At 33.9% G+C, this 57671-nt stretch carries 41 protein-coding genes and 1 tRNA gene; 16 read left to right on the top strand and 26 right to left on the bottom strand.

Features of this window, described 5'->3' with window-relative positions; all coding sequences use genetic code 11:
• Window positions 1-9: 9 nt before the first annotated feature.
• Window positions 10-1788: a tetratricopeptide repeat protein gene (locus C0512_RS02135; RefSeq protein WP_290858513.1), complete on the bottom strand. Its 1779-nt coding sequence runs from the start codon at window positions 1786-1788 to the stop codon at window positions 10-12.
• Window positions 1789-1863: 75 nt separating this feature from the next.
• Window positions 1864-3135: a serine--tRNA ligase gene (serS, locus tag C0512_RS02130; protein WP_290858511.1), complete on the bottom strand. Its 1272-nt coding sequence runs from the start codon at window positions 3133-3135 to the stop codon at window positions 1864-1866.
• A gap of 168 nt (window positions 3136-3303) precedes the next feature.
• On the opposite strand from serS, the gene C0512_RS02125 reads away from it, so the two are divergent.
• The 3 genes from C0512_RS02125 to C0512_RS02115 all read left to right on the top strand — a co-directional run bounded on the left by C0512_RS02125 (window position 3304) and on the right by C0512_RS02115 (window position 6820).
• A complete protein-coding gene (locus tag C0512_RS02125) occupies window positions 3304-5256 on the top strand; it encodes a M1 family aminopeptidase (RefSeq protein WP_290858509.1) in 1953 nt (650 codons plus the stop codon).
• Between the two features lie 79 nt (window positions 5257-5335).
• A complete protein-coding gene (gene rseP, locus C0512_RS02120; protein WP_290858508.1) occupies window positions 5336-6658 on the top strand; it encodes an RIP metalloprotease RseP in 1323 nt (440 codons plus the stop codon).
• Between the two features lie 88 nt (window positions 6659-6746).
• Window positions 6747-6820 (top strand) — tRNA-Asn (locus tag C0512_RS02115).
• Between the two features lie 228 nt (window positions 6821-7048).
• Here the strand turns inward: C0512_RS02115 and C0512_RS02110 are convergent.
• From C0512_RS02110 to gdhA, 3 genes are all read right to left on the bottom strand, one after another.
• Entirely contained in the window at window positions 7049-7360 is a 312-nt protein-coding gene (locus C0512_RS02110) for a hypothetical protein (RefSeq protein ID WP_290858506.1), read from the bottom strand.
• A gap of 213 nt (window positions 7361-7573) precedes the next feature.
• Entirely contained in the window at window positions 7574-9868 is a 2295-nt protein-coding gene (locus C0512_RS02105; RefSeq protein WP_290858504.1) for a two-component regulator propeller domain-containing protein, read from the bottom strand.
• A 116-nt stretch (window positions 9869-9984) separates the two neighbouring features.
• Window positions 9985-11328, bottom strand: a complete 1344-nt coding sequence (gene gdhA / locus C0512_RS02100; RefSeq protein WP_290858503.1) for an NADP-specific glutamate dehydrogenase — start codon at window positions 11326-11328, stop codon at window positions 9985-9987.
• A gap of 264 nt (window positions 11329-11592) precedes the next feature.
• On the opposite strand from gdhA, the gene C0512_RS02095 reads away from it, so the two are divergent.
• Window positions 11593-12381, top strand: coding sequence for a glutamate dehydrogenase (locus C0512_RS02095; RefSeq protein ID WP_290858501.1), 789 nt, complete (start codon window positions 11593-11595; stop codon window positions 12379-12381).
• 58 nt (window positions 12382-12439) lie between these two features.
• Here the strand turns inward: C0512_RS02095 and C0512_RS02090 are convergent, their stop codons facing one another.
• Complete coding sequence (locus C0512_RS02090) at window positions 12440-13585, bottom strand: cystathionine gamma-synthase (protein ID WP_290858499.1); 1146 nt, start codon at window positions 13583-13585, stop codon at window positions 12440-12442.
• A gap of 134 nt (window positions 13586-13719) precedes the next feature.
• Between C0512_RS02090 and rbfA the strand changes: the two genes are divergently transcribed.
• Both rbfA and C0512_RS02080 read left to right on the top strand, forming a co-directional pair.
• A complete protein-coding gene (gene rbfA, locus C0512_RS02085) occupies window positions 13720-14112 on the top strand; it encodes a 30S ribosome-binding factor RbfA (protein ID WP_290858498.1) in 393 nt (130 codons plus the stop codon).
• 1 nt (window position 14113) lies between these two features.
• Entirely contained in the window at window positions 14114-15313 is a 1200-nt protein-coding gene (locus tag C0512_RS02080; protein ID WP_290858496.1) for an FtsX-like permease family protein, read from the top strand.
• On the opposite strand, the gene dusB is transcribed toward C0512_RS02080, so the two are convergent.
• Entirely contained in the window at window positions 15305-16306 is a 1002-nt protein-coding gene (gene dusB, locus C0512_RS02075; RefSeq protein WP_290858495.1) for a tRNA dihydrouridine synthase DusB, read from the bottom strand. The two genes, C0512_RS02080 and dusB, sit on opposite strands and share 9 nt — an antisense overlap.
• 147 nt (window positions 16307-16453) lie before the next feature.
• On the opposite strand from dusB, the gene lepA reads away from it, so the two are divergent.
• The 4 genes from lepA (at window position 16454) to thiL (ending at window position 21610) form a co-directional block, all read left to right on the top strand.
• The gene (lepA, locus tag C0512_RS02070) at window positions 16454-18250 is read left to right on the top strand and encodes a translation elongation factor 4 (RefSeq protein ID WP_290858493.1); all 1797 of its coding nucleotides are present in this window, start codon (window positions 16454-16456) and stop codon (window positions 18248-18250) included.
• Between the two features lie 352 nt (window positions 18251-18602).
• Window positions 18603-19574 (top strand): 3-oxoacyl-ACP synthase III family protein, encoded by a 972-nt coding sequence (locus C0512_RS02065; protein ID WP_290858492.1) that lies wholly within the window; start codon window positions 18603-18605, stop codon window positions 19572-19574.
• A 33-nt stretch (window positions 19575-19607) separates the two neighbouring features.
• Window positions 19608-20429 carry an SDR family oxidoreductase gene (locus C0512_RS02060; RefSeq protein ID WP_290858491.1) on the top strand — a complete coding sequence of 274 codons (822 nt, stop codon included), beginning with the start codon at window positions 19608-19610 and terminating at the stop codon, window positions 20427-20429.
• A 134-nt stretch (window positions 20430-20563) separates the two neighbouring features.
• Window positions 20564-21610 (top strand): thiamine-phosphate kinase, encoded by a 1047-nt coding sequence (thiL, locus tag C0512_RS02055; RefSeq protein ID WP_290858490.1) that lies wholly within the window; start codon window positions 20564-20566, stop codon window positions 21608-21610.
• A 594-nt stretch (window positions 21611-22204) separates the two neighbouring features.
• On the opposite strand, the gene C0512_RS02050 is transcribed toward thiL, so the two are convergent.
• The 4 genes from C0512_RS02050 to C0512_RS02035 form a co-directional block, all read right to left on the bottom strand.
• Window positions 22205-22870: a response regulator gene (locus C0512_RS02050; protein ID WP_290858489.1), complete on the bottom strand. Its 666-nt coding sequence runs from the start codon at window positions 22868-22870 to the stop codon at window positions 22205-22207.
• A gap of 2 nt (window positions 22871-22872) precedes the next feature.
• Window positions 22873-24915, bottom strand: coding sequence for a sensor histidine kinase (locus C0512_RS02045; protein ID WP_290858488.1), 2043 nt, complete (start codon window positions 24913-24915; stop codon window positions 22873-22875).
• Between the two features lie 90 nt (window positions 24916-25005).
• Complete coding sequence (locus tag C0512_RS02040; RefSeq protein WP_290858486.1) at window positions 25006-25410, bottom strand: hypothetical protein; 405 nt, start codon at window positions 25408-25410, stop codon at window positions 25006-25008.
• A 230-nt stretch (window positions 25411-25640) separates the two neighbouring features.
• Window positions 25641-26753 (bottom strand): LytTR family transcriptional regulator DNA-binding domain-containing protein, encoded by a 1113-nt coding sequence (locus tag C0512_RS02035; protein ID WP_290858485.1) that lies wholly within the window; start codon window positions 26751-26753, stop codon window positions 25641-25643.
• A 408-nt stretch (window positions 26754-27161) separates the two neighbouring features.
• Here C0512_RS02035 and C0512_RS02030 point away from each other — a divergent pair, with 408 nt between their 5' ends.
• Entirely contained in the window at window positions 27162-27689 is a 528-nt protein-coding gene (locus C0512_RS02030; protein WP_290858484.1) for a DUF3575 domain-containing protein, read from the top strand.
• A 65-nt stretch (window positions 27690-27754) separates the two neighbouring features.
• Here C0512_RS02030 and C0512_RS02025 read toward each other — a convergent pair whose 3' ends face one another.
• The gene (locus C0512_RS02025; protein WP_290858483.1) at window positions 27755-29296 is read right to left on the bottom strand and encodes a glycine--tRNA ligase; all 1542 of its coding nucleotides are present in this window, start codon (window positions 29294-29296) and stop codon (window positions 27755-27757) included.
• Between the two features lie 181 nt (window positions 29297-29477).
• On the opposite strand from C0512_RS02025, the gene C0512_RS02020 reads away from it, so the two are divergent.
• The 4 genes from C0512_RS02020 to C0512_RS02005 all read left to right on the top strand — a co-directional run bounded on the left by C0512_RS02020 (window position 29478) and on the right by C0512_RS02005 (window position 33099).
• Complete coding sequence (locus tag C0512_RS02020) at window positions 29478-30134, top strand: hypothetical protein (protein WP_290858482.1); 657 nt, start codon at window positions 29478-29480, stop codon at window positions 30132-30134.
• Window positions 30135-30226: 92 nt separating this feature from the next.
• Window positions 30227-30679 (top strand): hypothetical protein, encoded by a 453-nt coding sequence (locus C0512_RS02015; RefSeq protein ID WP_290858481.1) that lies wholly within the window; start codon window positions 30227-30229, stop codon window positions 30677-30679.
• Between the two features lie 65 nt (window positions 30680-30744).
• Window positions 30745-31428: a ComF family protein gene (locus C0512_RS02010; RefSeq protein ID WP_290858480.1), complete on the top strand. Its 684-nt coding sequence runs from the start codon at window positions 30745-30747 to the stop codon at window positions 31426-31428.
• A gap of 81 nt (window positions 31429-31509) precedes the next feature.
• The gene (locus tag C0512_RS02005) at window positions 31510-33099 is read left to right on the top strand and encodes an Ig-like domain-containing protein (RefSeq protein WP_290858478.1); all 1590 of its coding nucleotides are present in this window, start codon (window positions 31510-31512) and stop codon (window positions 33097-33099) included.
• 3 nt (window positions 33100-33102) lie between these two features.
• Here the strand turns inward: C0512_RS02005 and C0512_RS02000 are convergent, their stop codons facing one another.
• The 14 genes from C0512_RS02000 to C0512_RS01935 form a co-directional block, all read right to left on the bottom strand.
• The gene (locus tag C0512_RS02000; RefSeq protein WP_290858476.1) at window positions 33103-33882 is read right to left on the bottom strand and encodes an amidohydrolase; all 780 of its coding nucleotides are present in this window, start codon (window positions 33880-33882) and stop codon (window positions 33103-33105) included.
• A gap of 4 nt (window positions 33883-33886) precedes the next feature.
• A complete protein-coding gene (locus C0512_RS01995; protein WP_290858474.1) occupies window positions 33887-36709 on the bottom strand; it encodes a GH92 family glycosyl hydrolase in 2823 nt (940 codons plus the stop codon).
• 41 nt (window positions 36710-36750) lie between these two features.
• The gene (locus C0512_RS01990) at window positions 36751-37443 is read right to left on the bottom strand and encodes a prolyl oligopeptidase family serine peptidase (protein ID WP_290858473.1); all 693 of its coding nucleotides are present in this window, start codon (window positions 37441-37443) and stop codon (window positions 36751-36753) included.
• Window positions 37444-37447: 4 nt separating this feature from the next.
• Window positions 37448-39403, bottom strand: coding sequence for a sialate O-acetylesterase (locus C0512_RS01985; protein ID WP_290858471.1), 1956 nt, complete (start codon window positions 39401-39403; stop codon window positions 37448-37450).
• On the bottom strand, window positions 39393-40625 hold the full coding sequence (locus C0512_RS01980; protein ID WP_290858470.1) for a cation:dicarboxylase symporter family transporter: 1233 nt from the start codon (window positions 40623-40625) through the stop codon (window positions 39393-39395). The genes C0512_RS01985 and C0512_RS01980 overlap by 11 nt, the downstream gene beginning before the upstream one ends.
• 114 nt (window positions 40626-40739) lie before the next feature.
• On the bottom strand, window positions 40740-42965 hold the full coding sequence (locus C0512_RS01975; protein WP_290858469.1) for a glycoside hydrolase family 3 N-terminal domain-containing protein: 2226 nt from the start codon (window positions 42963-42965) through the stop codon (window positions 40740-40742).
• A 10-nt stretch (window positions 42966-42975) separates the two neighbouring features.
• Window positions 42976-44418, bottom strand: a complete 1443-nt coding sequence (locus C0512_RS01970) for a glycoside hydrolase family 30 protein (RefSeq protein WP_290858468.1) — start codon at window positions 44416-44418, stop codon at window positions 42976-42978.
• Between the two features lie 18 nt (window positions 44419-44436).
• Window positions 44437-45864 (bottom strand): glycoside hydrolase family 30 beta sandwich domain-containing protein, encoded by a 1428-nt coding sequence (locus tag C0512_RS01965; protein WP_290858467.1) that lies wholly within the window; start codon window positions 45862-45864, stop codon window positions 44437-44439.
• A 17-nt stretch (window positions 45865-45881) separates the two neighbouring features.
• On the bottom strand, window positions 45882-46715 hold the full coding sequence (locus C0512_RS01960; protein WP_290858466.1) for an endonuclease/exonuclease/phosphatase family protein: 834 nt from the start codon (window positions 46713-46715) through the stop codon (window positions 45882-45884).
• Between the two features lie 127 nt (window positions 46716-46842).
• Window positions 46843-47877, bottom strand: coding sequence for a glycoside hydrolase family 16 protein (locus C0512_RS01955; RefSeq protein WP_290858465.1), 1035 nt, complete (start codon window positions 47875-47877; stop codon window positions 46843-46845).
• 104 nt (window positions 47878-47981) lie between these two features.
• A complete protein-coding gene (locus tag C0512_RS01950) occupies window positions 47982-48917 on the bottom strand; it encodes a hypothetical protein (RefSeq protein WP_290858464.1) in 936 nt (311 codons plus the stop codon).
• A gap of 12 nt (window positions 48918-48929) precedes the next feature.
• Window positions 48930-50033 carry a hypothetical protein gene (locus C0512_RS01945; protein ID WP_290858463.1) on the bottom strand — a complete coding sequence of 368 codons (1104 nt, stop codon included), beginning with the start codon at window positions 50031-50033 and terminating at the stop codon, window positions 48930-48932.
• 80 nt (window positions 50034-50113) lie between these two features.
• Entirely contained in the window at window positions 50114-51625 is a 1512-nt protein-coding gene (locus C0512_RS01940) for a RagB/SusD family nutrient uptake outer membrane protein (RefSeq protein ID WP_290858462.1), read from the bottom strand.
• Between the two features lie 13 nt (window positions 51626-51638).
• Entirely contained in the window at window positions 51639-54755 is a 3117-nt protein-coding gene (locus C0512_RS01935) for a TonB-dependent receptor (protein WP_290858461.1), read from the bottom strand.
• Window positions 54756-55111: 356 nt separating this feature from the next.
• Here C0512_RS01935 and C0512_RS01930 point away from each other — a divergent pair.
• On the top strand, window positions 55112-57671 hold a 2560-nt coding region (locus C0512_RS01930), incomplete at its 3' end, for a triple tyrosine motif-containing protein (RefSeq protein ID WP_290858460.1).

Raw genomic sequence — 57671 nt, 5'->3', positions numbered from 1 at the left:
TTTTTTGAATTACAAATTAGAGTCACCACGAAGTTGACGAAATTTCTTTCGAGCTTCAACATAATAAATACTGTCTTGGTGATTAAAAAGTACGGCTTCGTATAATGTTTTGGCTTTTTCAGGTTGATTGAGTTGTTTGTTATATAGTTCCGCTGAAAAAAATAAAGCTTCATCTCTATAAATACTCTCCGGGAAATTATCAATGATTTGCTGGTAAAACGACAAAGCAGTGGTGAAATCGGCTAATTGTCCATAAGTCTTACCTATTCGTAACAAAGTAACATCTTCAATAACATCTCCTTTATGTTCTTTTACTATTTGTTGAAATTGAACTAATGCCTCCTGATTTTTATTTTGATATAATAGAAAATCAGCCTTCGCGAACTTCTTTAGTGCAATTTGGGTAGAATCGGCCACCGTATTATCATTTATCAACAAAAATAATTCTAAGGCATCATTCGCTATAAGTTGAGTGGATGCTGATTTCAATACTTTTAGTTGTGTCAAAGCCCAATTAAAGTCGGCTTTATAATAACTTGTTTTTGCTGCTTTTAAACTGGCTTCATGACCAAGCACGTCATTTTTTAAATCTTCCTCTATTTGAGTGTAATACAATAATGCTTGATTAAATTTTTCTTCATATAACAAAATATCCGCTAATTCCATTTTAGCTTCCGCTACTTGGAATTTATTCAATGGCAATTCCATTGCCTTTTGCAAAATGGCTTTACCGGTATCTGGCATTTTCATCTTGAAAGCGAGAAATTCTGCTTGCAGTCTTTGCAATGAAAGGGTATATGGATTGACACCGTATTGTTTCAATAAATTTTCAAACTCAGCATTGATTGCCGCATAATCTGTATTTTTAGCTTTACTAATTCGTATGCTAATTAAATAGTGGTGAGCATATATTTGCAAATCTAAATCCTGCGTGTTTTCTAAAATAAAAGTCAGTATTTCTGATGCAACTTCATTTTCGTTTTCTTCAATGGCCAACTCAGCAAGGTTTACAATATTCGAAAAAGATTCCGGTTCTCTTTTATAAATTGCTTTTTCCTGAATAAATGCTTTTCCGTATTCTTTTTGTTGAACAAAAAACCAACTCAACATTTGATTCCAAAAAATATCCTGGTTTTTTTGCACTTGAACCAATAATGCTTTTCGTAGCATGGCATTAAACGATTCATCTGCATCCTCATTCATAAACCGCGACAACTGATTTTGAACCATAACACTGTTTTGTGGGTTCTCATACATTTCCTCGAGGTATTTTTCAATCATTAAATCCGGTTTCCCCATTTGTCCGTACAACAAGGCCATTTGATAATTGAATTTATTTCTGGGGTCTATGGAAATTGCCAATTGATAGGATTGTAATGCATAATCTAACAACACTTTCTTTTCAAATGCACCGGCGACACTATAAACATTTGAGGTGTTTTCCTTAATTTTTTCAATCGCTTCTTTGTAATTCAACTCGGCTTTTACCTGATTTTTTTGAAGTTGAAAATTATAGCCTAATTCTACATACATACTGGCCATTCTATATTTGTCAAGACGCTCTTGAATAGCCTTTTCTGCTTTATCAAATTGAAGTAGTTGTTGATGGCAATCTATAATCCGTTGAAAATAAATACTGTTCCCTTGTTGTACTTTGAGCAATTCTTCATAGCTCAATAATGCTTTTTCAAATTCGCCTCGGTCATAATAGTTTTGTGCCAACTGATCATTTTGAGATAAAACAATCGTTGAATATAAAAACACCAAAAAGAGGATAATTTTCTGCATAGGACATAAAAAACAATGTACTAAAATAGCTTTTTTTCGCTAATTAGTACATGGTTTATATAAAGATTAACTTTTTTAGTTGATGATGTCAAATCCGGTGTAGGGACGCAACACTTCCGGAATAACAATTCCTTCCGGTGTTTGATAATTTTCAAGAATTCCGGCCAATACTCTAGGCAAAGCCAAAGAACTTCCATTCAAGGTATGGGCTAATTGGTTTTTACCCTCTTTATCTTTAAAACGCAATTTCAAACGATTGGCTTGGAATGTCTCAAAATTAGAAACAGAACTGATTTCCAACCAACGGTCCTGAGCGGTTGAAAAAACCTCAAAATCATACGTTAGAGCAGAGGTAAAACCCATATCTCCTCCACACAAACGCAAAATTCGATACGGTAATTTCAATTCCTGTAATAAAGTTTTCACGTGTTCTACCATGCCATCTAAGGCTTCATATGATTTATCCGGATGTTCGATGCGGACAATTTCTACTTTATCAAATTGATGTAAACGATTTAAACCACGAACATGAGCTCCATAAGAACCTGCTTCTCTTCTAAAACAAGGCGTGTAACCGGTACATTTAATTGGTAACTCATTTTCATTTAAAATCACATCCCTAAATAGATTTGTTACCGGAACCTCAGCGGTTGGAATCAAATATAAATTATCGGTTGCGTCGTGATACATTTGCCCTTCTTTGTCGGGTAATTGCCCAGTTCCGAAACCGGAAGCTTCGTTCACTAAATGAGGCACTTGGTATTCCAAATAACCGGCTTCTGTGTTTTTATCTAAAAAATAGGTAATTAATGCCCGTTGCAGTTTTGCCCCTTTTCCTTTGTAAACCGGAAAACCGGCACCGGTGATTTTTACTCCTAATTCAAAATCGATAATGTCATATTTTTTTACCAATTCCCAATGTGGTAATGCCCCTTCGTGTAAAGTTGGAATAGTACCTTCCTGATGAACCGTTAAGTTATCTTCGGGAGTTTTACCTTCCAGAACAATATCGGCAGGAGTATTTGGTATCTTATATAATTCTTCTGCAAGTAACGCAGTATAACCCTCTAGTTTTTCTGATAATTCTTTGCTTTTTTCTTTCAGCTGTACTGTTTTTTGCTTCACAATTTCGGCTTTTGCCTTTTCGCCTGATTTCATCATTTCACCAATTTCTTTCGAAAGCAAATTGGACTCAGCCAAGATATTATCTAATTCTACTTGTGTAGTTCTTCTTTTTTCGTCTAAATCTAAGACCGTATTAACCATACTTTGGGCATCTAAATTTCTTTTAGCCAAAGCTTTGATTACTTTTTCTTTATTCTCTCGAATGACTGTAAGTTGTAACATAATATGCGTTTTTTGCGAGCACAAATGTACGGAAATGTTTTGTAACGGTAAATGCTGATTTTAAAATTGATAAACACTAAAACAAGGTTTAAAAAAATGCTAAAAAAATCACCAAAAAGTTATAAATCAATAAATTTTTCTACATTTGACCTACAATTTCCAAACAAAATGAAAAAATACCTACTAATTACCCTTTTAATATGCATTAATCCTTTATTCGCTCAAGACTTTTTAAAGGAAGTAAATGAAATTGCCGAAGCGGAATTAAAATCTTCCTCACAACTAGTTAATTTTCAGGCAAATCCTAATACTGCAAACTATGATGTTACGTATCAAAAATTAGAATTCACCATTGACCCGGCTGTTTATTTTATTAGTGGCAATGTGACTACCGAATTTTTGGCTTTAGAAAACATGAACACAATTACATTCGATTTAAGCAGCATAACCTCTACTTCAAATCCATATTACAACAATAGAATTACGGTAGGTTCTGTGATGATGAATAATCAGTCTTTGAGTTTTAATCACAATATATTCACCAAGGAATTGATTATTACTTTTCCAACTACATTAAGTGCTGGAACATCCCATAGTGTTTCCGTAAGTTATGCCGGAGCACCGGATGATTCCGAAAATGGATTTACTAAAAGTTCACACAGTGGAACGCCTATTATTTGGACACTTTCGGAGCCTTTTGGAGCAAGGGATTGGTGGCCATGTAAACAGGATTTAAATGACAAAATTGATAGTTTAGATGTTTTTATTACAGCTCCTTCAGAATACGTAAGCGTTACGAATGGTCTTGAAATGGGAATTGTTGACAATGGAAATGGCACAAAAACAACCCATTTTCAACACAATTATCCCATTCCGGCTTATCTAGTTGCACTTGCCATCACAAATTACAGTGTATTTACACAACAAGCCGGAACAGCTCCAAACCAATTTCCAATAGTAAATTATTTATATCCTGAAAACCTAACCTCTTCTCAAAATAGTGTTGCCGTAACAATTCCGATTATGAATTTGTTTGAAGAATTGTTTGAAACCTATCCTTTTGCAAATGAAAAATATGGTCATGCCCAATTTGGTTGGGGTGGAGGAATGGAACATACTACTGTTTCTTTCATGGGCGGATTTAGCAGAGGATTAATTGCTCATGAATTGGCACACCAATGGTTTGGAGACAAAGTTACTTGTGGCACTTGGAAAGACATTTGGTTAAACGAGGGTTTTGCCACTTATCTTGCTGCTTTAGTAATTGAAAACTTTGATGGGGCAACTGCTTTTATTTCAGAAAAAGGCAGTATGATTAACAATATTACTTCACAATCCAGCGGAGCGGTTTACTTGAGCGATTCAGAAGCTACAAATGTAAATCGAATTTTCAGTAGCCGATTGAGTTATAATAAAGGAGCGATGGTAATACACATGTTACGTTGGAAATTGGGTGATGCTATTTTCTTTCAAGCGTTAAAAAATTATTTAGCTGACCCTACTTTGGCTTACGGATATGCAATTACCGAGGATTTACAATATCATTTAGAGAATGCGTCAGGAATTAATTTGACTGAATTTTTTAACGATTGGGTTTACAATCAGGGTTATCCATCATATACCTTAACCGTTGCAAACAACGCAGTAAATCAAGCCTTAATTACGGTAAATCAAACACAATCCAACTCAAGTGTTAGTTTCTTTGAAATGCCAATTCAGGTACGACTGAATGGTGCCGGGGGACAAACAGTTGACGTCGTTTTAAATCACACTTCAAACGGACAACAATTCATAGTTAATGTGCCGTTCGCAGTTACCAGTGCAACTTTTGATCCAAACAAACATATAATTTCTAAAAACAATTCAACTACATTGGGAATTACAACAGTAGATTGGTCAAATGTTATTCAATTACTCCCTAACCCGACTTCAAATTATTTAACCATTGAGGTTCCGGAAACCATGCAGATTGAAAACATTACCGTTTTCAACAATTTAGGACAAGTAGTTTCTTCATCCAACGAAAAAGTACTTATGGTTTCAACCCTTTCCGATGGCGTTTATTATGTAAATTTAACCACCTCGGAAGGAACTTTTTATAAAAAATTTATAAAAAATTAATCCCAATCGTTTAAATCTTACTGATTTGTAAAGGGAAAACCTTACTTTTGTAATCGCTTTTGAATTTTAAAACACATCAATGGAAATACTCATTCAAATAGCACAATTAATTTTGTGCTTATCTTTTTTAGTGATACTACACGAATTAGGTCACTTTTTACCCGCTAAATATTTTAAAACTCGTATTGAAAAATTCTATTTATTTTTCAACCCTTGGTTTTCTTTAGTAAAAAAGAAAATTGGTGAAACTGAATACGGAATTGGGTGGCTTCCGATGGGTGGTTATGTAAAAATAGCCGGTATGATTGATGAGAGTATGGACAAAGAACAACTCAAACAAGAGCCACAACCATGGGAATACAGAAGTAAACCGGCCTGGCAACGATTAATCATCATCATGGGCGGTGTAATTGTTAACTTTTTTCTGGCATGGATAATTTATATCTTTTTATTTCTAAATCACGGAGACAATTTTGTAGACAATTCTAAAATAACCCACGGTATCGCTGTTGATTCTGTCGGAAAACTATTGGGTCTTAGAAATGGTGATAAAATACTAAAAGTGGACGGGAAACCACAAGCTAAATTTGATCAATTACCTTTAGAAATACTTTTCGGCGACAACATTACTGTTGAAAGAGAAGGAGCAGAAGTTACTTTTGATTTATCTGATGAAGGAAAACGTGATGTTATCAAAAGAGCCGGAAAGAACTTCTTGTCTGCTCGTGAAGAAATCATCATTGACTCAATTGTACCTGGTCGACCGGCAGATATAGCCGGATTAAAGAAAGGAGATAAAATTGTTGGCTTAGATGGAATTCATATCAATTTTTTTGATGAATTTGCCACGGTGATTCAATTACACAAAAACGATAGTGTTGACTTAGATGTAATACGAAATAAACAACCTCTTGTGATTAGAGCCCGAGTGACTGAAGACTCTAAACTTGGTTTTTTAAATCATTTTCATACACTGGAAGATGCTTTTGTAACAAAAGAGCTATCCTTTTCTGAATCTATTCCGGCTGGATTTAATAAAACCATTTCTACATTAACAGGTCAAATTAAACAATTTAAAATCATTTTTAATTCAAAAACAGAAGCCTACAAACAAGTTAGTGGTCCGTTACGAATGTTTAAAATTTTTAAACCGGAATGGGATTGGACATTCTTCTGGTCATTCACCGCAATGTTTTCTGTTTGGCTAGCCTTTTTAAATGTGCTGCCTATTCCGGGATTAGATGGTGGTCATGCCGTTTTTATCCTGATCGAAATGGTTACACGCAAAAAACCAACAGAAAAAACCCTAGAAGTTGCTCAAACTATTGGAGTGGTTATTCTATTGACATTGATGGCTTTAGTATTTGGTAATGACATCTGGCATTTGATAACCGGAAAATAAAGATATAAAATGCATATTTTTTGCGATTTTTATTTGGATAAAACAATTTTCGCTTTATATTTGCACTCGCAAAAAAGGTTATATACCTTCCTCCTTAGCTCAGTTGGTTAGAGCATCTGACTGTTAATCAGAGGGTCCTTGGTTCGAGCCCAAGAGGGGGAGCAAAAAGCTTGACAGAAATGTCAGGCTTTTTTTGTTTAAATTTTCCCGCCATGCACTTTATTTACTTTCTACACTCCCAAAAACTAAACCGATTTTATATTGGCTAAACTACAAATCTAGAGGTAAGATTAGATTTCCGTCTCAAGGTCAAACAAGCCAAATTATTTACTCTTTTTCTAAAAAGTAACGTATGCAATTCGGTAAATTTCATAAGCAAAATCAGAAGAGTTAACGCTCCTTCCAAACCCTTCGCTTTTTATCTCCCGGCATAACCGTAAAAAGAGGGGCATCGGCACGCACCACAAACTTGAGGTTCGGTATATAAGCAGAGAACTTGTTCAGTTGTACCGCCATTTGTTTGTCCTGAACAGTCACCAAAATAAGTTCCCATCCCAACATTTTTTCCAAATCAGCAACATGGGGCACAATAGCTAACATGTCAAACAAAAGCTTTATCTTCTGCTCATTCAAACCACCAATAGCCTCATCAAGTGCACTAAGTTGCTCAAGGTAGTTGGAGTTAACAACAATTTTTGCCATAGCGTAGTAAAAAACAAGTACAGTAAAAATACAAAATTTCATTTTACAGAGGTACACAACCTCCTACTTCCTATATAGCATCAGCATGGTTACGCCTAGTCATCCTTATAGATAAAGCATCAATGGTGACAGATTACCGCTATTATCCTGTAATAGAAACAAAAGCAAATAAGGCAATACACACACAAATGAGCTACAACAGATCATAAGTATCTACCGTATAATCATCACCTTTTTAACGGTGGAGTCTAAAGCATCTTCCGAAGAAATAAAAATCATGTAGACTCCCGAAGCTACTTTATATTTTCCAAAAGCTCGTGTATCCCATTCAATTGTTCCGCCTTCGGAAATTTCTTCATGCACTAGATTTCCTTCAATGTCGGTAATTTTAATATTAGCTTTACTGGTTAAGCCGGAAATTTTGACAGTCCCTTCAAACCCAGGACGTACCGGATTTGGATAAACAAAAACATCTTCCAAGGAATCGCTCGGCTTAGTTGAAGTTCCTTTAAAAGAAACCATTCCTTTTGCGGTAGCGATGAAAACCTCTCCTGTTTTTCCATTAATTTCAACATCATTAATCACATTACTCGGAATTGGAGAATTGGTCGTCGTAAAATGATAAAGCGTTTCCTGTCCATTTGAAGAAAATAGAAAAACTCCTGAATCGGCTGTACCAACCCATTTATTATTTGCACCGTCTACAGCAATATCCGTAATAAACTGTCCAAATAACAGCTCTTGTGCTAATCCTTCATCATTGATAATAATGGAACTCGTAGTCAATTCTTCTTGATTAATAAAACGATCTACAGAAGATAAAATACGAAGTCCTTTTCGGGTACCAATCCAGAGTTGATTTCGGTTATCTACTGCCACTGCTTGAACAGCCGATGACGGCAAGTTCCCTTCATTTTGTCCCTCTGTAATTTTTAATAATTTATTATTGTAATTCTCATTGAACGCTAATAATCCTTCGTCTAAGGTGGCCAACCATTTTGTGTTGTTTTTATCAATAACCATTCTGTTATTACTTGTAAATCCGCTAATTACATTACTTACTGAAAAAGATTGCCATTGACCGTTTGTTTTTAAAACCTTAAACATATTGGCTATTAACCCGTTTGAAACCCACAAATTTCCGGTTTTATCGAATGCGGTTTGTTCGACACGAATATCCGGGCCATAAGTTGGATTTCCTGGATCAACCAATGATTCTAATCCACTATTTGTGGTATTAAATAAGGTAGTAGCTACATCATTTTCCAATTTTAATAAACCTGAAAAATAAGAACTGGCATAAATTTCATTTTCATTTGTAGGATTAACGGTTATTCTAACAATTGATTTAGCATTTAATAATTCCTCGAAGGGAATATTTAACCAACTATTTTCTTTGTATTTACTAATACCATATGAATCTAACGGATAAGGATTGTTAAATTGAGAATAATCTCCATAGGTTGCCCAAAGTGTATCTGCGGGAGAAACAGTTATTGAAAAAATATTGTTTTTAGAAGGTCCTTGGGGTAACAAAAACTCAAACATACTTGGGCTATCCAAAGAAGTTTCTACCACTCCATTGTTTAAAGTACCAATATAAATAGTTGATCCAATAATGGTGGCACAACTGAAATTAGAATTTAAGTCAGGAATAGAACTATTTTGTATCAAAAGAGTTTGAGCAAATGATTCATTAAGCACAAAAACCTTAGAAGCGGTTGTTATGATAAGATTAGCCTCTCTATTCCTAATATCTAAACCAACCTGTCCTAAATTTAAAACTTCAGAAGGTATATTACCGTTAAATCGATAAACTCTATTATTATTATTTATAGCAACCAGTTGATTATTAAAAGTGACAATTTTTTTCCAATAATCAGGATTAAAAACTTCCCATGCGTTGAAATCAATTAAATTAGGATTAGATAAATCCGCTTTTTTCAAACCATGATACAATGTGACCGCATAAATCTGATTATCTAGCACAGTTGTTTCTAAAATTTCTGTTTGACCTCCTGTCGGACTAATATAGAAAGTATCTCCAAAAGTCATATTAGAAAGTTTAAATTCTACCAATCCAAAATCACAAGAAATATAAAGTTTTTCAGCATGCTCATAAATATGGTTGATTTTTTTCTTGTTAGCCGGAATTCCACCTGTTTGATCACGAATACCAACTAAAAGTTGAATTGCCCCTGTCTCTTCATTAATCATAATTAATAAACCATTATCATGACCAATAAATGTTCTATTGTATTGACTACTATGATAAATAGTTGAAATAGTTTGACCGGAAAGTCCGTCAACTGTATTTAGTGTTTTTAGTTCATCGTTTATTATGTCTTTCGAAAAAATTGCCGTTTCACAAGCAGCAAACAATCGTGTAGAAGATTCGGAAAGATCTATAATTTCATTGTACGAAAAATAGCCTTTCCATAATTGATTTTGAGAAAATCCGAAAGTTGGTAAAAACAGTAATCCTATGATAGTAAAAAATTTCTTCATCCGCATTTATAAATTGACACACAAATATAGCTAAAACGAAATTATACTTCTTTTAATATAAAGGAATAAAAAAAGCTGCCTTTTCAGACAGCTTTTAATAATATTAGAGAAAGATATTAAACAACTCCTTGTGCAAGCATTGCATCAGCAACTTTTACAAATCCGGCGATGTTTGCTCCTTTTACGTAATCAACATAACCTTGACCATCTGAACCATATTTAACACAAGATTCATGAATATTAGCCATAATTGCTTTTAATCTTTGATCTACTTCTTCTGAAGTCCAGCTTAAACGCAATGAATTTTGAGACATTTCTAATCCTGAAGTTGCCACTCCACCCGCATTTGATGCTTTACCGGGAGCAAATAAGATTTTTGCCTTTGTAAATTCTTCAATAGCCTCCGGTGTCGATGGCATGTTTGCTCCTTCAGAAACACAAATACAACCATTAGAAATTAATGCTTTTGCTTCTGTCTGGTTCAATTCATTTTGTGTTGCACATGGAAGTGCAATATCACATTTAACTTCCCAAGGACGTTTTCCTTCTACAAATTTTGCGTTAGGATATTTTTTCAAATACTCACTGATTCTACCTCTTTGAACATTCTTAATATCCATAACATGTGCCAATTTTTCTGCATCAATACCCTCTGCATCATAGATATATCCTGAAGAATCTGAAAGTGTTACTACTTTTCCTCCTAATTCTGTTGCTTTTTCAGCAGCATATTGAGCAACATTTCCTGAACCGGAAACAGTTACTGTTTTTCCTTTGAAACTTTCACCTCTAGTATTTAGCATACTTTGGGCAAAATATACATTTCCGTAACCCGTTGCTTCCGGACGAATTAATGAACCTCCGAAAGAAATACCTTTTCCGGTTAATACCCCGGTAAACTCATTACGTAATCTTTTGTATTGTCCAAACATATAACCTACTTCTCTTCCACCAACACCAATATCGCCGGCAGGAACGTCTGTATCTGCACCAATATGTTTTGAAAGCTCCGTCATGAAACTTTGACAAAAACGCATAATTTCTATATCAGATTTTCCTTTTGGATCAAAATCAGAACCTCCTTTTCCTCCGCCCATTGGCAAGGTAGTTAAACTGTTTTTAAACGTTTGTTCAAAGGCCAAAAATTTCAAAATACTCAAATTTACAGAAGGATGGAAACGAATTCCTCCTTTATAAGGTCCAATAGCTGAATTCATTTGAATTCTGTATCCTCTATTCACTTGAGTTTTTCCGGCATCATCAATCCATGTAACTCGGAACATAATGATTCTTTCCGATTCAACCATACGCTCTAGTAGCATTTGGTTTTGATATTTTTTATTTTTTTCAATAAAAGGAATAACAGTCTCTGCAACTTCCTTTACAGCCTGTAAAAATTCTGGCTCATTTGGATTTTTTTTAGCTACTGCTTCAACAAAAGAGTGAATACTTTCTGTCATGATTATTAGTTTAGTAACGTTTAAGAAAACGTTTTCGTTTGATGCAACAAATATACATTTTATTAAAATATTGGTGTAATTTTTTTTATATTCTCAGTAGATTTATTTTTTTATTAAGAATTCATGATAAAACATACAGTTATTGACATGATTTATAACAATTATTAGATATTTCAATATATATACAAGTATTTTTTCATTTTATTTTATAAGTGAATTATGTTTTTATATATTTGTCGAGAATTGATTATAAACTAGATGCAAATGCCCAAATATCTTATATTTTCCTTACTGCTATTTTTTGGAGTCAAAAATACTGTCATGGCTCAATTTGGTTTTTCACATGAAGTTGGAGTTATTGTTGGGCCTGTTGCTTTTCAATCGGACTATGGAGTACGAGGTGATGGCGAAACAAATGCAGGGAATACCGGATTTGGTATTGGATTAATTCACTACATGAACTTCTCCTATCGAGCGGATTGTAATTGTTATGCCACACCAACTTATTTTAATGACCACTTTAAATTGCGAAGTGAACTATCCTACAATAAAACCAATTTAGAACACTTTGGAAAATGGGTTGCCCCAGGTAAAACTTCATTTGCAGCAGATCAATTAAGAGCAATGAGAGGAAGTACTGCAGTAACAAATATCGGTATGCAGTTGGAATATTTTCCATTTAGCATTAGAGAGTTTTCTGCAACTCCAGGTAAATTAGGTCCATTTGTTAGTTTAGGAGGGCAATTTAGTTACTACAATCCTGAAGCTTATTCAACTATGGGCCCTGGATTAGGAGAATTGCTTGAAGTAACTCCAACGAAATATATTGATGGTGTAACAAATGATGGTGGAACAGTGTGGTCTGTTGTTGGAAGTGTTGGAACACGATACAAACTAACCATTCTTTCAGATTTAATGATTGATTTAAGATGGCAATATTATTTTTCAAATTGGGTGGATGGTTTAAATCCAAATCCTGATGTATATAAAGAAAATAAAGCGAATGATTGGTTGGTTTGGTTAAATTTTGGATATATTTATTATTTAGATTAGTACAAATTAACTAAAAAAAGAAACCCCGTAAAGTGATACTTTACGGGGTTTCTTTTTTTTATCTAAAGGCTTGTTCAATATCAGCAAGTAAGTCATCAATATCTTCAACACCAACGCTTAATCGCACTAAGTCATCTGTTATTCCAACTTCTAATCTTTTCTCTGCGGGAATAGAAGCGTGTGTCATCAATGCCGGGTGATTGGCTAATGATTCTACTCCACCAAGAGATTCTGCCAAAGTAAACACTTTTAGTTTTTCTAAAAAGGCAATTGAATCTGATTTTTTAGCTGATTTAAAGGTAAACGAAACCATCCCTCCAAAACCGCCTATCATTTGTTTTTTTGCAATTTCGTGAAAAGGATGATCAGGTAAACCCGGATAAAATACTTTTTCAACTTCAGGATGATTGCTTAAAAATTCAGTTACCTTCATGCCATTTTCACAATGTCTTTGAACTCTAAGATGAAGCGTTTTTATTCCTCTCAAGACCATATAACTATCTTGAGGACCTAAAGTTCCACCTGTTGCAAATTGAGCAAAATGTAATTTTTCGCCTAATTCGACATTTCTTACAATTAAAGCCCCGGCAATTACATCAGAATGTCCTCCTAAATATTTAGTTGCGGAATGCATCACAATATCTGCCCCTAAATCCAATGGTTTTTGAAGATAAGGAGTTGCAAAAGTATTGTCTACAGCAAATAAGATTTTTTTATCATTGGTAATTTTAGCAATAGCTGCAATATCTGCTAATTTCATCAAAGGATTTGTAGGTGTTTCTACCCAAACCAATTTTGTATTGGCATTAATCAATGACTGAAATTTTTCCAAATCATTCATGTCTACAAAATGAAATTTAATACCAAAATCGGCATAAATCCTTGTAAACATTCGATAAGTACCTCCATATAAATCATCCATTGCAATAACTTCATCACCTGGCTTCAAAAGTTTTAATACGGAGTCTGTCGCAGCTAGTCCGGAAGAAAAAGCTAAACCACGAACTCCGTTTTCAATACTCGCCAAAGCATCTTCTAATGCTTGCCGCGTTGGATTGGCCGCTCTGCTATATTCATAATGATTAGTTGGTACACCCGGACTTTTTTGAGCAAAAGTCGACGTATTATAAACCGGCGGCATCACTGCACCCGTACTTGGGTCGTGGTGTTGACCTCCATGAATTACTTTTGTATTGAATTTCATATTATTATTTATTTGTGCAAAGATAAGAAGTTGAATTTAGGCAGTAAAGCGTAAGTTCATAAAGATTCTATAAATAATTTCATCCGCTTTTCTAAGATAACTGTTTTCAAAATTAAAATCTGTATTTTTGCATTATGGAAACAAATAGACAAAAGAAAATAGGTAGTGTTTTACAAAATGATTTAGTAGACATTTTGCAAGGTGAAGTTCGTAAAAACGGAATATCCAATTTGATTATCTCCGTTTCAAAAGTGTCTGTAACTACCGATTTATCAGTAGCTAAAGTATATTTGAGTGTTTTCCCAACAGAAAAAGGAGCAGAAATTTTAGCGGCAATCAAATCAAATACACCCTTAATCAAACATGATTTGTCGCAACGCGTAAAACTTCAATTACGTAAAGTACCTAATTTAACCTTTTTCATTGATGATTCATTGGATTATATTGAAAAAATAGACAAAGCATTAATTGGCGATGAAAATCCAATTGAAAATCCTGAACTTTTAGATAAAAGAAAAAAATCGTAAGGTGAAATTTCCGCTTTACATAGCCAAACGGTATTTATTTAGCGGTAGTAAAAATACGGCAATCAACATCATTACTTTTATTGCCTCCGCCGGAATCATTGTGGGTACGATGGCACTCTTTGTAGTTTTATCTGTATTTAGTGGGCTTAGAGATTTTAGTCTGTCATTTGCTAATGATTTTGACCCGGATTTAAAAGCAGTTGCAAAAATCGGAAAAACTATTCTTATCACTTCTGAACAGGAAAATGAAATTTCACAACTCGAAGGTGTTGCAAACTTTAGTAAAATTATTGAAGAAAGAGCCCTCTTTACCTTTAATGGAAAAGATCAATTAGCCAATATCAAAGGGGTTGATCAAAATTTCCCTTTAGTTAATCAAGTAGAAAAAACCATTTTTCAAGGACAATGGATAGAAGAAAACACTGAGCAAGTTGTGGTTGGGCACGGTATTAGTCAAAAACTTTCCATGGGATTATTTGATTTGGTCAATGTTTTTGAAACATTTGTTCCAAAACCGGGAAAAGGTACTATTGACTCCCCTGAGGGAGCTTTTAATCGATCCGTTTTAGTTCCTGTTGGATTCTACTTTATTAATGAAGAACTTAATCAAAAATATGTTTTTGCCAATTTAAATATTGTACAGGAATTATTGGATTATAAATCCAATCAAATTTCGGGTTTTGAATTGAAATTAGAACCAAAAGCAGATGAATCAGAAATAGTTGAATCGTTAGAAAAAATTTTTCAAAATAATATCATCATCAAAAACAGAGCTCAATTAAATGAGTCGCTTTACAAAATGCTAAATACCGAAAATCTGGTTTTGTACCTCATTTTTTCTTTGGTCATTGCTGTTACACTTTTCACCTTAATTGGAGCATTAATCATGATAATCATTGAAAAGAAATCAAACCTAAAGACAATGTATAGTTTAGGGTCAGACTTAAGTGATTTGAGAAAAATTTTTCTTTACCAAGGCTTTTTAATTTGTTTGATTGGAGGAATAATTGGTTTGTTTTTAGGAATAGTATTGACACTCCTCCAACAAAAATTTGGTTTTATAATGATAAATACCAGCATGGCTTATCCAGTCCGCTTTTCAATATTCAATATTGTGATTGTGATTAGTACAATTGCCTTACTAGGCTTTTTAGCTTCTTGGATAGCCAGCAGTCGAGTAAATAAAGCCCTTTTAGAATAAATTGGTGGTTTGATAGTTTTCATAAACCGCGGCAATTTCTTCAAACACATCCATTAAAGCCATTGCCCCATCTGTAGTAACTAAGCGTTGTTTATATTCTTTAAAACCGTGAATCCCTTTGAAGTAATTGGTATAGTGGCGACGCATTTCAAAAATTCCAACACGTTCTCCTTTCCATTCCATTGACCAAATTAAGTGATTTCTAGCAGCTTCAATGCGGTCTTTCATCGTGGGCTCCGGCAAATGTTCACCGGTTTTAAAATAATGTTTGATTTCGTTAAAAATCCATGGATAACCAATGGCAGCACGACCAATCATCATTCCGTCCAAACCATATTTATTTTTGTATTCCAATGCTTTTTCGGGTGAATCGATATCACCATTACCAAAAATAGGCATCGTAATTCTCGGGTTGTTTTTTACTCGGGCAATATGCGACCAATCGGAATGACCTTTATACATCTGAGCTCTCGTCCGGGCATGGACCGTCAAAGCTTGCACACCAATATCTTGAAGTCGTTCGGCTACTTCATCAATGTTGATGGAATTCTCATCCCAACCCAAACGCGTTTTTACTGTTACCGGAAGATTGGTACTACGAATAACCGCTTTCGTTAACCTTACCATTAAATCTACATCTTTTAAAACCCCAGCTCCGGCACCTTTACAAACTACTTTTTTCACGGGACAACCAAAATTGATATCCACCAAATCAGGCCGCACTGTTTCCACGATTTTGGCACTCATAGCCATCGCTTCTTCATCACCACCAAAAATTTGAATACCTACAGGACGTTCATAATCAAAAATATCCAATTTCATTCTGCTTTTCATCGCATCGCGAATCAATCCTTCGGAAGATATAAATTCTGAGTACATCAAATCTGCTCCGTGCAATTTGCACAAGCGACGAAACGGCGGATCACTCACATCTTCCATTGGAGCAAGAAGCAAGGGGAAGTCGGGCAAGATGATGTTTCCGATTTTTGGCATTGGAATTAAATTTTGGGCAAAGATAGTTAAACCTGACAGGTTTACAAAAACCCTACCTGTTTTGCAGGTTTGAAATCCAAAACTTTGCTTTATATTTGCGGATTAAATGCACTCAGCATTCGCATTAGAAATTGATAGATTACGAAGATGAAGAACATACGAAATTTTTGCATTATTGCTCACATTGACCACGGAAAGAGTACGTTGGCTGACCGTTTATTAGGGGCTACACAAACCGTTACGGCACGTGAGGAAAAGGCTCAGTTGCTGGATAATATGGATTTAGAGCGTGAACGCGGAATTACTATTAAGAGTCACGCAATTCAAATGGAATATGTTTACAAAGGCGAAAAATATATTCTGAATTTAATTGATACACCGGGACACGTTGATTTTTCCTATGAAGTTTCACGGTCTATTGCAGCTTGTGAAGGAGCTTTATTGATTGTTGATGCAGCACAAAGTATTCAAGCTCAAACCATTTCAAATTTATATTTAGCCTTAGAAAATGACTTAGAAATCATTCCTGTCTTGAACAAAGTGGATTTACCAAGTGCCAATCCGGAGGAAGTGAGCGACGATATTATTGATTTATTAGGTTGCAAATTAGAAGATATTATTCATGCTTCGGGCAAAACCGGTTTTGGGGTAGAAAATATTTTGGCAGCAATTATTGAAAAAATTCCCGCTCCAAAAGGCATTAAAGACGAACCCTTACAAGCATTAATTTTCGACTCCCATTATAATCCGTTTCGAGGTATTGAAGTAATCTTTCGTGTGAAAAATGGTGAAATCCGAAAAGGTCAGAAAATTAAATTCATGGCCACCGGAAATGAATATTTTGCTGATGAAGTGGGTACCTTAAAGCTGAATCAAGTGCCAAAAGACGTGATTTCAACCGGAGATGTTGGCTATTTAATATCAGGAATAAAAGAAGCGAAAGAAGTAAAAGTAGGTGATACATTGACCGATGCTAAAAATCCTACGACAAATATGATTCAAGGTTTCGAGGATGTAAAACCAATGGTTTTTGCCGGAATTTATCCCGTTGACACCGAAGATTATGAAGATTTGCGGGCTTCAATGGAAAAATTGCAACTAAACGATGCATCGTTAGTTTTTGTTCCTGAAAGTTCTGCCGCTTTAGGTTTTGGTTTTCGTTGTGGATTCTTAGGAATGTTGCATTTAGAAATCATTCAAGAACGCTTGGAACGTGAGTATGACATGACTGTGATAACAACGGTTCCCAACGTTTCCTATCATGCATTCACTAAGAAAGAACCTGACACAATTTTGATTGTAAACAATCCGTCCGATTTGCCTGAACCATCAAAATTAGACCGCGTTGAAGAACCGTATATTAAGGCAACAATTATTACCAAATCAGAATTTGTTGGTAATGTAATGAGTTTATGTATAGAAAAAAGGGGCGTAATAACTAATCAAACTTATTTAACCACCGAACGTGTTGAATTAAATTTTGATATGCCGTTGGCCGAAATTGTATTCGACTTTTATGACCGATTGAAAACGGTTTCCAAAGGATATGCTTCGTTTGACTATTCGCCAATTGGCATGAGAACATCTAAATTAGTAAAATTAGATGTTTTATTAAATGCTAATTCTGTTGATGCTTTATCCGCTTTGATTCACGAGGATAATGCGTATAACATTGGTAAAAAAATGTGTGAAAAATTGCGTGAACTCATCCCGAGACAACAGTTTGACATTCCGATTCAGGCGGCTATTGGTGCAAAAATCATTGCCCGTGAAACAATAAAAGCGTTACGAAAAGACGTTACCGCCAAATGTTACGGTGGTGATATTTCCCGTAAAAGAAAACTATTGGAAAAACAGAAAAAAGGTAAAAAGAGAATGCGTCAAGTTGGTAATGTAGAAATTCCTCAAGAAGCGTTTATGGCGGTGTTAAAGTTGAATGATTAGGAAAGGTGCTGAGTGGCAGAGCTACTGAGTATCTGAGAAAATAATAATGTGAACCCAACGACGAGAGTTGTTGGGTTTTTTTATGGCAATGATTGAATCTTTTATAATACTATTTAGCCTTCCATTTGAATTTTTTTCAAATCGGAGGAGTTTTGATAACGTATTTTCATCTTTAAATTATGATTTGTGCTTTTTTTATATGCTTATTTTGACAATTTCATAAAAATAAACACTTAAAGTTCCTAAATCAAATGTGGTGTTTTAAAAACACTAATTTTACCTTATTAGATTGTGATTTTATTCATTACTATATGAATTTGAAAAGAATTTGAAAGTTTCAAAACAAACAAATATGAGAAATGTTTTTATTAAAGGAACCGGTTCCTATGCCCCTGAAAATATAGTTAAAAATGATTTTTTTGAAAGCATTGGTTCTTCTGACGAATGGATTTATAGTCATTTAGGAATAAAAGAAAGGAGAATTTCTACGGGTGAAACCACGAGCGATTTAGCCTATAAAGCCGGATTAAAAGCTATAGAAAACGCTGGGTTAACGGCTAATGAAATTGATTTAATTTTAGTTGCCACTACAACTCCTGACCGCCAAGCCCCTTCGTGTGCAAGTATGGTTCAAGAAAAACTACAGGCTTTTAATGCTGTTGCTTTTGACGTAGCAGCCGTTTGTTCCGGGGCTTTATTTACAACGGCTGTTGGTGTTCAGTTCATTAAAACAGGCATGTATAATACCGTTTTAGTTATTGGAGCTGATACTTTTTCTAACATTATAGATTGGGAAAGAAGAGATGCTGTATTTTTTGGTGATGGTGCCGGAGCGATGGTGCTTTCAAATACTGAGGAAGACAAAGGATTTATCGATTTCATATTACACACAGATGGTCGTGGAAAAGAACATTTTACAATCCCTGCCGGAGGTTCAGAAAAGCCAACCAGTCATGAAACTATTGACAATCGCTTACATTATTTTCAAATGAATGGAAAAGAAGTTTATAAAACTGCTGTAAAGGTTGTGCCTGAATGTATCAATGAAATTTTGATAAAAAACAATGTTTCAATTGATAACATTGCTTTTTTAATTCCACATCAACCTAGTATTGGAATCTTAAAAGAAATTGCTCAAAAAGTGAATTTGCCCTTTGAAAAAGTTAAAACAAACATGGATCGTTATGCAAATACCTCAGGTGGAACGATTCCAATCGTATTAGATGAAACGCATCGAAAAGGCGAATTTAAAGAAGGTGATTTACTTTTATTTGCAGCTGTTGGTGCAGGTTGGACGTGGGGAACTGCCTTATATAAATGGTAAAAAACATAGTAATAACATTAAAATTGAAATAAAATGTTTACAGGGAAAACTTTTTTAATAACAGGAATAGCCGATAAAAATTCGTTAGCCATGTTTGTGGCAAAAAAGATAATAGAAAATGGAGGTTCTGTTGTTTGCACCGGATTAGGCGTAAGTCCTTTTCATAAAAACTTATCTGAAAAGGCGGCTGCTTTTTTAAATAAAAATTATCAGGATTTTAAAGATGCCGTTCAAGAAGAATTAGGAGATGCTTTTACAGCTATTGTAGATGTTACTTTAGATGAAAGCATAGAACATTTCGCTAAAACTTTACAGGGAAAAAATATTCAATTAAATGGTTTTTTACATGCTATTGCCATGGATAAAACTATTCGTCTCAAAGAAGTGAAACCTCTGTTAGAAGTTACAAAAGAAGAGTTTTGCGACACGATGGAAGTTTCTGCCTATTCTTTAATTCGGCTAAGTCATTATTTATTTAAATACAATATTTTACAACCGGACTCCTCTATCTGCTCTTTGAGTTATATTGCTGCAGCAAAAGTGACGTTTCATCCGTATAGAAATATTAGCATTGCTAAAGCTGCTTTAGAAAGAATAACCATAGAATTAGCAGATGAACTTGGTAGAAAAAATGGAACGCGGGTCAATGCTATTCGATTTTCTCCTTATATGGGAAGCAAAGCCGGAAATGCAACGCTTAATCCGGAAGACTTCGAAACGGCAGACAGAATAAGTCCATTAGGAAATGCCTTGCCGGATGATTTAGCAAACGAAGTGATTCATTTATTTCGTCCAAAAGGAAGAATTACAGGAGAAATAAGACACGTGGACGGTGGCTATAATATTATGGGGTAATCTTAATTTTATTTTGGTTTTCATTTTTTAGAAATTTTATTATACTGAAAAGGTAGAACTTCAGAACCTGTAGGCCTTTGCCTCTCTTCCATAAAATCTTAGTACCTTTGCAATTAAATTCAGCAACTTTACTAATGATAGAAGATAAAAATCCGCAACGCACATCCATTGCTCAATTGGGCGAATTTGGTTTAATTGACCATTTAACCAAAAATTTTGATGTTAAAAATCCTTCTACTTTAAAAGGAATTGGCGACGATGCGGCTGTGTTGGATTTCAAAGATAAAAAAGTGGCGGTTTCCACTGATTTATTAATTGAAGGGGTGCATTTTGATCTGGCCTATATGCCATTAAAACATTTAGGCTATAAAGCAGTAGTGGCTAATGTTTCAGACATTTGTGCGATGAATGCTAAGCCAACTCAAATTACAGTTTCGATTGCCGTTTCCAGTAGATTTCCCCTAGAAGCTTTAGAAGAATTGTTCGATGGAATTACGATAGCTTCTCAAATTTATAATGTGGATGTTGTGGGTGGTGACACTACTTCTTCGCAAAAAGGATTAATTATTTCCATTACTGCCATTGGAGAAGCTAAAGAAGAAGAAATTATATATAGAAACGGGGCTAAAGAAAATGATTTAGTTGTCGTTACCGGTGATATTGGTGCTGCCTATATGGGCTTACAAGTTTTGGAACGTGAAAAACAAGTATTTCAGGTCAACCCAAACAATCAACCGGATTTAGAAAATTATACGTATTTAATCGAACGGCAATTGAAACCGGAAGCTCGCACAGATATTCGAGAATTATTAGAAAAATTAGAAGTAAAACCCACTTCAATGATCGATATTTCAGATGGATTGTCATCTGAAGTGATGCATCTTTGCAAACAATCTAAGGTTGGCTGTACAATTTATGAAGAAAAATTACCGTTAGATCCTCAATTAATATCTGTTTGCGAAGAATTCAATATTGATAGTACAACTGTAGCTATTAATGGTGGGGAAGATTATGAATTATTGTTCACTATAGCTTTAGAAGATTTTGATAAAATAAAAGCGAACCCAAACCTTACAGTAATTGGTCACATCAATAAACAATCGGAAGGAATACATTTAGTTACCCGAGCCAATCAAAAAATCGAAATGAAAGCTAGAGGTTGGAATGCCTTGGAAGAATAACTATTTTGATTTAAAAAATAAAAAAAGCGAGACATTGGGGTGTTTCGCTTTTTTTAGTTTTGACTTTTTAAGTAGTTGTCTTTGGTTTGAATAAGATCTTTCGTTGGGGCAAAAGGGTGGTATTTCTTCTTCGGGTTCGACTACTTAGTTACGTTCTTAGGTCAATATTTTATTATGATAATTACTTCGTTATTGATGATGTAAAGATAGTCTGGTGCTTTTCATTTTCAAATACGGTTCTCCGTAGAATGTGTTACGGGTTCACGCTTATTTTGATGTGGTTTCCCGTAATGGAAATTTTACTGATTATTTATTAAAAAAAGGCAATAAAAAAAGCAATAGTTTGGGGCCTATTGCTTTTATGATTTTTTTGAGTGACCGATAAGTAGGTTAAGTCATTGGGGACTTACAAAAGGGTGGTATTTGAATCGGGTTACTCTGTTTTGTTCTTAGGTTGATTTGTAAATTTTAGTATGCTAACTAACTCGATGTAAAAGTATATTGATTTTCAATACTTTAATTACGGTTTCCCACAAAAAAGGATGAGGTTTTACGCCAATTTTACTACGGTAAGTTCCAATAAAAAAGGGGTGATTAAATCAACCCCTTGTTTTTTGCTTCTGTAATAAGCTCTATATCACTACTTCCCTTTACACTAAGAATTTCTTTCAAATTTAATTTTCGCTTTTCTATGGCACTTAATGAAAGTGGGACATAACTGGGAAGATCTTTTGTTTTAACTCCTTTAGATAAATGAAATAATATTTGTTTATCAAATTCATCAACCTGTAGATTTTCATACTGTGATTGACTCACAAACTTTACTACCGTTTGACTGTAATAATTATCATTATTTAAAATTTTATTAAATGCATTCAATAATTCATCAAAGGTCAAATCGTTTTTAATAATTAGTCCATTCGGATTAATTTCTTTAATAATTGAATTGATTTTGATTAACTCGGTGTGCATGGTCAACAAGATGATTTTACAATCAGGCATCACCTTACGAAGCAATTTAGCCAAATCCTCTCCTGACATAATGTTTTTTTCTTCATAGGGAGGCATACTTATATCTAGAAATGCAATATCAAACGGTTGTGATGCCGTTGTAATAATTTCATAAGCTGATTTACAATTATTGGCCTGAGTGGTTGTATAATCAAAGTTATTAGCACTGTAGCTTTTTAAAGCATTTTTGTAGGCCTCAATGATGAAAGGATGATCATCAACAATAATAATTTGGTAATTTTTTGACATGGCTATGTAGTGGGTTGTTGTTCTAATGGTATATCAATGGCAATACTTGTTCCTTTTCCTTTTTTTGATTTTAATTCAAATGTTCCGTGGCACGAAGTTACGCGAGATTCTATATTTTGCAAACCAATTCCTTTACTTTTTTTATCAACATCAAAACCAACACCATCATCAATTATATTGATGTGCAGGTTATCGGCATCTTTAATCAAATTAATAGAAACGTTTTTAGCCGATGCATACTTATTAATATTTTGTAACGACTCTTGAATAATGCGGTAAACATTAATTTTTATATTGTTACCCACTTTGTCCCACTTAATAGCTGAATCAATATTGTACTTTAAATCAGTATCTTCAGATAATGTTTTCTGTTCTTCAAATAAATTGGTTAAGATGGCCACAAAGTTATTAATCAAGGCATATTTCTCCCTGTTCAATTCATGAGAAATCTCTCGAATATCCTGTTCTATATTTTTTAATTCTGAAATATAATGATTTCTTCCGGCAACAGCCTGCTCATCGTCTTTTTTATTTAAACTGTCCAAATTCAACCTTGCCCCAAACAAACGGCCTAGAACTCCATCATGTAACTCCTGACCGATTCGTTGTTTCTCTTTTTGAACAACTTCATCTAATTTTTTTTGTTGACTCAACATCAAAGCATAAATTTCCTCATTTGCACGTTGTTGTGCTTCTCGAAGTTTAAAGCGGGCATTTCTACTTCGTTGATCTCGAATAATGTAAAGCAAGACAACAATAAAAAATGCTAACAAAGCAAAAAGAATAATATTTCGATTTTGAATTGTTAATTGTTCTTTTTGTCGCTTGAATTCATCTGTTTCAAATTCAATTCGGGCAAATTTTTCACTAACCTTTCTTTCTGTTTGTATTAAGGTATCACTTAAACTAACATATTCTTTTGAATAAAAATTGCTTTTTTCAGTTTCAACATTTCCTAATTGCTTTAAAGTTAACAACTGATGTCCTATACTGTTTGAAGATAATGCAAGACTATGTGCTTCATTGGCATATTTTAACGCACTGTCTTTTTGCTTTTTAGCATCATAATATTCAGATATGTGAATTTTGTTAACAATGATTCCGGTTGTAATTTTCAAACTGTCTCTAATCTTCAAAGCTGTATAAAATGAACCAGGTAAATCTGTAAAATCATTCTCTTTTAACTTGGCATGTGCAAGATTATCTAAAACCATAGCGTATAGAGCTGGATCATCTTTATTCAAATTTGGCTCATTGTATGCCGCTCTAAAATTCTGTAATGCAAGTGCAAATTCGTTTTTATTTTTATAAATTAATCCTATATTGTTGAGCGTACTCGCTCTTCTTTGCATAAAGGTTGGAATTTCATTTCGGTCAACGATAAGTAACGCTTTTTTATGAAAGTCAATAGCATTATCATATTCTGTCAGTTCCGTCAAACACATCCCGATTAGACTTAAAGCCTGGTATTCTAAATAACTGTCTTTTCCCAACCGTAAAAACTTCATCGCAATATAAGCCGTATTTTCTGCTCCTCTAAAATCACGATTATTAAATTGGATTTCTGCTTTGTTTAAATACATCTCCCCAATCTTGAGGTTGTCTTTTAATTTTATGTACTCTTTCTCTGCCTGATTGTAATATAAAAAGGCACTGTCACTTTTAGTTATTTTTTTATAATAATCCCCTAAAAAAGCATAAGCTCTTGCTAAATTAATAGTGTCATTTACTTCTATTGATAGGTTTTTAGCTTTTTCGGTTGTATTCTTAAAGTCATCAAATTTATTTAAATTAAAATAACGTATTGAAACTCTTAAGTAATTTTTACGATTATTGGAATCATTTGGAAGGGTCTCAACTATTTTTAGGGCTTTACCATTATTTGAGTAACGTTCATTAAAATTTAAATTCTCGTCAAATGCATTGTCTAAGAATATTGCGAGAGAATCTTGTTTTTTTGAATTATCCGAAAAAGTGTTTTTATTATCGGAACAATGCACCAAAAAAACAAAGACAAAGGCTAAAAGTAACGTTCTTTTTTTCAAGTTGTGTAAATTAAGGCAAGCCAAATATAAATAAAAAAAAAAGACTACTTTAAAAAGTAGTCTTAAATATATTTTATATAGTTTGGAGGTTTAAACTAAATCTCTCTTTTTGGATGGACTTGTAGAATATTCTCCAGTTTCAGAAGTAACTTCTGTTGAATAAGGCAAATCTCTCTTTTTCCATGGACTTGTTGAATATTCTCCGGTTTCAGTAGCCATCACTAAATCTCTCTTTTTGGAAGGACTTGTTGAATACTCTCCAGTCTCAGATGTTGCTTCTGATGCATATGGCAAATCTCTCTTTTTCCATGGACTTGTTGAATATTCTCCAGTTTCAGTATCCATAACTAAATCTCTCTTTTTAGAAGGACTTGTCGAGTATTCTCCAGTTTCCATTAACTGAGGTTCGTTACTTGTTATTGTGCTTTCAGTTAAATCTGTTGAAGAAACAGAAGCAAACATAAACAATCCTAAAAATGCAAATAATGTCTTCATGGTATTTTGTGTTTTAAGTTATTTCGTAAATAAATTTTTGGTGCTATTCTTTAAAAACGGTATGCTATTCTTATTATGTAGAAAGATGACTGCCTAACGTGGGGACACCTTTCATTCACGATGTAAAAGTATAGTGCATCTCTCGTACAGCCAATAAAATCAAGGGGTGAATGGTGAGTGTAATCCGTTTGGGTGTGGATTGGTATTAAATCTTGGTAGAATAGAGTGTTTTAAATGTCTTTAAAATCTGACCCCGCTAATTGGGCAATAATTAGTTCAACATTCTCTTTATAACTCTTTGAAAACGGAAGTTGTGTTTTCGTGTTTTTTATGTAACAAACTGTATTTCCCGTGTGAACTCTTGAAACATAATTTTTGTTGACAATATAGCTGTTGTGAATTCTAAAGAAGTAATTAGGCAGATTTTCTTCAAAATATTTTAATGTTTTGAATGCTATAATGACTTCTCCATTATTCATGGTGATATCCGTAGAATTATTATCAGCCTTCAAAAAAGCAATTTCGTCTAACTCTAAAAAGCGATAATCACCATACGATTTTATGCAAATTAAATTCCGGCTTACTTCTTCTTTTACTTTGGTATTTAAAGAAGAATCTTTTGAAATCGTTTTAATTTCTGAAAGCAATGGCTCTAAATCAACTGTAATATTGTCTTGAGGCAAATGCTCTTCAATCGTTTTTACAAGTTGATTAACAATAAGCTCTGAATTCACCTCTGATTTCTGGCTACTAGCCATTTCCAGAAGTGCCTCTTTAAGTCCTGCTATTTCATTTCTTAAAAGCGAAAATAACTCATCATTTAGTGGTTTATCGGAAATAGTTTCCTCTTTTAGTGAAATTGGTTGGTGTGATATTTCCTTCTCCTTTAAAAACGCTTCTTCCGGTTCACTATTTTTAAACTCTTGAAGTTTACGTGGCTCAGGATTTAAACGAATTACGGGAACATCAATGGTTTTTTCAAATCGCAATAAGGCTTTACGAACATCGCTAATTGCAAATGGTTTAATCAAAAAATCCAACACATCATATTTTACTGCTTCAAATGCTTTGGAAGAATCATGTGAAATGGCAATAATTTTTGGTGTTTTTTTTAAATATCGATGTAATTCATTGATTAACAACAAAGAAAGACTGGAAGAAGTGGAAATTGGATTGATTTCCAGGAAAACAAAATCAGGTTGATATTCTAAGACTAAGTTTAAAGCATCATCATACTGTGTAGCTGAGCCTAAAAGTGTAAAATTCGAAAAACTTTCCATTACGGACTGTATTTTCAAAATACTTTTAGTATCATCGTCGAGAATGATATATGAATACTTCATAAACCTATCAAATCAAATAAAAAACGAAGGAAGCACCAACAACCTTTCGTTCTGTTTTTTGTTATATTATGCTGATTTGTAGGTTATTTGCGTAAAAACAAGGGGCAGTTTTACACTTTAACAATTTTACTTATAATTATTGGGAGATATTTGTCCGAATCAATATAATTATTAACAAACATAAGTTAAAAAATAAGCTTTTAAAAGCAATTTTTAATCGTTTCGATAACACGCAAAAATTTCCGATTAAAAACTAGTATCACACTTTTTTCAGAAAATAAAAGGGATTTAAAAAAAGAGTTCTTTTGTAGAATGGAATTAAATCAAAAAATAAAGAATTTTCACAAAATTTTACACAAAACATGGTATAGTATTTGTTACTTTCGTAAAAAAATAAATCAACAAATCATGAGAAAAATACTTTTTTTACTTGTTTGCCTGACCGGCTTTTCGTCTTTTGCACAAGAAAATGAAATTCCGGAATTCAAAAGAAATGAACTCAAAGGAAATGCCTTGTTCTTAGTTTTAGGTAGTTTTGAAGCCACTTATGAGCGATTATTAAATGAAGAATCAGGTATTGGAATTAGTGTAAATGTTCCTTTCACCAATGATCAAGATGTCGTTTTTTCTATTACTCCTTATTATCGTTTCTATTTTGGTAAAAAACCGGCAACCGGATTTTTTCTGGAAGGTTTTGGTATGTTAAATCAAGTGGATGACTATGTTTATGATTATAATGGTTATTACCAAGATACTAACAAAACTATCACTGATTTTGCTTTTGGTATCGGCGTGGGTGGAAAATGGGTTTCTAAAAGAGGCGTTCTTGTTGAAATTAATGCCGGCGTAGGCCGAAACTTATTCAGTGAATACAATGACACTCGCGATTATGAATTTATTGGAAGAGGTGGTATAACTGTTGGATATAGATTCTAATAAATTAAAATCCCAAATTTCAATTACTTGAAATTTGGGATTTTTTTATTTTAAATTTTGGAAACTTACATTTTCATCAACCAGTTTCGCATGGAAACATCGTTTGTAATAATGTCTCTTAACTCAGAAATTTTTACACGGTCTTGTTGCATGGTATCACGGTGACGAATAGTAACCGTTTCATCTTCTGCTGTTTGGTGGTCAACTGTAATGCAAAAAGGTGTACCCAACGCATCTTGTCTTCTGTAACGACGACCCACAGCATCTTTTTCATCATATGCCATGTTGAAATCCCACTTCAATTCTTCTACAATCTTTCTTGAAATTTCAGGCAAACCGTCTTTCTTAACTAAAGGTAAAACAGCCGCTTTGGTTGGTGCTAAAACCGATGGTAAACGTAAAACTGTTCTCGTTGAACCATCCTCTAACGTTTCTTCTGTTAATGAATTGGCGAAAACAGCCAAAAACATACGGTCCAAACCGACCGAAGTTTCTATTACATATGGAACATAATTTTTATTCTCCTCTGTATCAAAATATTGCAATTTTTTGCCAGAATATTGTTCGTGAGCTTTCAAATCGAAGTCGGTTCTGGAGTGAATTCCTTCCAATTCTTTAAATCCGAATGGAAAATTAAATTCAATATCTGCCGCTGCATTGGCATAGTGAGCTAATTTTTCATGGTCGTGAAAACGGTAATTTTCTCTTCCTAAACCTAATGACAAATGCCATTTTAAACGGGTTTCCTTCCAATATTCATACCATTTCATCTCTTCGCCCGGTTTAACAAAAAACTGCATTTCCATCTGTTCAAATTCACGCATACGGAAAATGAATTGACGAGCTACAATTTCGTTTCTAAACGCTTTTCCGGTTTGAGCAATTCCAAACGGAATCTTCATTCTCCCCGATTTTTGAACATTTAAAAAATTTACAAAAATTCCCTGAGCTGTTTCAGGGCGTAAATATAAATCCATGGAAGAATCGGCAGAAGCACCAATTTTTGTCCCAAACATCAAGTTAAACTGACGAACCTCGGTCCAATTCCTTGATCCTGATTCCGGACAAGCAATTTCTAATTCTTCAATTAACGCTTTTACATCGGCTAAATCTTCATTGCCCAACGAACGAGCCATTCTTTCCAAAATTTCACGTTGTTTGGCTTTGTATTCCATCACACGAGCATTAGTTGCCACAAATTGTGCCTCGTCAAAAGCTTCACCAAAACGTTCTTTGGCTTTATCTATTTCATTTTGTGCCTTTTGGTTTAATTTTTCGGCATAATCCTCAATCAACACATCAGCACGGTATCTTTTCTTGGAATCTTTGTTGTCAATCAAGGGGTCATTAAACGCGTCTACGTGACCGGAAGCTTTCCAAGTGGTGGGATGCATAAAAATCGCAGCATCAATACCTACTATGTTTTCGTGCATTTGCACCATTGATTTCCACCAATATTCTCTGATATTTTTCTTTAATTCTGCTCCGTTTTGAGCATAGTCGTATACCGCACTCAAACCGTCGTAAATTTCACTTGACGGAAAAATGAATCCGTACTCTTTTGCGTGTGAAATTACATTCTTAAAATTATCTTCTTGTTTTGCCATAATGGTGCAAAAATATAAAAAGTGAATAGATAAAAAAGAGAAGAATTGCTTTTATTTTTTTAAGTTAATTTAATTGAGGCAAACATTCTTTTTATGCTGAATTTATTAGGTTTTAATTTGATAATTTCTTAACTTTAATAGCGATAAAGTTAATATTTCATAATTATTAAAAATATATATCATGAAAAATTTAGTAAACTTGCTTATGTTCTTTTCTGTAGGAATTTTAAGCGTATCATGTGATGATTTGGTTGATAAAGATGATCCCAATGACATAACTGGGACTCAGTCTGAGATGGGTTTAGTTGGTGTAACTGTAACTTCAAGTTCGTCTGAAATTGCTGGTGTAAGTGATTTTTCGGCAGTAGTTGAAAGCCTTGAAGACGGAATTTCAAGCTATAGTGCTCAAGCTACTGTAACTAATACGTTAGTGAAAAATATGATTTCCAATTTTCCCGGTGTGGTAATTGACGGTAATTCTGTTTCTATTGACAATTTAAAAATCCAACAAACAACAGGTGGCATTAAATGCGTTACCGGTCCTTTAGCAGGCGTTTTAGTTAAATATGATTCTTCCGTTGGCGACACTTATGCTGCCGGAACATCAGGAAACGTTAGAACCGTTGTCAGTAAAACCGGTGTTGATGATTATCCTTATGGTTTTTACATGATTAAAACTATTCAAGTGGAATCAACATTAGGCAATTCAAATAGAGTTAGTGGAATCAATAAAATTACGTATATCGCAAATCATAAATTTGGAATGGTTGGTGTAAAAGTTGACTTTGAAGATGGCACTAGCTATACATTCCCGGTTTACACCAGTGCTGAAAATTAACAATTTAATACATTGTTTTTCGATTAGGTAAGGTTTTCTGCCTTGCCTAATCGAATATAAAGATTTAATTCTCTTACTATCTTAAAATTGAAATGAAAAATTTCCTTTTGCCCTATTATTACAAAGCCATTGGCGTTATTTTGGTTCTTATTGCGATTGTTTTTTCTGTACTTTATTTAAAATTTGATTTAAATTATACAATACCTGTATTTGCAATAGTTTCGATTTATTTAGAAACTAAATTTTTTGTAATATCCCAAAGCAATTTTATAGATGAAATTACCCTCATTCTTTTTGTTCTAGGGTTTGGACTTATTGTGTTTTCTAAGGAAAAAAATGAATTTGAATTCTTAAGCGTTTTGAGAGAAAAAGCACTGGTAAAAGCAACAATAGTTAATGCTTTTGTTATGTTGTTTTCTATAATTTTTATTTATGGCGGTGGCTTTTTGGGCCTATTGGTGTTGAATTTATTTTCCGTTTTTATCTTTTATCTACTCTTTTTCTATGTAAGCTTAAAAAAAAGAAATCAAGAAACTCGTCTGTAATTGAATAATTATAAATTTAATGTATCTTTATTTTTCAAAATAAAGACTCTAGTTTATAATTGTTTATGCTAAAAGATTTACTCAATTTATTCTTCCCTAAAGTTTGTTTGGCTTGCAAAGAACATTTGTTAGCCAATGAAAATATAGTTTGTACAACTTGTCGTCATCATTTTCCGCTAACACTTCATAGTGAAAATCAGAACAATGAAATTATTCGAAAATTCTACGGCCGTTTGACTTTAGAACATGCTTCCGCTTTACTTTACTTTCACAAAAATGGCATTGTTCAGGAACTCATTCATAATTTAAAATACAAAAACCGGCAGGAAATTGGCACTTTATTAGGAGAATGGTATGCTGAAGACCTTAAAAATATTCATGCTGAACTTTCCTTTGATGCCATTATACCGGTTCCTTTACACAAAAAACGAATGCGAGAACGTGGCTACAATCAAATGACTACTTTTGGTCAGGCTCTCTCAAAATCGCTTCAAATACCTTTGTGTGAAAACATTCTACACAGAGATAGTTATGCTAAAACACAAACCAAAAAGAATTTTCTGGAACGAACGGAAACTAAAAAGTCGGTTTTTGATGTTGATTTTACAGAAAAAGACCATCACAAACATTATCTCTTAATTGATGATGTTATTACCACCGGATCAACGCTGGAACAATGTGGAAAGGCAATTTTGAAAATACCCGGAGCTAAATTAAGTATTGTTTGCATGGCATATACTCATTCATAAAACGCAAAGAAAAACCTAAAACATTTCATTTCCACTAAATATAATTGTTATTTTGTGGCAACGAAGAAAGCATTTTATTTCATGAGAGTTTTAATCCTTATCATTTTATCGGTTTTGTTTGCAAGTTGTGCAAAAAGAGGCACTATTACTGGCGGAGTGAAAGATTCTATTCCGCCAATCATGAAAATGAGCGAGCCTAAAAATTTATCTACCGAATTTAAAGGAAATAAAATAAAATTGTATTTTGATGAATACATCAAGCTGAAAGACATCAACAAACAATTGATTATTTCGCCTCCGATGAAAAATATGCCGTTAATTTCGCCTTCTACACCTACAAAAATTTTAACAATCACCCTAAATGATACTTTAACGCCGAATACTACGTATAGTTTTAATTTCGGACAAAGCATTCAAGATAACAATGAAGGTAATCCGTACCAACAATTTAAATATATTTTTTCCACCGGAACATATATCGATTCCCTGCAATTAGTGGGTCAAATAAAGGATGCTTATGCCAAAAAAACAGATAATTTTGTTTCCGTCATGCTTTATGAGCGGAATGAAAAATTTTATGATTCAATTGTTTACAAGGAAGTTCCAAGGTATATTACCAATACATTAGACAGCTTAAAGACCTTCACGTTAGAAAACTTAAAGGCAGGTGAATACTTATTGGTGGCGATGAAAGACTTTAACAATAACAATAAATTTGATCCAAAAAAAGACAAAATAGCTTTTCATAGTGAAATAGTTACAATTCCTGATAATGCTGCCTACGAATTAGAGTTATTTAAGGAAGAAATTCCTTTTAAACCTATTAGACCTTCACAAGCTTCTGGAAATCGGATTATATTAGGTCACGAGGGAAAAGCAAATGATGTAAAAATCGAACTCAAAAATGGAGATGAAATAGTTCCAACTGTTGTTACTCCATTTGAAAATAAAGATTCATTACAAATTTGGTTTAAACCCATTAAAGCTGATTCAATTTCAATAAAAGTGACTAAAAATACCTTGGAAAAAGAATTTAAACTTAAATTTAACAAACAAAAAGCAGATTCGCTGCGTATTAATGCTGTTCAAAGTGGCGTTTTACATCTAAGCGAGAAATATACCCTTAAAAGTTCCATCCCGATTACAAAGATTGATGCGTCAAAAATCAAACTTACTAATAAAGATTCTGTTGCCGTTGTTTTTACAACGCAATATGATGAACCAAAACAACTTGTCATTATCGATTTTAAGAAAGAACCCCTTGAAAGATATAAATTCACCCTTGAAAAAGGTGCATTTACTGATTTATTAGAAAGAGAAAGTGACTCACTGGCATTTACAATTGGGACCAAAAACGTGACGGATTATGGTAATTTACGACTGCATTTAGAAGGCATTAAATCTTTCCCTATCATTGTTGAATTAACCAATGCAAAAGGAGATGTGCAAGCGTCCGCCTATTCAGAGGGTGAAACAACGATTGATTTTAATTTACTCCAACCGGCTTTGTTTACCGTACGAATCATCTATGATGACAATAAAAACAAGGTTTGGGATACCGGAAGTTATTTAGAAAAACGACAAACAGAAGAAGTACGTTATTTTCCAACAGAAATTGATGTTCGTGCAAATTGGGACGTTGATCAAACACTGAAATTCAGTAACGAATGATTATTAAGCCTTTTTGCTTAGATTAATTTCAAATTCATCTCTATCGGCTAAAAAGTTTAACTTTTTTCTCGTATTCAAGAGCTTTTTCATGTCTAAAACTGCTTGAAAAATTCCTTCTTCAACTTGCGGTTCCACCAAAAAATCACCTAATTCATCAATTATTTGGGAATGTCCAACATATTCTAGTTTATTAAAATCGGAACCAGTACGGTTAACCCCCACAACATAACACATGTTTTCAACAGCTCTTGCTTTCAGTAAAATATCCCAAGCATTGATTCGAGTTTCCGGCCAATTAGCAACATAAATCAACAAATCGTAGTCTTCTGTATTTCTGGCAAAAACAGGGAATCGCAAATCATAACAAATTTGAAGACATATTTTCCAACCCATGTATTTAATAACTTTTTTAGTTGTTCCCGGTTCATAAATTTTGTTTTCCCCTGCCAAAGTAAATAAATGTCGCTTGTCATAATAATCTATTTTACCGGAAGGATAAACAAAAACCATTCGGTTATAAAAATGATTATTTTCAAAAATGATTAAACTTCCGGTTATGGCCACTTTCTTCGTTTCGGCTATTTTTTTTAACCAGGAAATGGTTTCTCCATTCATGTTTTCTGCTGATGCAAATGGTTCCATCGTAAAACCGGAAGTAAACATTTCCGGCAAAACAATCAAAGCAGTTTCTTCATCAATTTCCATTATTTTTTGCTGAAAATACAATATGTTGGCAATTGGATTATCCCAAACTATCGGAGCTTGAATAAGTGAAATTTTCATGTCTTTATTTTATGGTTATCTCATCTATAAAAATAAAAGCGTCTCCTCCCGAAGGAAAACCTTGATGCCAGTCTGGTAATTTTCCAAAATTAGTTGCTTTTACTTTTACATAACGCCCTTTTACAGGCAATTGAATGCTTTCAAACCCTTTAATGATGGTTTCGTATTCTTTAGGGTCAATGGTATTGTTTTGCGTATCGAAAAGCGTAAAATTCAAGTTGTCATCAGAAATATAATACTCTACTTTGGTGGGCATAAGTATCCATGATCGGGTGTCTTGCAGAAAATTAGCGGTAATTTGACTGATTTCACGGGTGGATTGCAAATCTATCACTGCTTCAAAATCTTGCGATTGATACCCTTGCCAATCACCTTTTCGCCAGTTTTCGGTGCCAAAAACACCATCAATCAAGCCTTCCGGACCACCAGCGTGGTATTGCGGATTGTAGGTTGATTTGATGTTGATGGAGAAGTTGTTGGGTTTTTTGAAGAAGGTAGCGGAGATGGTGTTGCTTTTTTGTCCATATCCATTTTCTGTATAAAGACTTACTTCTGTTGTTTTATCAAGAGTTACATTATTACTATTAGCCATTTTAAAAGGACTTCCGTTCAAACTGTAAAAAAATTCAACTTCTTTATTTTGAGAAATAAATGAAATTATCATTTTATCTAGAAAAGCTTTACTATTTGCTTCAATTATAGGAACAACTGAAAGATTGTTGACTATATAATCTTTACTTGGCATTTCTTTCAAATTCAATCCAAACATTCGGTCATTGATCGATTTATCAATAGTTCTTGAAGTACCATCTTCAAAATTCACTTTTATTTTATCAAAATACTCCTCAGTGGTCGTCCAAAAGGGTTGGCCGGGAGTAACATTATAAATTCCCATTGAACTCAACACATACCACGCACTCATTTGACCGCAATCTTCATTGCCAATTAGGCCGTCGGGGTCGTTTTTATAGAAATTATCTAAGATGTAATGTACTTTTTCTTTAGTTTTTTCTGGTTTATTAATAAAATTGTACAAATAGGCTACATGATGACTCGGTTCGTTTCCATGAGCATATTGGCCAATTAACCCAGTAATATCAACTTGATGACGACCGGAAGTTTCGCTAACTGAATTAAACATTTCGTCTAATTTTGCTTCAAATTTTGCTGCACCGCCCATCGCTTCTATAATTCCGGGAATGTCTTGCGGAACAAAGAACGTGTATTGCCAACCATTGGCTTCGGTGTAATTGTTGTTGACTTCTTTGGGGTCGAAGGGTTTATCCCAACCGCCATTTTTCTTGGGCTGAATAAATCCGGTTTCCCAATTGAAGAGGTTTTTCCAATTTTGTGAACGAAGCATGAAATATTGATAATCTTCTTTTTTATCGAGCAACATCGCCATTTGAGCAATGCACCAATCATCATAAGCATATTCTAAGGTTTTGGAAACACTTTCATGTTCGTTATCAATTGAAATAAAGCCATGCTTTTTGTAGGCATCCAAACCTAAATGATCAAGCATGGCGGAATATTTAGCCGCTTGGTAGGCTTTTTCATAATCAAAACCTTTGATGCCTTTGACCATTGCATCTGCAATCACGGAAACGGAATGGTAGCCAATCATACAATCGGTTTCGTTGGAGGCGAGTTCCCAAACGGGTAAGCGACCGCCTTGTTCAAATTGTTTGATAAAAGTGTTGATGTAATCGGAAGTTCGTTTTTTGTCAATCAACGTATACAGCGGATGAGCGGCTCGAAACGTATCCCACAGCGAGAAAACGGTGTAATAATCAAATCCTACCGCTTGGTGAATTTTATTGTCGCGACCTCGGTATTTTCCGTCTATATCCTGAGCAATGTTGGGCTGCATCATGGTGTGATACAAGGCCGTGTAGAAAATGGTTAGTTTGTTTTTATCGGAAGAAGTGACTTCAATTTTGGATAGTTCTTTGTTCCATAATTCTTCTGCTGCTTTTTTAACTTTGTTGAAGTCCCAATGTGGGATTTCGGTGCTATTGAGTTGTGCTCCTTCATATCCTGTGGGTGAAAGAGTTACTTTTACGAGTAGTTTGTCTCCTTTTTTGACTTTTTTAGAAAAACTGATGGCTAATTCGGTTCCGTTAAAAAGTCTTCCAAATTGTTCTCCATTATAATTTACTTTATTAATTTCTAATGGTTGGTTAAATTCTATAAAAGCATAAACATATTGGTCGCGAGCCCAAGCTTCGCTTCTTCGCTTGACGAAAATTGTTTTTTTATCAATGATTCTAATTTCCCCTTCCAGCAATTTATCGCGGTGATTTAAGTCTAAAATAATGTTGGCTTGACCACTTTGATTGAAGGTATATTCATGAAAACCTACACGGGTTGAGGTAGTTAATCGAACATCGATGTTGTGTTTATCTAATTTAACGGAATAAAATCCGGCGGATGCTTTTTCGTTGGCATGTGAAAAAGTGGAAGAATAAACTTTGTTGTCAAACGAAGGTTCGCCCATGGTTGGCATTAATAAAATATCGCCAAAGTCAGAAACACCGGTTCCGTTGAGATGGGTGTGTGAGAAACCATAAATACGATTGTCGGAATAATGATAACCGGAACAGCCTTCCCAACTGCCATCGATTCGGGTGTCAGGGGAAAGTTGCACCATTCCGTAAGGAACCGTAGCTCCGGGAAATGTGTGTCCGGTTCCGCCTGTTCCAATGAATGGATTTACATATTGCTGGTAGTTTTGGCCAACAATTAAGCCGGTAAAAAACATTGAAAAAGAAATGATGAGCAATCGCATGAATAATTTTTTCACATCAAATATAAAAAAACGCATCCAACAATTGCTGAATGCGTATTAAATAACTTATAAAAACACTATTTTTTCTGCATTAACATCCATTCGTAAATTGCGGGATTATCATAAACACGCGTCCAACTGTCGTGATTGGCATCATCAAAGAGTTGGAGTTTAATGTCCTTATTACATTCTCTCAATTTATTGAAAATAGCGATGGAATAATTCGCATCCACGATATCATCTTGTAATCCATGAAAAATTCGAATAGGAATCGTTGAAATTTTACAATTCTCCACCATAGGTACTCGATCAACAAAACCGGCAATTGGTACTAGGGCGGCAAAAAGTTCAGGATGAGCAAAGGCCAAATTCCAACTTCCCCATGCTCCCATGCTCAATCCGGTGAGGTATATTCTAGATTTGTCTATTTTGTTTTCTGACAACACTTTTTGAATTAAAAGATATAATTCTTCTGATTCCCAATACTTGTTTTCCGGACACTGCGGAGCTAAAATATATGCATCCAGTTCATGTGTTTTGGCATATTTTAAAGGACCATGAATTTTTAATTTTTCTAAATCCGTTCCTTTTTCACCTGAGCCGTGCAGAAATATGATGAGCGGCTTTAAATCCTTGTTGTTATTTGGTTTTTGAAGTAAATAATTCAATTCAAATTTTGAAACTAATTCCGCTTTTATAGTTCCGCTTGTTTCAATTTGGCCTAAACAAAGCAAAGGCAAAAACAGCATTATATATATTATGTTTTTCATAAAATTAGTTTACGATTATATCAATTTTATATTTCTCCTCTTTAGTAATTGTTTTCCATTCATCTGAACGAAACGGAACGGCAGGAAATCCTTCTACGTTAAACAAATTAAATTCAGAAGCATCGCCTATCCATCCAAAGCGAACAGCGATTGGATTTAAAACATTCTCACTACTCACTACCACTTTATTTTCTTTGATGTATGCTTTTGCCGGATAGAAAACCTGATTTTCACCTGCAATTTCAAATCCGTTAACAAATCCATATTCATTGGTGGTTACTAATCCTGCTCCTAAAGAATTAAAAGTAACAATTAGTTGCTTCTCTTTCTTTTCAAAAGAGTTAAAGGTTGGTCCGTTACAAATCATGTTTTCATTATTTAAATTAGTAAAAGCTATAGATGCCAATCGTTTTGCAACAGTTTTCTTATTCGAGGGATGGATGTTATTTGGGTTTCCAACATCAGTAGTTACAACCATTCCTGTGTTTTTTACTGATAATGTTTTTGTTTGAGCTTCGCGAAGTTCTGCCCAAGCACATCCTTCATTACTATTTCCTGTTGTTTTATAAGTTGCTAATTGCACATAGTAAAAAGGGAAATCATTTTTCCATTTTTTACGCCAATCACTGATTAGCATCGGGAATGTTTTTCGATATTGAAAAGCTCTTGACACATTACTTTCCCCTTGGTACCAAAGTACTCCTTTAAAAGCAAAAGGAATTAATGGATGAATCATAGAATTGAAACAAAGTGAAGGAAAATCGTTTTCATTAATACTGTTTTTAATTGATTCTACTTGAAATTTCCAATTTCCGTCTAATGGAATTTCTTTGTTGTTCAGTATAATTTTCAATGCTGCTGAATTGCCATAAATACCGCCGCCGCCGCCATTGTCAACCACGCAAATAGCGATAACATTATCGCCTAATTTTAATATTCCCGAAGGAATTTTATACATTCGCTTTTCATCCCAACCATTTGTTTGTCCAATTTTTATTCCATTTATAAACGTGATGTCATTATCATCGATTGCCGGAATTTCTATGGTACAATTTTCAGTAATTTCAGAAATGGTAAAATGCTTTCTTAACCAAACAACGCCATCAAAATTGCCCAATTGTTGTTCTTCCCAAATGCCGGGTTGATGTATTTCTGACCAATTACTGTCTTTATAATTCAATTCTTTATATAAAGAAACATTCTCAGGATTTAATTTTGAATTTTGAATTTTTTCAATTCGAGTTTTTGCCGCTTCCATTTTGGCGTCTAAAAGTGAATGAATATCAATTTTAGGCATACTATAAATCATATCTCGGAACTCACTGTCAAGTTCAAATCCTTCTCTACTAATCCACGTTTCTATATTCGTACCTCCCCAAGAAGCATTAATTATTCCTATTGGAATATTCAGTTTATTGTTTAATTCTTTTGCGTAATAATAACCGATTGCCGTAAAATTCGCTACTGTTTTTGGGGAACAAACTTCCCATGCTGTTTTTTCAATATCTGAAGCGGGAAAGGAATTAATTTCTTTTGGTATTTTAACATGTCTAATTTGAGGAAAATTAGCCATATCTATTTCTTTTTCTGCTTCATCCGCTTGCCCAACTGTCCATTCCATATTTGATTGTCCTGAACATATCCAAACTTCGCCCACTAAAATATTTTTAATTTCAATCGAATTTTTCCCTTTTATTTTAAGAACATAAGGACCACCGGCCATTTCATCATCTAAACGAACAATCCATTTTCCTGTTTGGTCTGCTTTGGTTGTTTTAGTTTGATTATTAAATTGTACAGAAACTTTTTCATTGGCATTAGCCCAGCCCCAAACCGGAATTTTAGTGTGTCGTTGTAAAACCATATTATCTGAAAAAATAGCAGCAACTTTTACTTGAGCCTGTAAAGCGAATGAACTGATAAAAGTTATTAGTAAAAGAAAATGCCATTTAAATTTCATGTTTTTCATATTCGTATACTTCTTTAGTAAAAGCTATTTCCATTTTTAATCTTTCAAATTCATTTTCGTTATTTGCTAAAAAGATAGTAGCTACTCCGTTACCTATAAAATTAGTAATAGAACGAGCTTCACTCATAAATCGATCTACCCCAAGCAACAAGGCCAATCCTTCAATTGGTATCACTTTGACCGCTGAAAGTGTGGATGCTAATACAATAAATCCACTTCCTGTTACTCCCGCAGCTCCTTTTGAAGTTATCATTAGTACGCCAATAATTGTTCCCATTTGAGTCCAACTTAAATCAATATTATAAACTTGAGCTAAGAACAAAATAGCCATCGACAAATAAATCGTTGTTCCATCAAGATTAAACGAATAGCCGGCAGGAACAACAAGTCCAACAACTGATTTTGAGCAACCCATTTTTTCGAGTTTTTCCATCAAGGATGGCAAAGCGGATTCAGAAGAAGAAGTTCCTAAAACTATTAATAATTCTTCTTTTATATAATTCAAAAATTTTAAAATGCTGATTTTATGATATTTAAGAATAGCCCCAAGTACAATAAAAATAAATAACGCCATGGTGACATATACCGTTATCATTAATTTTGCTAAAGGAATCATCGTTGTTATTCCAAATTTACCTATAGTATAGGCAATTCCTCCCAAAGCACCGAGAGGTGCAAATAGCATAACCAAATGGAGTGCTTTAAAAACATATTTTGAAGCAAAGCTGAGGTATTTTTTTATTCTATCACTGTGTTTGTATTTATTCAAAAACGTCCCAAAAAGGATAGAAAATAACAAAACCTGAATGGTTAGGTTTGATTTTATAAAGTTCCATAATCCAAATGTCTCAGCACCGGTTGCATATTTTGAAATTTCCTCCGGCCGAGATGAAATCGTTTCAACTCCGTTTCCCGGCTGAAGAATCCAAGTTACAACAACACCTATTAAAAGAGCAAGTGTAGTGACAATTTCAAAATATAAAAGTGCTTTCCCACCAACTCTTCCCACTTTTTTTAAACTTCCCATTCCACTAATTCCCAAAGAAATGGTTAAGAAAATTATTGGATTGATAAAAACCTTCACTACATTTATAAAATAAGTTCCTAAAGGCTGTAATTGAACGGCTGTTTCAGGCAAAAAATGACCTATTAAAGCCCCTAAAAAAATTGCTATTAAAACCCAAGTAGTTAAATTAGTGAAAACCTTTTTCATTTAATTGGTTTAGAAAACCTTAAAAAATTATGAAACCTTAAGAGGTTTCTCTTTACTTATTAATATAAAATATTTCGATTCTAGAAATTAATAAGAAATTCAAAGCTACTTAAATTATTTCACCAATTCAAATCTGCCTTTTAATCTAATATCTGTAGAAGACGACCCAATCATTATGTCAAAATCACCTATTTCAGAATCGAATACCAGTTTTTCATTATAAAAAGATAATTTTTGGTTATCAATACTAAAATTAATGGTTTTTGATTCACCTACTTCCAATTCTATTTTATTAAAATCTTTCAATTCTAATATTGGGCGAACAACAGAACCTACTTTATCCCGAAGATAGAGCTGCACAACTTCTTCCCCTACAAATTTTCCTGTATTTGTTAGTGTGAATGAAACTTCAATCGTTTCATTGCTTTTCATTTTTTGCTTTGATAATTTCAAATCTGAATAAGCAAATGACGTATAACTTAATCCATATCCAAAAGGGAATTTAGGTGAATTTGGTAAATCAATATAAGTCGATTTGTATATTTTATCCTCATTAATGGAAGGTCTTCCGGTATTGAAATGGTTATAATAAATCGGAATTTGACCTTCTTCCCGTGGGAAAGTCATGGGTAATTTTCCGGCTGGATTATAATCACCAAAAAGAACGTCAGCTATTGCATTTCCAGCCTCCGAACCCAACCACCAAGTATAAACAATTGTGGGCATATTATCAGCAATCCAATTAAAAATTAATGGACGACCGGCATTTATTAAAATCACGATTGGTTTTCCTGTTTTTTGAAGTTCTTTTACTAGATCTTCCTGAACACCCGGCAAATGAATATTACTTCTACTTTTGGCTTCACCACTCATATTCCATGCTTCTCCGATGCTTAAAATAACTACATCCGCTTGAATTGCTACATCAATTGCTTCCTGAAAACCTGCTTTGCTTTCGCTTTCAATCCCACAACCTTTGGCATAAAGTAATTTAGTGTTTTTACCTACTTTATTTTCTAATCCTTCCCATTGCGAAACAATATAGGTTGAATCAATTTCTTTTAAATCTACTGCCCAAAAGCCGTGATTTATTCGTTTTGGCTTAACTATTGGCCCTATAAAGGCAATTGTTTTTGTTTCCTTAGCAAGTGGTAAAACATTCTTTTCGTTCTTGAGTAAAACAATACTTTTTTTTGCCATGTCTCTGGCAATTTTTGTATGCTCCGGATTATTTAACGCTTGATTTTGTCTTTCCAAATTGCAGAATCGATAAGGGTCATCAAACAACCCTAATTCAAATTTTTTGTATAGAATTCTTTTTACGGCGTCATCAATCAAAGCCAACGAAACCTTCTTTTCTTTCACCAATTGTTCCAAATTATATCGGTAAGCATTACTTTCCATATCCATATCAGAACCGGCAGTTATGGCTTGTAAAGCAGCTTCTTTAGCATCTTTTGAATAACCGTGAGCAATCATCTCACTAATAGAACCCCAATCAGAAACTACAAATCCTTTGAAATTCCATTTTCCTTTAAGAATATCTCTTTGAAGGTAGGAACTACCGGTGGCAGGAATTCCGTTTAAGTCGTTAAATGCATTCATAAACGTGGCAACTCCTGCATCGACAGCTGCTTTAAAAGGAGGCAAATAGGTTTCCCACAACAGCCGCTCGCTCATGTCAACTGAATTGTAATCGCGGCCACCAACCGCAGCACCATAGGCTGCAAAATGCTTTGCACAAGCCATTACTGCATCTAAATCACCTAGTTTTTTACCTTGAAATCCTTTTACGCGAGCAAAGGCTATTTTAGAACCTAAATAAGTATCTTCTCCTGCACCTTCCATCACTCTTCCCCAACGAGGGTCGCGTCCAATGTCAACCATGGGTGCAAATGTCCAATGAATACCTGATGCCGCAGCTTCTGTTGCAGCAATTCTGGCACCAAGTTCAATAGCTGATAAATCCCATGAAGCCGCTTCTGCTAAGGGAATTGGGAAAGTAGTTTTATACCCGTGAATAACATCTAAACCAAATAATAATGGAATTTTTAAACGTGATTGCATGGCATTTTCCTGGTATTGCCTTGTATAAGTAGAACCCATCACATTCAGCATCGACCCAATTTTCCCTGATTTTATTTCTTCTTTTTTGTTAGGATTGATTGTTAACGGTCCGGTAACGGTATTATCTCCTGTATATTGGTTAAGTTGACCAATTTTTTCTTCTAAAGTCATTTGTTTCAAAAGATCTTCTACCTTTTGATTAATTGACTTCTGCTGTGAAATTGCTAAAAATGATTGGAATCCTATAAATAAAAGTATTACTTTCTTATTCATCTAAATTAAATTAATAAACCAATGTTTGTATCGCTTTAGCTGGAATTTTCAATTCACTCACTTGACTATTATTGCTCAATAAATAGGTTAATTCTTTATCAGACTCATTCATGACAACCGTTACTAATTCGCCATTTGGATTTTGAAAAGTCGTGGCAATTAATTGACTTCGGCTAACCGAATTACTAATATTTTTTGCTCCGGGTTTAATGAATTTTGAAAAATGTCCGATAAAATAATACGATGGTGTATAGATCAGTTCTCCGGTTGATGTGTCGCCATGAATGGGAGAAAAACAAAAGTTGCCTACGTGATTTGGTCCGCCGTTTTGGTCTAATAAAATATTCCAATCGGTCCAACCTACGGTTCCGTTATTGAAATCGTGAATCATTGAACGACCGTAACGTTGACCGTTTGCCCAAAATTGGTATTTTTCAGCACTGAATTTTTCCACACAACCTTCTGTGAATAATAAATTTTTATCCGGATACATTTGATGCACTTTTGCCACATTTTCAAACATAGGGTTTCCTCCACTCCAGTTTTCATACCAATGAAATCCAATTCCCCAAACGTATTTTGCAGCTTCCGGGTCATCTAAAACAGCACTAGCTCTTTGTGAAAGTAAATCTCTGTTATGATCCCAAACTGTAATTTTAACCTCTTTTAAACCATTTTTATGTAGTGTAGGTCCGAGGTAATTTTTTAAAAAATCTCTTTCTTCATCGCCGGTAAAAATACAAGATTCCCAAATTTGAGTAGCCATCGGTTCATTTTGAATCGTTAATCCCCAAACCGGAATATTCTCCTTTTGATAAGCTTGAACAAACTTTACATAATAATTAGCCCAAGATTGATAAAATTCAGGTAATAATTTACCTCCTTTTAGCATGTTTTTAGAATCCTTCATAAATGCCGGTGGACTCCATGGACTGGCATAAAACGTAGCTTCGCCGGCTTTTTCCATTGCTTTTTTTATCAGTGGGATTTTAAATTTTAGGTCATGTTCAATCGAAAATGTTTTGAGTTCTTTATCTCCTTCTTCTACATAGGTATAACTTCCGGAACTAAAATCACAACTGTGAATATTGGTTCGAATAAGAGTATAACCTATTCCTTTTTCTTTATCAAAATAGGCATCCAAAAATTCATTCTGTTTAGTAAGAGGTAATTTAGCAAAAACCTCAGCACTGGCATCTGTTATTGCTCCCCCAATTCCTAAAAAAGTTTGATTCGTTTTATTAGGGTGAACAAAAACACATAGTTGAGTTTCCAATGGTTGCTTGTATACTTTAAAAGTGAGCACATCGGTTTTAGTTAGTTTTAGATTAGAATCAGGTGCCGTAGTATAAACCGTAACGGATTGATGATTTGGTTGATTTGAATTTATTTTATCTTTGGTTTGTCCAAATAGTAAGGAAGAAACCAAAAGTGTCGAGAGTAATATTTTCATGTCTTTTTTATATTTAATTTACCATATATAAGTTCCAACAGCACCGGCATCAAGCGAAGTGGTAATCCATTTTCCGTTATATTTTATATTGAATAATTCAGAATTATTTCCATCATTGACTACTATAACTACTTTTTTTCCATCCGGTCTTTTAAAAGCAACGTTGTATAAGTTTCCAACCACTGAACTTCCAATTCGAATAGAACCTTCCGGAACAAATTTAGAAGCGTGTCCAATAATATAATAACCAACATTCTTAGCAAAGGACGAACTACTGTTGATTGTGATTGCCCCTTTACAGGTTGTACAACCTCCGGGAGTATGCGGCCCAAAAGAGGCGTTGTTCGCTAAATTCCATTCTAAGGCTATTTTACTCCAATTTCGCATGGAGCCAATGACTACATTTTTCACATGCCACTGCAAATCACCATCAAAATTTCCCGTATTGGAAGTATACTGTTCTGTAAAATATAAATCTTTGGTAGGATGAGCATTTTTAACAATAGAAAGTGCACTAATATCTCCTCCATATAAGTGAAAAGCAGAACCGGCAATATATGATTTTGCAGAGGCATCGTTTAAAACTTGAATTGGATATTCCGGTTTATCACAATTATGATCATAAATAATAATTTTTGTAGCTATGGATGCTGTTTGAAAAGCTGGGCCTAAATGATTTTTTATAAAATCAGCTTGCTGAGCAGCTGTCATATACATACTGGGATTATTTCCCGGATGTAGAGGCTCATTTTGAGGAGTAATAGCATCAATAGTAATTCCTTCAGCTTGCATGGCTTGAATGTATTTTACAAAATAGTTAGCATAAACGCTGTAATATTGTGGTTGTAAACTACCGCCAACAGAACTGCCATTATCTTTCATCCAAACTGGAGGTGACCAAGGACTTCCCATAATCTTGATATTAGGATTGATGAGTAAGATTTCCTTTAACAACGGGATAAGATGTGTCATATCAGGAGCAAGACTAAATTGAGCCAATGAGGTGTCCGTTTGACCCGAAGGCAAATCGTTATATGAAAAAACTGTTTCATTTAAATCAGATGCTCCAATACTGATTCTGAGGTAACTTATGGAAATTGATGCCGTGGAGTTCCCAAACAATTCCTGTAAAAGTTCTTGTTTTTTTGAAGTGCTTAGTTGATTAATAACTTGTGCACTACCACCGGTTAGTGTAAATCCAAAACCTTCAACCGACTGATAAACATCATTTGGATTAATATCTATTGATGGATATATATTAGTGGTTGTGCCAAATTTCAATATTGTGGCTTGCTTTTCAAGTTTTATAGTTTGATCTCCTTTCGTGAGCCAAAAATCCACTTCGTTAACGGATGGTGTGATTGGATCAGTAGGTGTTGTTGAATTCCCTGATTCACTGCAATTTGCTAATGAGCCCATCATTACCAATAGAAATAAAAATTTCATTATTTATAGTTTGTTCATTATTTATAATTCACTTCGATGAATACAGGCAAATGATCGGAAGGATATTTTAGATCTTTAGAATCACTTAAAACTGCATATTTGTTAATTTTTAGGGTATTATTTTTAGACACAAAAATGTAATCTATTAAAATTGTAACCGGTTCATTGTGTTTAAATCCGTTAAAAGTTCCGGTAGGTCCAAACGGTTTTTGAATGGCAATTTCACGACTGTCATTCATTTTTGATTGTAGTGAAATAATTCTTTCCGTAGAAGGTTCCGAATTGAAATCACCCATAAAAAAAACAGGATAATTTTTTGTATTTACTTTTGCTATTTGAGCTAAAATCAATTCAATACCGTTGGTGCGGGCAATTTCTCCCACATGGTCTAAATGCGTATTGAAAACCCAAAAAAGAATGTTTTTTTTTGTGTCTTTTAATAAAACATAGGTGCAAACTCTATTAAAAGCGGCATCCCAACCTTTTGAAATTTGATTTGGTGTTTCTGATAACCAAAACGTATTTTCTGTTATTACTTTAAATCTCTCTTTTTTAAAATATATGTTTGAAGATTCTCCTTTTCCCTCTCCTTCTCGCCCAATTCCAACCTGATTATATTGAGTTAACTCGTTTGAAATATCAATTACTTGATTAGGAGTTGCTTCTTGTATTCCAAAAACATCGGGTTCATAAAATTTGATTTGGGCTGTAAAAAAATCTTTTCTGTTTGCCCAACTATTTTCACCGTCAGAAGCGACATCCAAACGAATGTTATAGGTCATCAGTTTCAAATCTTGAGTTATTCCTATAAATGGAATAAGAAAACAACAAAGTAAAATTGTTTTTTTCATGGTAGTATTTTATTGCAATTTAAGGATTCCAAGGAAGTAAAAGTTTGCTTTTTTGTTCTTTACAATGCTTCTATTCAACAAGAATAGAAGCAAGGCAAAGAAACAACTAACTTAAACAAACATATTTTTATTGGAAAACTCTAACGTAATCAACTTCTAAAGTTGTTGATGTAAAATTTGGATCAATATTCCCTCCAAAATTTCCACCCATGGCACAATTAAAAATTAAAAAGAAATTTTGATTGAAGGGCAAACTATTATTATTTACAAAAGAATAATACAATTGATTATCCACATAAAATTTGATGTACGATGATGTCCAATCTACAGCATAAACGTGAAATTCAGTAGAGGCATTTGAAATAGTTACATTTCCACCGTCCGCATTTCCGCCCGAGTGACCCGGATGATGAAGTGTTCCGTAAATTTTATTTTGAGAATTACCAACATGTTCCATGATGTCAATTTCGCCACATCCTGGCCAACCTGCAGTTCCTATATTATTGCCAAGCATCCAAAGAGCTGGCCAAGTTCCTCCACCGGCAGCTAATTTGGCTTTGATTTCTACTCTACCATATTTAAAAGAAAATTTATCTTTTGTCAAAATTCTAGCGGAAGTATAATTGCTACCACTATATACTTCTTTAATCAAATTTATTTTTAAAATACCGTCTTGCACAATTACATTTTCAGGACGATTAGTATAATATTGAGCTTCATTATTTCCCCAGCCGTTTGAACCGGTTCCAATGTCATAACCCCAATAGGTTGAATTAGGAGCTCCATTAACATTAAATTCATCAGACCATAATAATTCCGGAGAAACATAAACCATTGTTGTAATAGTTTTAGAAATAAACTTTGCACCATTATAGGCGGAAACGTAAATTGTATAGGTGTTTGTGCCCATGTCTGTAAACGTATGATTTACAATTCCCGTTGTTGATTCCACCAACTGCCCATTTCCAAAATTTATTTTATACAATGTAGCATTAACCGCTGTTGCAGTCAATGAAATCGTACCGCTTCCATCACCATTAGGAGTAGAATCTGAGAAACCTAATTTAGTTATGTTAACTGCCAGATTTGATGGCGTGATAGCATCACCTCCATCAGAATTATCGCTGCTACAACCTAAAATCGGTAAGCAAAACAGTGTCATAAAAAGGTAAAGATTCTTTTTGAAAGCGGTGCAGATTTTCATTTGAATTTAGTGTTAATGATTACCCCGAAAATAAATTCTATTTCGGGGCAATCTTATTTAATTTATGGTGCGGGTTTTAATTTTAAATACCAAGAATTTCCTGTTTCAGTTCCTTGAACTCTTAGGTACATATAATTTCCATCTAAAACCATGATTTCGTATTCTTTTTGTAATGATCCATATCCTATAAACGTGGTAGTACCAGATAACAAGATACTAGTTTGTGTGGAAGGTGTTGATGCATCAATTCCTGTACTGGACGGCACAAAACTGAATGAACTTGAACCACCGGCATACGGATAACAACCTTCATCTCCTGAAGCAGGAATACCAGGAATCGAAGCTAACGAACCTGTTTTGGTGAAAGCTCCATCAGGTGTTGAAACATCAAGTGTATAGGTATTCGATACTGTTTTGGTAAAAGTAAATCTTGAGGTATAAAAACAATTACAACAATTCACTTTTTCATCAATTGCAGCTGCCCACCAACATGGAGTAACACAACCAATCCATGGTCCAACACCAAAATGTCCCGGAACACTTTTATCAACCATCCATGTTTTTGATGCATTATTAGTCAAATCAGTTACAATTTGTGGATTCACATTAAAGTCGCTACGAACGGTAATATCTTTTGTGATAACGGTAGAAGAACCACCTTTCCCATAAGCAACTGCTGTTATTCTGTATGTATTAACACCTAACGTTGTATATTTTTTAGTTACTTTCCCAGTAGGAAGATAAACCAAGTCTACTGCATTATCGGCATCATAATCTACTTTATAAGACAATGCATTATCAGCGGTAATGGTTATTTTTACATCGCCTGAACCATCTCCTTCAGGATTATTAACATCTTGACCAACTATTTCTGTAGTTATTACTAAATTAGTTGGTGCATCTAAATCCCCCAAAGAATAATCTTCATCATTATTACAGGCAAAAAAAGTGGCACCCATAACAACAAGAGCAAATATATATTTAAAATTTTTCTTCATTTTTTCTTGGTATTAATTAGTTTGTTTAATGTTATCAAGGTAAATTACTTCACCGGTACCGTTAGCTGAATCGTTATATCTGAATACTAATTGATTGAAAGTAGTTCCGGCAGGAATTCCAAATGTCCCAAAATCAAAAGATAGTTCTTCCCATTGATTTGCTACAGTTGAAGCCACTTTCAGAATTTTATTTGAAACCCCATTTGAGCCTTGTTCAAGTTCTACATTAAGCATTTTACCCACTTCTGTAGAATAAACCATTACTTTGATTTTACTTCCGTTATCAATATTGATTGGTGTTCCGTTTGGAGTACTAAGCGGTGTCCATGTTCCGCCCCAACCAGGAGCTCCAACTGCTTTTGTATATTTTCTAACAGTTGCACTAGTGTTTATTCCTCCCGAAAATGGATTAGCTACTTGTGCGACGCTTACATCGCCAAAAGTTCCACCAATGTTATAATTTTGGATTGGGCTTTCATAAGTAATTGGTAATGAAAATGGTGCAAAAATTGTGATTGATTCTGTTAATTCAGATTGAGCTGCTCCACCACTTAAAGCGATAACTTTTACATTATAAACTCCAGGTGCTGCATAAGTATGAGGAGGTAATGTTTCTCCAACTGCCATTGGTGTACCAACTTCATTAGTAACATCACCAAAATAAACTAAAAAGCCGTTTGCATAATCTGCTGTAGCAGAAACTGTTAAATCATAACCGGCTAAGTTTTTATTGATTACTAAATTTTCAGGAGCTCTGTAAACCAATTGTAATGGATAAGTATTTTCTACTTCAATTCCGGTGATTCCTCTTGACACGATTGTTACGGTATAACTTCCTTCAGGATAAGAATGTGTAACACTGTTTCCGGGGCTGAGAGAAACTAATTCTCCATCACCATGACCTAAATTAACCGTAAATTCTGTTACTCCTTCACCAAAAGGTGTTATTCTTACATTACCCGAATTATCATCGCTGATATCGAATATTTTTGAAGTTGCAGTTGGTTCAGACGAATTTAGGGAAGACAAATCAGTCCCAATTCCATCTTCTTCAGAGCAACCTATTACTAATGTTTGTAATAAAACAAAACAGATTAGAAATTTAATTTTTTTCATATTACTATACGTTTTTTAGTAAACCCCCATGTCATCAATTATTTTTGGAAATAAGATAACATGGGTGATTTATTTTTCTATTAGTTATAACTTGGATTTTGAACCAATAAAGTGTTTTCTAACTCTTTAAATGGAATTGGCAATATTTCGTGTTTTCCTGCCACAAATCCTCTTGAGGCTAATTTTGAAGCAGCTTGACCTGTTCTTACTAAGTCAAACCAACGATGACCTTCTCCGGCTAATTCTCTTCTTCTTTCATCCATAATTGTAGTCATTGAAACAGGAACAGATGGTAAACCAACGCGGCTTCTAACAGCATCTAATAAAGCTTGAGCTCTTGTACCGCTTCCACCTAGAGCTTCCGCTTCCATTAAATACGTATCAGCAAGTCTGATTGCATAGGTGTTTTGTTTATAATTTAAAACTGCATCACCGGCTCCGGTATGAGCATCAGCTTGTCTTGGTAAAAATTTATTTAAAAAGTAACCTGTGTCTTGATAACCGCCAATGTAGTCAACTTCACCTGCTAATTTCATAGCTTTTAAATCTAAAACTGTAGCTCCGAACCTTGGATCATCAGCCATAAAGTCATAAAAATCTTGTGTTAAAACATTAAAACTCCAACCGGATGGTAAGTCAGGTGCAGTAGAAGAAATAGCGGTATATCCTCTTGGTCCTACCATTACGTTTACTGTATTTCCTTCATCTTGACCGGTTCCCCAAATTCCCCAATACGAATTTCCTTGACTAGTATGAGTTACTTCCAAAATAGATTCGGTATTAAATTTATTGGTAACCACCCATAAATCATTAAAATTATCTAACAATTTATATCCATATTGACTAGTTCCACCTGGAGTTCCATTAACTTCCTGAAATTGTTCTGCAGCTAATGCATTTTTACCGCCTTGGTATAAGTAAACTTTCCCTAATAAGGCTTGAGCCGAACCTTTAGTAAAACGACCCGCTTCAGTAGATAAACTTACTGTTGGTGGTAAATCAGCAATGGCATCAATTAAATCCTGCTCAATTTGAGCATATACATCTGTAGGATTAGCTTGTGGAATATTATACATATCATTAGCTGAAACCGTATTCGTAATTAATGGAATGTTTTTAAACATTCTTACCAAGTTAAAATAATAATAGGCACGAAGAGCTTTAGATTCAGCCGTAAATCTTACTTTTAAATCATCTCCCATCGGAATATCAGGTATTTTACTTAATAACACATTTGCTCTAAAAATACCTTGGTAATAATCATTCCAAAAACTAGCCGGAATGGTATTAGAATCAATGGTGTAATTTGAGAAAGATTGAATGCCAACACCATCTGTAGCTCCACCACCACCGGCAACATGATCATCTGAACCGGCATTAAACATGGTAATCATGTTTTCGAAACCGCCGGAATTTTTTCTCATCACATCATATATAGCTACAAGTCCTGCATAGGCCTCATCTGCATTTTGATAATAATTTGACTCTAAGGCCAAACCTTTAGGCTCCACGTCTAAAAAATCTGAGGAGCACGAAACTGCCAACCCTATAGAAAAGGCAGAAACGATTACTAATTTAAATTTATGTTTCATAGTTTTTTATTTTTTAGAATTGTAAGTTAGCACCAAACATTACCGAACGAGCTTGTGGATAATATCCTCTATCAACTCCAAACACACTTCCTCCAATTTCCGGATCGTAACCGGTATATTTTGTGAAGGTTAACAAGTTTTCACCGGTAATATAGAATCGTAATTTTTGTAATCCTACTTTTCCTATTACATCATTAGGTAATGAATAACCAAATTGAATTAATTTCAAACGTAAATAATCTCCGTCTTCTAAATAAAAATCAGAAGGCTTACCAAAGTTCCCATTTGTATCATTGTTAGTTAATCTTGGGTAACTGTTTGAAGTTCCTTCACCTGTCCATCTGCCTAATGCATCTGTTTGATAATTGGCATTACCAACATCCAAACGTCTAAGTCCTTGAAAGATTTTATTCCCTCCTGCTCCTTGAGCAAATGCCATAAAATCAAATCCTTTATAATCTAAGTTTATGGTAAATCCATAATTATACGTTGGCAATGAACTTCCTAAGAAAACTCTATCTTCGTCATTAATTGTTCCATCACCATTAGAATCAGTCCATCTGAAATCGCCTGGTCTTGCATCCGGTTGAATTAAACCTCCGTCACCATTAGTATAAGCATTAATCTCATCTTGATTTTGAAAAATACCGGCTGTTTGATAACCATAAAAAGAATTATATGCTTCCCCCACTTGCGTTCTGGTAATAGGTCCCATTGATTGGAAGCCTGCAGAACCATTGGTAATATACTCAATTCCATTTCCTAAATGAGTAACTTCATTATTCAAAGTAGAATAGTTTGCATTTACAGAAAGATTAAAGTCTCCAAATTTCTTTTTATACCCCAATTCAAATTCTAAACCTGAGTTTTCCATGTCAGCAATATTCGCTAAAGGCTGACCTGTTGCACCTACATAGCCAGGAATTTGTTGATATTGTAAAATTCCTGTGGTGACTTTTTTATACCACTCAAACGTAAAGTTGAAATCATTGTATATTTTAGCATCAAAACCAATATTGGTTTGAGCCGTTTCTTCCCATTTTAAATCAGGGTTTGAAGGAGCATTTGGACTATATCCAGAAGTAATATTACCGGCATCACCTATAGTGTAGTTTCTTCCACCACCAATGGTTGATAGATAACCAAAATCAGGAATTGCATCATTACCGGTAACACCATAACCGGCTCTGATTTTTAAATTAGTAACCACTTTATTTTCTTTCCAAAAATCTTCATTAGAGGCAACCCAACCTACTGAGAATGAAGGAAAAACACCATATTGATTATTTTGACCAAAACGTGAAGAACCATCTCTTCTGATTACCCCATTGAATAAGTATTTTTCATTATAATCATAATTAACACGGGCAAATAATGAATTTACATTATGCTCTACCCCATCAACAGAATAAGAAGAACGTTGAGAAGCAGGAACATCAAAATTAAAGGAAGCATCTTGGTAATTAGTTACCGGAATATCAAAATAAGTCACACCCGTTTCAGTATATATTTTATTATCCTGATAGGCACCTTGACCTAATAAAACCGTAATATTATGTTTTTCTATTTGTTTGGTATAGGTCAACGTATTTTCAATATTCCAACCAAAACTTTTATTATTTCTTCTGGAAATATTATTTTGAGAGGTCAAAGTAGAAGCATTTAAATAGTATTCAGGGGTGAACCCTTCTGCTCCCCAATAGGCTAATTTACCACCAATTGTTGTTCTGAATTTAAAATCTTTATGTAATTTAAAGTCAAAATAAATATTTCCAACAAAATCATCAGACCAACCATATTGGCCTAATCTAGTTTGGATATAAGCTAAAGGATTTGTCATCTCTTGACCTACTAGAGTAGAAATACCATACGGATTTCCATTGGCATCTCTAATAACAGGATTGTTATTATAAGGAGCCGCATTAGCAATAGCAGGATCCGTTACTACAACAGGTGTAGTTGGGTCTAAGTTAATCGCCGAACTTAACGGCCCTCCAAATTCACTGTTTGTATTGCCAAGTCCAATCCCTTTTTGATGAGTATAACCAAGTGTTTGACCAATAGTAACCCATTCTTTAAATTTATGTGTGGAATTTATACGGAAATTCTTTTTGTTGTAATTAGAAATTTCTGTAGCTACAATTCCTTCTTGATCGGAAGAACCGAATGATAAAAAGAATGTTGAAATTTCACCACCACCACCTACACTTACTTCATGTGAATTTCGTTGAGCATTGTTGTTGAATATTTGTTTTTGCCAATCTGTACCAACTCCTAAAGTTGATAAATCAGGAAATACTAAATTTTGTCCGGCTGCAACCGCTTTTTCATTCATTATGGCACCATACTCCGTAGCATTTAATAAATTAAGCATTTTGGCTGGAGAGGAAACACCATAAAATCCATTATAGTTTAAAGTCATTTTACCTTGTTTTCCCTTTTTAGTAGTCACTAAAATAACTCCGGATGCAGCTCTTGCTCCATAAATTGCGAGCGATGCGGCATCTTTTAAAACTTCCATAGATTCGATATCAGCTTGATTAACAAAACCGATAGCACCATTATCTACAATAACACCATCAACCACCCAAAGTGGATTATTTCCACCATACGTATCAAAAGTAGTTATCCCTCTAACACGAACTGTTGCTGGAGAACCGGGTTGACCGGCATTGGCAGCAATAATAACCCCTGACGTTCTTCCTTGAAGGGTTTGTTCAATTCTACCGTTTGGAATGTTTTCAATGTCTTTCGCTTTGATACTGGAAATAGCACCGGTTACCACACTCTTCTTTTGAGTACCGTACCCTACGACAACTACTTCTTCTAATGATTTGTTTTCTTCAGCTAAAGAAACATTAATTGTGTTTTCACTTTTTACAGTTACTTCTTTTGATTCATAACCGACGAATGAAAACACCAATATTTCATTTGGTGCTGCTTTGATGGTGTAATTTCCATCAAAATCTGTAGTTGTTCCTCTTGTTGTGTTTTTAATGACAACGTTGACACCAGGTAGAGGCAAACTACTTGAGTTTTCTGTTACTTTCCCTTTGATTTCAACTTGCTGAGCAGCAGCAATTGAAATCACAAAGAGAAAAAGCAAGCTTAAATACTTGTTAAATTTCATAAAAAGGTTTTTTAAAAATTTTGTTAGTTTTTGAGTTTTCACTTTTTAACAAAAAAATAGAGGATTCAAAAAAAATAAGACAATAAATTATGACATACTCAATTTTGAAAAGCACTCTAACGTTTTCGTGGCAAAAAGCTGGATAAAATTATTTTATATTAACTTTATATTAACTTTAATTAATACACTTGCGTCTCATCAAATTAAGACATGATTACTTTTTTAATTCACTATTTTTTATAACCAACTATAATCCAGTTTATTAATTTGAATAAAAACTACTCATTTATTGTATTTATTTGTTATTTTTGTTGAAAAAATTAGTTTTTTCTTATAAAAAAATTCTATTTTAGAAAATGAAAACCAATTTAAGCTTACTCTCTTTTATTTTTTTCCATATTACAACAGTATGTTTGGGGCAATACCTAGACTCAAGTGAGTTAAAGTTGAATCCAATTGCTAAAATCACAAATTATACTCGTTCCCAATTTAATGCAGATCCACAATTCTGGACCATGTGTGAAGACAATCAAGGAATCACCATTTTTGGAAATAATGATGGTGCTGTCTTCTTTGATGGAAATCATTGGAATAAAATCAATCTACCGAATAATTCCTCTATAAGAAGTTTATTGAAAACAAAATCAGGAAAGATTTATGCCGGTGGATATAATGAATTCGGAACATTACAAAAAAATGAATTCGGTCAATATTATTACACTTCCCTGATTGAAGAATTGCATTTAACAAACAAACACATTGAAAATGTTTGGCAAATTCAAGAAATAAACAACGCTATCGTTTGTAGAACTTTTAATGGATTGATTGTTATTACAGGCAAGACTGCACTATTTATTCCTTGTAATCAATCTTTTCTAAATTCCGCCGTGATTAACAATCGCTATTTTGTACATGATGCCAACCACGGAATATATAGTTATAACATAGTAGACAAAGAATTAGAACTTGTTTTTGAAGCCGGTAAATTCAACAACGAAGAGATTTCAGCCATGCACCATTCCGGGAAACCAAATACTATTTTGCTTTTCACTAAATCGGGCTCCATTTACTCTGGCAATACACTTAATAAAGAAGTTGTAAAAATCGTTTCGTTATTTAATGAAAATCAAAACGACCAAATTACTTGTGCTGTTCAAAAGAATGCTCAAACAATTTTGATTGGTACACTTAATTCTAAAGTAATAGAATTCAGCACCAATGGTACTTTAAACTACCACAATCCTTCCTATAGCGGATTAAAAAACATTGCCATTCATAATCTATATAAATCCAAAGACAATTTTTGGGTTTTATACAACAATGGTTTGTCGTTTGTAGATTATAATCCATCTTATATTAATCTATTTGACAAAGCATCCGTTTATGATGTTTTAATACATAACTCAAAGATATATTTGGCAACTAATTCAGGCGTTTATTATGCGGATATGTCTTTGAATAATATTCCGGGAACTTATTATAATTTCATCAAATTAAATGGAATTCAAGGCCAAACCTGGAGCGTAACATTAGCATCAAATGATGTAATAATAGGGCATGATAATGGTTTATTCGTATTAGACGGTCTAAAGCCAATTAAAATTGGCAGTGAATCAGGGTTTTGGAAAATAACCCCCATTGAAGGAAAGGAAAACTCCTATTTAGCCTCAAATTATACAGGCTTATTTTTGTTAAAAAAAATAGCTGATAAATGGGAAATAGTACATAAAATTAAAGGCTTTGATGAATCAGCAAGAGACATTCTTCCATCAGGTGAAAAGAACACCTATTGGATATGTCATGGCTACCAAGGCGTGTTTAAAGTGCATTTAAATCAAGATTACACAAAAGCAATAGCTGTAGAGCATTTTACTGATAAAAATGGTTTAAAATCATTTTATAATGTAAATGTGACAAAATGGAAGAACGAAATTATTTTTACAACCAATACAGGTATTTATAGTTACAATGCTGTAAAAAACAAATTTTTATTACACTCTAAGCTTAACAATATTCTTGATCCAACAAAAAACACTCGAAAATTAATAACATATGGTTCAAAAACATGGTTTGTTTCTGATGATGAAGCAGGTTATTTCTACACAAATACTAAAGATAAATCCATCAATAAAGATTTGTTTTTGAACTTAAAAGGGTATTTCAATAGAGGAATGGAATGTATTGTACCTATTTCAGAAAATCAGATTGTTTTTGGTTCCAATCTCGGGTTGTTTTTTTATAATTTAAAAAACAATTTAACTACTACAACAGTTCCTACGCTGCTTACCTCTATCCATTATAATGTAAATCAAAAACAGCTTGCATCAGCACTTGATAATTCTAAAACCATAGAATTCCCAAATAAAACCGATGGTTTGCGTTTTGAATATGCAGCACCTGAAATGACAAAAGGAACACAAATTCAATTTAGCCATAAACTTGACCCAATAGATAAATCTTGGTCAGCTTGGCAAAACACTTCTTCAAAAGAATATACTCATTTAAGTCCCGGAACGTATACTTTCATGGTAAAAAGTAGAAATTTATCTGGGATAAATGGAAAAGAAACAACCTATCGTTTTACAATACTTCCAAAATGGTATCAAACTAATTTCGCTTTCATTTTATATATTCTTTTTTCTGTCCTATTTATCTATTTCATTTCGTTCAGAATTCGGAAAAAGATAGAGAAAGAAAGAAAAAAAGCACACTTAGAAGCTGAAAAAACTAAAAAGCTTTTAGAGCTTGAATTAGAACAGCTAAAACTCATTCGAGATAAAGAAAAAATTAATGCTGTAAAAATCCACTTGGAAGAAGATGTAATCGAAAAAAGTAAACAATTAGCTAATTACACATTATTATTAAGTCAGAAAAAAGAATTATTTAATGATCTTCAAAATGACTTAAAAAATTTAA

Origin of the sequence: Flavobacterium sp., assembly GCF_013822155.1 — a bacterium.
GTDB lineage: Bacteria > Bacteroidota > Bacteroidia > Flavobacteriales > Flavobacteriaceae > Flavobacterium.
This window is presented reverse-complemented; position numbering and strand designations above follow the sequence as displayed.

What these genes read in the sequence shown, in the direction of transcription:
- C0512_RS02135 (WP_290858513.1), bottom strand. Translation starts at nt 1,788, where the DNA reads ATGCAGAAAATTATCCTCTTTTTGGTGTTTTTATATTCAACGATTGTT.
- serS (WP_290858511.1), bottom strand. Translation starts at nt 3,135, where the DNA reads ATGTTACAACTTACAGTCATTCGAGAGAATAAAGAAAAAGTAATCAAA.
- C0512_RS02125 (WP_290858509.1), top strand. Translation starts at nt 3,304, where the DNA reads ATGAAAAAATACCTACTAATTACCCTTTTAATATGCATTAATCCTTTA.
- rseP (WP_290858508.1), top strand. Translation starts at nt 5,336, where the DNA reads ATGGAAATACTCATTCAAATAGCACAATTAATTTTGTGCTTATCTTTT.
- C0512_RS02110 (WP_290858506.1), bottom strand. Translation starts at nt 7,360, where the DNA reads ATGGCAAAAATTGTTGTTAACTCCAACTACCTTGAGCAACTTAGTGCA.
- C0512_RS02105 (WP_290858504.1), bottom strand. Translation starts at nt 9,868, where the DNA reads ATGAAGAAATTTTTTACTATCATAGGATTACTGTTTTTACCAACTTTC.
- gdhA (WP_290858503.1), bottom strand. Translation starts at nt 11,328, where the DNA reads ATGACAGAAAGTATTCACTCTTTTGTTGAAGCAGTAGCTAAAAAAAAT.
- C0512_RS02095 (WP_290858501.1), top strand. Translation starts at nt 11,593, where the DNA reads ATGCCCAAATATCTTATATTTTCCTTACTGCTATTTTTTGGAGTCAAA.
- C0512_RS02090 (WP_290858499.1), bottom strand. Translation starts at nt 13,585, where the DNA reads ATGAAATTCAATACAAAAGTAATTCATGGAGGTCAACACCACGACCCA.
- rbfA (WP_290858498.1), top strand. Translation starts at nt 13,720, where the DNA reads ATGGAAACAAATAGACAAAAGAAAATAGGTAGTGTTTTACAAAATGAT.
- dusB (WP_290858495.1), bottom strand. Translation starts at nt 16,306, where the DNA reads ATGCCAAAAATCGGAAACATCATCTTGCCCGACTTCCCCTTGCTTCTT.
- lepA (WP_290858493.1), top strand. Translation starts at nt 16,454, where the DNA reads ATGAAGAACATACGAAATTTTTGCATTATTGCTCACATTGACCACGGA.
- C0512_RS02065 (WP_290858492.1), top strand. Translation starts at nt 18,603, where the DNA reads ATGAGAAATGTTTTTATTAAAGGAACCGGTTCCTATGCCCCTGAAAAT.
- C0512_RS02060 (WP_290858491.1), top strand. Translation starts at nt 19,608, where the DNA reads ATGTTTACAGGGAAAACTTTTTTAATAACAGGAATAGCCGATAAAAAT.
- thiL (WP_290858490.1), top strand. Translation starts at nt 20,564, where the DNA reads ATGATAGAAGATAAAAATCCGCAACGCACATCCATTGCTCAATTGGGC.
- C0512_RS02050 (WP_290858489.1), bottom strand. Translation starts at nt 22,870, where the DNA reads ATGTCAAAAAATTACCAAATTATTATTGTTGATGATCATCCTTTCATC.
- C0512_RS02040 (WP_290858486.1), bottom strand. Translation starts at nt 25,410, where the DNA reads ATGAAGACATTATTTGCATTTTTAGGATTGTTTATGTTTGCTTCTGTT.
- C0512_RS02035 (WP_290858485.1), bottom strand. Translation starts at nt 26,753, where the DNA reads ATGAAGTATTCATATATCATTCTCGACGATGATACTAAAAGTATTTTG.
- C0512_RS02030 (WP_290858484.1), top strand. Translation starts at nt 27,162, where the DNA reads ATGAGAAAAATACTTTTTTTACTTGTTTGCCTGACCGGCTTTTCGTCT.
- C0512_RS02025 (WP_290858483.1), bottom strand. Translation starts at nt 29,296, where the DNA reads ATGGCAAAACAAGAAGATAATTTTAAGAATGTAATTTCACACGCAAAA.
- C0512_RS02020 (WP_290858482.1), top strand. Translation starts at nt 29,478, where the DNA reads ATGAAAAATTTAGTAAACTTGCTTATGTTCTTTTCTGTAGGAATTTTA.
- C0512_RS02015 (WP_290858481.1), top strand. Translation starts at nt 30,227, where the DNA reads ATGAAAAATTTCCTTTTGCCCTATTATTACAAAGCCATTGGCGTTATT.
- C0512_RS02010 (WP_290858480.1), top strand. Translation starts at nt 30,745, where the DNA reads ATGCTAAAAGATTTACTCAATTTATTCTTCCCTAAAGTTTGTTTGGCT.
- C0512_RS02005 (WP_290858478.1), top strand. Translation starts at nt 31,510, where the DNA reads ATGAGAGTTTTAATCCTTATCATTTTATCGGTTTTGTTTGCAAGTTGT.
- C0512_RS02000 (WP_290858476.1), bottom strand. Translation starts at nt 33,882, where the DNA reads ATGAAAATTTCACTTATTCAAGCTCCGATAGTTTGGGATAATCCAATT.
- C0512_RS01995 (WP_290858474.1), bottom strand. Translation starts at nt 36,709, where the DNA reads ATGCGTTTTTTTATATTTGATGTGAAAAAATTATTCATGCGATTGCTC.
- C0512_RS01990 (WP_290858473.1), bottom strand. Translation starts at nt 37,443, where the DNA reads ATGAAAAACATAATATATATAATGCTGTTTTTGCCTTTGCTTTGTTTA.
- C0512_RS01985 (WP_290858471.1), bottom strand. Translation starts at nt 39,403, where the DNA reads ATGAAATTTAAATGGCATTTTCTTTTACTAATAACTTTTATCAGTTCA.
- C0512_RS01980 (WP_290858470.1), bottom strand. Translation starts at nt 40,625, where the DNA reads ATGAAAAAGGTTTTCACTAATTTAACTACTTGGGTTTTAATAGCAATT.
- C0512_RS01975 (WP_290858469.1), bottom strand. Translation starts at nt 42,965, where the DNA reads ATGAATAAGAAAGTAATACTTTTATTTATAGGATTCCAATCATTTTTA.
- C0512_RS01970 (WP_290858468.1), bottom strand. Translation starts at nt 44,418, where the DNA reads ATGAAAATATTACTCTCGACACTTTTGGTTTCTTCCTTACTATTTGGA.
- C0512_RS01965 (WP_290858467.1), bottom strand. Translation starts at nt 45,864, where the DNA reads ATGAAATTTTTATTTCTATTGGTAATGATGGGCTCATTAGCAAATTGC.
- C0512_RS01960 (WP_290858466.1), bottom strand. Translation starts at nt 46,715, where the DNA reads ATGAAAAAAACAATTTTACTTTGTTGTTTTCTTATTCCATTTATAGGA.
- C0512_RS01955 (WP_290858465.1), bottom strand. Translation starts at nt 47,877, where the DNA reads ATGACACTGTTTTGCTTACCGATTTTAGGTTGTAGCAGCGATAATTCT.
- C0512_RS01950 (WP_290858464.1), bottom strand. Translation starts at nt 48,917, where the DNA reads ATGAAGAAAAATTTTAAATATATATTTGCTCTTGTTGTTATGGGTGCC.
- C0512_RS01945 (WP_290858463.1), bottom strand. Translation starts at nt 50,033, where the DNA reads ATGAAAAAAATTAAATTTCTAATCTGTTTTGTTTTATTACAAACATTA.
- C0512_RS01940 (WP_290858462.1), bottom strand. Translation starts at nt 51,625, where the DNA reads ATGAAACATAAATTTAAATTAGTAATCGTTTCTGCCTTTTCTATAGGG.
- C0512_RS01935 (WP_290858461.1), bottom strand. Translation starts at nt 54,755, where the DNA reads ATGAAATTTAACAAGTATTTAAGCTTGCTTTTTCTCTTTGTGATTTCA.